Annotated in this window: 39 protein-coding genes (2 of these 39 cut by a window edge); 16 read left to right on the top strand and 23 right to left on the bottom strand. The window is 74.9% G+C overall.

Features of this window, described 5'->3' with window-relative positions:
* The 3 genes in view from ACIO92_RS18055 to ACIO92_RS18045 are tightly spaced (at most 37 nt apart) and all read right to left on the bottom strand, a layout consistent with a single transcriptional unit that may run on beyond the window.
* Nucleotides 1-1049: the 5' portion of an oxygenase MpaB family protein gene (locus ACIO92_RS18055; protein ID WP_402282125.1), read on the bottom strand. It extends 115 nt beyond the left edge of the window; the window shows 1049 of its 1164 coding nt (coding positions 1-1049); its start codon is at nt 1047-1049; its stop codon lies off the left edge, out of view.
* 37 nt (nt 1050-1086) lie between these two features.
* Nucleotides 1087-2142 (bottom strand): polyprenyl synthetase family protein, encoded by a 1056-nt coding sequence (locus tag ACIO92_RS18050; protein ID WP_366441758.1) that lies wholly within the window; start codon nt 2140-2142, stop codon nt 1087-1089.
* A complete protein-coding gene (locus ACIO92_RS18045) occupies nt 2132-2410 on the bottom strand; it encodes a polyprenyl synthetase (protein WP_366441891.1) in 279 nt (92 codons plus the stop codon). Before ACIO92_RS18045 ends, ACIO92_RS18050 begins: the two co-directional genes overlap by 11 nt.
* Before the next feature lie 379 nt (nt 2411-2789).
* Here ACIO92_RS18045 and ACIO92_RS18040 point away from each other — a divergent pair, with 379 nt between their 5' ends.
* Nucleotides 2790-3812 carry a metallophosphoesterase family protein gene (locus tag ACIO92_RS18040; protein ID WP_401237225.1) on the top strand — a complete coding sequence of 341 codons (1023 nt, stop codon included), beginning with the start codon at nt 2790-2792 and terminating at the stop codon, nt 3810-3812.
* A gap of 160 nt (nt 3813-3972) precedes the next feature.
* Here ACIO92_RS18040 and ACIO92_RS18035 read toward each other — a convergent pair whose 3' ends face one another.
* Entirely contained in the window at nt 3973-5262 is a 1290-nt protein-coding gene (locus ACIO92_RS18035) for an MFS transporter (protein ID WP_402282128.1), read from the bottom strand.
* 166 nt (nt 5263-5428) lie between these two features.
* Between ACIO92_RS18035 and ACIO92_RS18030 the strand changes: the two genes are divergently transcribed.
* From ACIO92_RS18030 to ACIO92_RS18005, 6 genes are all read left to right on the top strand, one after another.
* A complete protein-coding gene (locus ACIO92_RS18030) occupies nt 5429-6466 on the top strand; it encodes an ABC transporter substrate-binding protein (RefSeq protein WP_402282130.1) in 1038 nt (345 codons plus the stop codon).
* Nucleotides 6456-7877, top strand: coding sequence for an iron chelate uptake ABC transporter family permease subunit (locus tag ACIO92_RS18025; RefSeq protein ID WP_402282132.1), 1422 nt, complete (start codon nt 6456-6458; stop codon nt 7875-7877). Before ACIO92_RS18030 ends, ACIO92_RS18025 begins: the two co-directional genes overlap by 11 nt.
* Nucleotides 7874-8689, top strand: coding sequence for an ABC transporter ATP-binding protein (locus ACIO92_RS18020; RefSeq protein WP_366441753.1), 816 nt, complete (start codon nt 7874-7876; stop codon nt 8687-8689). Before ACIO92_RS18025 ends, ACIO92_RS18020 begins: the two co-directional genes overlap by 4 nt.
* A gap of 350 nt (nt 8690-9039) precedes the next feature.
* A complete protein-coding gene (locus tag ACIO92_RS18015) occupies nt 9040-9918 on the top strand; it encodes a Rossmann-like domain-containing protein (protein ID WP_402057403.1) in 879 nt (292 codons plus the stop codon).
* On the top strand, nt 9915-10943 hold the full coding sequence (locus tag ACIO92_RS18010) for a GHMP kinase (protein ID WP_402282134.1): 1029 nt from the start codon (nt 9915-9917) through the stop codon (nt 10941-10943). The genes ACIO92_RS18015 and ACIO92_RS18010 overlap by 4 nt, the downstream gene beginning before the upstream one ends.
* A complete protein-coding gene (locus ACIO92_RS18005; protein ID WP_402057407.1) occupies nt 10864-11904 on the top strand; it encodes a pyridoxal-phosphate dependent enzyme in 1041 nt (346 codons plus the stop codon). The genes ACIO92_RS18010 and ACIO92_RS18005 overlap by 80 nt, the downstream gene beginning before the upstream one ends.
* 113 nt (nt 11905-12017) lie before the next feature.
* On the opposite strand, the gene thpD is transcribed toward ACIO92_RS18005, so the two are convergent.
* From thpD to ectA, 4 genes are all read right to left on the bottom strand, one after another.
* Nucleotides 12018-12917 carry an ectoine hydroxylase gene (thpD, locus tag ACIO92_RS18000; protein WP_366441749.1) on the bottom strand — a complete coding sequence of 300 codons (900 nt, stop codon included), beginning with the start codon at nt 12915-12917 and terminating at the stop codon, nt 12018-12020.
* A gap of 54 nt (nt 12918-12971) precedes the next feature.
* Nucleotides 12972-13442 carry an ectoine synthase gene (locus ACIO92_RS17995; RefSeq protein ID WP_402282137.1) on the bottom strand — a complete coding sequence of 157 codons (471 nt, stop codon included), beginning with the start codon at nt 13440-13442 and terminating at the stop codon, nt 12972-12974.
* Nucleotides 13443-13495: 53 nt separating this feature from the next.
* Entirely contained in the window at nt 13496-14803 is a 1308-nt protein-coding gene (gene ectB / locus ACIO92_RS17990; protein ID WP_402282139.1) for a diaminobutyrate--2-oxoglutarate transaminase, read from the bottom strand.
* A gap of 69 nt (nt 14804-14872) precedes the next feature.
* Nucleotides 14873-15454: a diaminobutyrate acetyltransferase gene (ectA, locus tag ACIO92_RS17985; protein ID WP_366441746.1), complete on the bottom strand. Its 582-nt coding sequence runs from the start codon at nt 15452-15454 to the stop codon at nt 14873-14875.
* A gap of 403 nt (nt 15455-15857) precedes the next feature.
* Between ectA and ACIO92_RS17980 the strand changes: the two genes are divergently transcribed.
* A complete protein-coding gene (locus ACIO92_RS17980; RefSeq protein WP_366441745.1) occupies nt 15858-16109 on the top strand; it encodes a hypothetical protein in 252 nt (83 codons plus the stop codon).
* 278 nt (nt 16110-16387) lie between these two features.
* On the opposite strand, the gene ACIO92_RS17975 is transcribed toward ACIO92_RS17980, so the two are convergent.
* Complete coding sequence (locus tag ACIO92_RS17975) at nt 16388-17677, bottom strand: FAD-dependent oxidoreductase (RefSeq protein ID WP_402282141.1); 1290 nt, start codon at nt 17675-17677, stop codon at nt 16388-16390.
* A gap of 102 nt (nt 17678-17779) precedes the next feature.
* Here ACIO92_RS17975 and ACIO92_RS17970 point away from each other — a divergent pair, with 102 nt between their 5' ends.
* Nucleotides 17780-18784, top strand: a complete 1005-nt coding sequence (locus tag ACIO92_RS17970; protein ID WP_366441743.1) for a WYL domain-containing protein — start codon at nt 17780-17782, stop codon at nt 18782-18784.
* Between the two features lie 606 nt (nt 18785-19390).
* Here ACIO92_RS17970 and ACIO92_RS17965 read toward each other — a convergent pair.
* A complete protein-coding gene (locus tag ACIO92_RS17965) occupies nt 19391-19636 on the bottom strand; it encodes a DUF2283 domain-containing protein (RefSeq protein WP_402057422.1) in 246 nt (81 codons plus the stop codon).
* 154 nt (nt 19637-19790) lie between these two features.
* A complete protein-coding gene (locus tag ACIO92_RS17960) occupies nt 19791-22454 on the bottom strand; it encodes an ATP-binding protein (RefSeq protein ID WP_402282144.1) in 2664 nt (887 codons plus the stop codon).
* Nucleotides 22455-23050: 596 nt separating this feature from the next.
* Between ACIO92_RS17960 and ACIO92_RS17955 the strand changes: the two genes are divergently transcribed.
* On the top strand, nt 23051-24451 hold the full coding sequence (locus ACIO92_RS17955) for a CARDB domain-containing protein (RefSeq protein WP_366441740.1): 1401 nt from the start codon (nt 23051-23053) through the stop codon (nt 24449-24451).
* 694 nt (nt 24452-25145) lie between these two features.
* Here ACIO92_RS17955 and ACIO92_RS17950 read toward each other — a convergent pair.
* From ACIO92_RS17950 to ACIO92_RS17915, 8 genes are all read right to left on the bottom strand, one after another.
* Complete coding sequence (locus tag ACIO92_RS17950; RefSeq protein ID WP_402282146.1) at nt 25146-27944, bottom strand: hypothetical protein; 2799 nt, start codon at nt 27942-27944, stop codon at nt 25146-25148.
* Nucleotides 27945-28647: 703 nt separating this feature from the next.
* Nucleotides 28648-29277, bottom strand: coding sequence for a maleylpyruvate isomerase family mycothiol-dependent enzyme (locus ACIO92_RS17945; protein WP_366441738.1), 630 nt, complete (start codon nt 29275-29277; stop codon nt 28648-28650).
* 437 nt (nt 29278-29714) lie between these two features.
* The gene (locus ACIO92_RS17940; protein WP_402282148.1) at nt 29715-31664 is read right to left on the bottom strand and encodes a hypothetical protein; all 1950 of its coding nucleotides are present in this window, start codon (nt 31662-31664) and stop codon (nt 29715-29717) included.
* A complete protein-coding gene (locus tag ACIO92_RS17935) occupies nt 31661-35596 on the bottom strand; it encodes a DUF5682 family protein (RefSeq protein ID WP_402282150.1) in 3936 nt (1311 codons plus the stop codon). The genes ACIO92_RS17940 and ACIO92_RS17935 overlap by 4 nt, the downstream gene beginning before the upstream one ends.
* Entirely contained in the window at nt 35593-36747 is a 1155-nt protein-coding gene (locus ACIO92_RS17930) for an AAA family ATPase (protein ID WP_366441735.1), read from the bottom strand. The genes ACIO92_RS17935 and ACIO92_RS17930 overlap by 4 nt, the downstream gene beginning before the upstream one ends.
* Before the next feature lie 498 nt (nt 36748-37245).
* Nucleotides 37246-42162, bottom strand: a complete 4917-nt coding sequence (locus tag ACIO92_RS17925; RefSeq protein ID WP_402282152.1) for a DNA-binding protein — start codon at nt 42160-42162, stop codon at nt 37246-37248.
* Nucleotides 42159-43013 carry a DUF4132 domain-containing protein gene (locus tag ACIO92_RS17920; RefSeq protein WP_366441733.1) on the bottom strand — a complete coding sequence of 285 codons (855 nt, stop codon included), beginning with the start codon at nt 43011-43013 and terminating at the stop codon, nt 42159-42161. Before ACIO92_RS17920 ends, ACIO92_RS17925 begins: the two co-directional genes overlap by 4 nt.
* A 132-nt stretch (nt 43014-43145) precedes the next feature.
* Entirely contained in the window at nt 43146-43838 is a 693-nt protein-coding gene (locus ACIO92_RS17915) for a D-Ala-D-Ala carboxypeptidase family metallohydrolase (RefSeq protein ID WP_402282154.1), read from the bottom strand.
* Between the two features lie 840 nt (nt 43839-44678).
* On the opposite strand from ACIO92_RS17915, the gene ACIO92_RS17910 reads away from it, so the two are divergent.
* Nucleotides 44679-45440, top strand: coding sequence for a class I SAM-dependent methyltransferase (locus tag ACIO92_RS17910; RefSeq protein WP_366441731.1), 762 nt, complete (start codon nt 44679-44681; stop codon nt 45438-45440).
* 24 nt (nt 45441-45464) lie between these two features.
* Here ACIO92_RS17910 and ACIO92_RS17905 read toward each other — a convergent pair whose 3' ends face one another.
* Nucleotides 45465-46397 carry an endonuclease/exonuclease/phosphatase family protein gene (locus ACIO92_RS17905; protein WP_366441730.1) on the bottom strand — a complete coding sequence of 311 codons (933 nt, stop codon included), beginning with the start codon at nt 46395-46397 and terminating at the stop codon, nt 45465-45467.
* A gap of 267 nt (nt 46398-46664) precedes the next feature.
* Nucleotides 46665-48077 carry a lamin tail domain-containing protein gene (locus ACIO92_RS17900; RefSeq protein WP_401242586.1) on the bottom strand — a complete coding sequence of 471 codons (1413 nt, stop codon included), beginning with the start codon at nt 48075-48077 and terminating at the stop codon, nt 46665-46667.
* A 251-nt stretch (nt 48078-48328) separates the two neighbouring features.
* Between ACIO92_RS17900 and ACIO92_RS17895 the strand changes: the two genes are divergently transcribed.
* From ACIO92_RS17895 to ACIO92_RS17885, 3 genes are all read left to right on the top strand, one after another.
* Entirely contained in the window at nt 48329-49447 is a 1119-nt protein-coding gene (locus ACIO92_RS17895) for an acyl-CoA dehydrogenase family protein (RefSeq protein WP_402057447.1), read from the top strand.
* 510 nt (nt 49448-49957) lie between these two features.
* Nucleotides 49958-50935 (top strand): hypothetical protein, encoded by a 978-nt coding sequence (locus tag ACIO92_RS17890; RefSeq protein WP_401242580.1) that lies wholly within the window; start codon nt 49958-49960, stop codon nt 50933-50935.
* 318 nt (nt 50936-51253) lie between these two features.
* On the top strand, nt 51254-52279 hold the full coding sequence (locus tag ACIO92_RS17885) for a peptidoglycan-binding protein (protein WP_366441726.1): 1026 nt from the start codon (nt 51254-51256) through the stop codon (nt 52277-52279).
* Nucleotides 52280-52637: 358 nt separating this feature from the next.
* Here ACIO92_RS17885 and ACIO92_RS17880 read toward each other — a convergent pair whose 3' ends face one another.
* Nucleotides 52638-53174, bottom strand: a complete 537-nt coding sequence (locus ACIO92_RS17880) for an NUDIX hydrolase family protein (RefSeq protein ID WP_366441725.1) — start codon at nt 53172-53174, stop codon at nt 52638-52640.
* A gap of 308 nt (nt 53175-53482) precedes the next feature.
* Complete coding sequence (locus ACIO92_RS17875; RefSeq protein WP_366441724.1) at nt 53483-54472, bottom strand: GAF domain-containing protein; 990 nt, start codon at nt 54470-54472, stop codon at nt 53483-53485.
* 511 nt (nt 54473-54983) lie between these two features.
* Between ACIO92_RS17875 and ACIO92_RS17870 the strand changes: the two genes are divergently transcribed.
* Together ACIO92_RS17870 and ACIO92_RS17865 are read left to right on the top strand one after the other, a co-directional pair.
* On the top strand, nt 54984-56948 hold the full coding sequence (locus ACIO92_RS17870; protein ID WP_402282158.1) for a beta-ketoacyl synthase N-terminal-like domain-containing protein: 1965 nt from the start codon (nt 54984-54986) through the stop codon (nt 56946-56948).
* Nucleotides 56945-57671 carry the 5' end (the start) of an amino acid adenylation domain-containing protein gene (locus ACIO92_RS17865; protein WP_402282160.1) on the top strand. The gene runs 833 nt beyond the window's last position, so 727 of the gene's 1560 nt are visible here — the first part of the coding sequence; the start codon lies at nt 56945-56947; its stop codon lies off the right edge, out of view. The genes ACIO92_RS17870 and ACIO92_RS17865 overlap by 4 nt, the downstream gene beginning before the upstream one ends.

Raw genomic sequence — 57671 nt, 5'->3', positions numbered from 1 at the left:
CGGGTCAGCGAGGACAGCTCGAAGAGCGTGGTGAAGTGGCCGAGCCGGTCCAGGGCCCAGGCGCCCAGCGGGGACTTGTCCTCGATGGTCTCCAGGACTCCGAGGAGGTGCGGCACCGCCTTGACGAGGGAGTCCCAGGGGGTGCTGCGGACCTCAAGCCAGTCCGCGCAGGTGTCCCCGACGAGATAGCGGATCAGGGCGGGGACCACGGGGTCGAAGAGGGTCCCCGGCACGACCTCCTCGTACAGGTCGACGAGCTGCCGGGTGAGATGGACGCCCTCGGGGGACGGCCCCATGTGCCGGACCATGTAGAGGTCGAGGAACTCGCGGGCCTCGTCGAGGGTCTCGGGCACCGCCTCCTGGTCGACGCCGAGCATGGCGCCGACCACCCGCCAGGCGTAGTAGTAGGCCGCCGCCCCCTCCTCGGACATGTGGATGCCGAGCCGGTGCAGACTGTCCAGGACGAGCATCGAGAAGAACATCTGCCCGCCGATCATGTCCTCCTGGCAGATCGGCACCCCGAGACGGACCGTGTCCCAGCGGTCCGCCCTGACCAGGTGGTGGCGGATGGAGGCGTGCAGCAGCCGGACCTTCTGCGCGGCGGGGATGAACCGGCTGCCCTCCTCGAAGGCGCCGGGCTGCATCAGCTGCACGGTGAACTGGCCGGTCGCCGCCATCCGGTTGGACGGGTAGTTCAGGCCGTGCGACGCGGACAGGAGCTTCGCCACGTGCGGGACGAGGTAGCAGGCGGGCATCGAGGCGAACGAGAGCGCCGTGGAGATGTGCACGTTGTTGTCGATGAAGAACAGGCGCGCCTTCTCCATCTCGTCCCAGTCCGCCCAGGACGGCGGGGCGGCGGTGACCCGCAGGTACTCCCGGGCGACGTCGGGCAGTCCCTCCGGCAGCGGGGCGCCCGCCGTGGAGACGAAACGCATCAGGGTGTTGAACGTGCCCGTCTCGCCGCGCTCGAAGAGCGTGGCGACGGTGGCGTCGGCGAGCGCGTCGCCGCTCTCGCGCAGGGCGTTCATCGACGCCTCGGTGCGGGACATGGCAGGACTCCTCAAGGGGGGAAGGGGTGGGGCGCGGTCAGGAGAGGCGGACGGTCGCCGAGTGCGCCAGGGAGGTCAGGGCCGAGACGGCCGGGGCGGACACGTCCAGGCGGTGCAGGGCGCCGAGGGCCTCCTCGACCCGGGCGGCGATCATGCCCTCGACGCGTTGGGGCGTCCGCAGCCCGCGCATCACCTCCCGTACGGCCTCCAGACCCTCCTGGTCCAGGTCGGGACGGCCGAGGAGGGAACGCAGCCGCTCGCGCTCCCCGGCATCCGCGACGCGCCAGGTCTCGGCGAGGAGGGCGGTCGGCCGCTGCCCCCGCACGTCGTCGGAGTCGGACTTCCCGGTGCGCAGCGGGTCGCCGAACAGGCCGAGCAGGTCGTCCCGGAGCTGGAAGGCCTCGCCCAGCGGCAGCCCGTACGCCGTGTACCCCTCGCGCAGCCGCTCGTCCGCCCCGGCCAGGGCGCCGCCGATCAGCAGCGGCTGCTCGACGGTGTACTTCGCGGTCTTGTAGCGGATGACCTTGAGCGAGGCGGCGGTGTCCGGGGCGGTGCCGGTGTGGAGGATCTCCAGGCACTCACCGGCGACCAGGTCGCGGGCGAGCGCCGCCCACAGGGGCCGGGCCCGCCCCAGATAGGCGGCGGGCAGACCGCTGGTGGCGAACAACTGCCCGGCGAGCGACATGAGGAGGTCGCCCACCAGCATCGCGAGCGACCGGGCGGCGCCCGCCGCCCGGGGATGGTGCCGTACGGCCCCGGCCAGGGCCAGGTGCGCGGTGGGCCGCCCGTGCCGCAGCGGACTGTCGTCGATGAGGTCGTCATGGACGACCGCCGCCGCGTGCACCAGCTCCATCGAGGCCGCCGCCCGCAGCAGGGCGTCGCTCTCGGGCTGCCGCGCGGCCCGCCAGCCCCAGTAGCAGAAGGCCGCCCGCAGCCGTTTGCCGACCGCGACCGCCGCCTCGACCTGCTCGGCGACCGGCCCGAGCGCCGGATCGACCGCGGCGAGCCGGTCGGCCTCCTCGGCGACGAACCGGTGCAGCACCTCGTCGACGCGCGCCGCGAACGCCGCCGCCTCCCAGCCCTCAGCCGCCATCGCGGGTCCGGTTGGCCAGGACGTGCTGGGCGAGGACCTCCAGATGGGCCGGTGGCACGACCGCGTACCGGTCGAGGAGCAGCCGTCCCCGTGCCATCAGGTCCCGCTCGGCGTCCGCCACCAGCTCCGCCGCGTCCGAACGGCCCGTCAGACCCCGTACCGTCCCCAGGGCCGAGCCCAGGGTGCCCACCGCGACGTCCGCGAGCCCCGCGAGGAGCAGCACCGCCTGTTCGCCCGGTCCCTGGTGCTGCCCCGTCTCCCGTGTCATGCCGTCACTCCCGCGCAGTTCGTCCACGCGGCGCGGATCGTGCGCCGCCGTGCGCAGTGTGGCGGCGCACGACCGGCGGCCGGGGCCGGAACTCACGAACGAGTGATCTTTTCCGGCTCTCCGCCGGAGGAACAGCGGGCTCGGGCTTGTCCCGCACGGTCTCCCCGGCCGTCCTCCGACGGCCGGGCGCCCGTCCGACGGGGCCTGTTCACCGGGCGGACACGCCCGCGCCGGGTGGCGGGCCGGACGGATTGCGTATCCATGACGGGTCTGGATCGAAGCGCGGTGGACCGGGAGGCACGCGTGCGGGCCCACGCGTGGGGGAGCGCGGGGACGCGCGCGGCCCGGCGGCGCCGCACCCGTACGAAAGGAACTCCCCGTGGATCGCAGGTCTCTGCTCACGGTCGCGACAGGAGCGGTGGGCGCGGTCGCCGCGTCGCAGGCACCGGCCGGTGCGACGCCCCCGGCGCACCCGGGTCCGGGCCGCCGCCCGGTCACCGCGTTCAACGTCATCAGCGACATCCAGGGCGACCTCCGGGACCTGGGCGTGGCCCTGGACGACATGCGGCGCACCAATCCGGCCAGTTCCGGGCTCGCCGTCGCCGGTGACATCACCCCGCGCGGGTACGACGCCGAGTACGCGGCGGTGGCCGCCGAGCTGAAGCGCCACAGCCACCCGCGTACGGTCGCCTGGGCCATCGGCAACCACGAGTTCTACGTCCCCAAGTGGCGCGACCCCGAGACCCTCGCGCAGGACACCTGGCCCAACGGCACCACGGAGGACTCGCTGTTCCGGAGCTTCTACCGCTTCGCGGGCCGTGGTTCGGTGCGGGCGGAGCACTCGTTCGGCGGCGTTCCCGTGCTGAGCATCGGCACCGAGAAGTACATGCACTACCACGACCCGAAGCTCTGGGACGAAGTGTGGATCGGCGAGGCGCAGTTCGCCTGGCTGGAGGAGCGCCTCGCGTACTGGGCGCGGCGCCGCAAGCCCGTCATGGTCGTCACCCACCACCCCCTCCCGAACACGGTCTCGGGCAGTCACAACCGGCTGTACTCCCGCGACTACCTCCAGGCGGACCGTCTCCTCGGCATCCTCGGCCGCCACCGGGACGTCTTCCTGTTCTGCGGGCACACCCACTGGGACCTCGCCCTGTCGGACTGGTACGTCCGCCGGGTCGTCCCCGGCACGGCGAACCCGGAGGGCTTCTCGGTGGTCAACACCGGTGCCGTGCAGACGGGTTACACGGACGACGGCAAGGGCGGCGAGGTCACCGTGCCGGGCACGTTCAACCAGGGTCTCCAGGTCGAGGTCTTCCACGACCGGGTGGTGGTCCGCGCGCGCGACTTCGCGGCGGGGGCGTGGCTGAAGCAGATCACGGTCCCGCTGTCGACATGGATCTGAGCCGCCGGGCGTGACCGCGGGCCCACGGCCGCCACCCGAAGGGTGGTGGGCGTGGGCCGGGGCGGGCCGTCGAGCCGGGGGCGCCGCCGGGCGGGCGTCGGCCGGAGGGCGGGCGTCGGTCGGAGGGCGGGCGTCGGTCGCCTCCCGTCCCGGGCCGCCCTCACTCCCTCGCCGTCGGCGCGGTGCGCGCGAAGTGACGGGCCGTGGGGACGAGGGCCGCGGCGGCCGGTACGAGGAAGCAGGCGGCGGCGCACACGGCGAGCACGGGGGTGATCCCGAACCGTCCGACGGCGGGCGCGATCAGGGCGAGGCCCACCGGCGCGAGACCGTACGAGACCAGGAAGTCCAGCGAGGAGACCCGGGCGAGCTTCTCCGGTGCCACTTCCCGCTGGGTCGCGGTGAACCAGGGCACGTTGAACAGTTCGATGCCGGTCCCGGCGACGGCGTAGGCGGCCACGACGACGACCGGGTGCACCGGCAGCATCAGGCTCAGCGGCGCGAAGCCGTAGGCCGCGAGTCCGGCGAGCGCCGCCAGGCCCTGTGAGCGGGGCCGCCACCGGGACATGACGAGCGCCCCGCCGAGCGCGCCCACCGTGTACGCGGTCAGGGCCGCCGCCAGGACCCACTCGGAGCCGTAACGGTCCCGGCTGACCAGCGGCAGGATCACGCCGGTCGCCGAGTACCCCAGGGCGATGACGGCGACGAGCGCGCCGAGCCCCGCGAGGAACCAGGGGTGGCGGCGCGCCTCCCGTATGCCCTCCAGGAACTCCGCGCGGAACCCCGGGCGCGCGGTGGGCCCGTCGGCCGGTGCGCCGTCCTCCGTCGCGGTGCCGTCCTTCGGCAGGGGCGCGCCCCTGCCCGGCACCAGCGCGGCGACGAGCCAGAGCGCCCCGATGCCGAACAGGAGCGTCCGGACGTCGAGGAAGGCCGCGAGCAGCGCCGTCAGGGCGGGCCCGGTGAGGGTGGCGGACCGTACGGCCAGGGTCAGGGCGGCGTTGGCCCGCTGACGGTCCGCCGGGTCGACGGTCTCGGCGGTGAGCGCCTGGAAGGCAGGGCGGCAGGCGCCCTGCCCCGCCCCGGCGAGTACGGCGGCGGCCGTCATCAGGGCGAGGGAGCGGTCGAGCCCCCCGGCGAGCAGCGGGGCCGCCGCCGCCGCGGCGAGGCCGGACCAGAGCACCACCGCGCGGCGCGAGTGCCGGTCGGCCAGGACACCGCCCACGGCGACGGCGACGAGGAAACCGGCGGTGCGCGCGGCCAGGACCAGCCCGAGCCCCGCGGCGTCCAGCTGGCGGTGGAGCACGGCGAGTCCCAGGACGAAGGGCAGGGCCCAGGTCGCGAGTCCGGAGGCGGTGGTGCCGGTCCAGAGCCGCAGGAAGGCCGGGTCGCGCAGGACCGGACGCGGGGGCGGTGGCGGGGACTTGGCCGGGGTCGGCGCGGGTGTGACGGTCATGGCGGCAGGACTCCTGGGAGGGCGGGGGAGCGGCGCGGTGGGCCGCCCCGGGGTCGTTAATGAAAATGATTGCCATTACAGTACCCTTCGAACGCGGCACTCCCGACCGGTGCACGCCCCACCCACCCCTGCCCGCACCCCGCCGCCCTCTCCGACCGGAGCACCCATGCGCCACCCCGCCCGAACGGGCCTCGCCCTGACCCTGACCCTCGCCTTCGCGGCCACCGGCTGCGCCACCGCCACCGGCGGAAGACCCACCGGCGGCCCAGGACCCGCCGGACCCGCCGGAGCCGTCTCCGTGGTCAGCTGCGGCCGGGAGGTGGCCCCCGCCGCCCCGCCCCGGCGGGCCGTCACCCTCGACCAGACCTCCACCGAGATCCTGCTCGCCCTCGGACTCCAGGACCGGATGGCCGGCACCGCCAACCTCAAGACGAAGATCCCCGCCGTGTACGAGGCGGCTTACGCCGACGTCCCCGTCATCGCCCCGAAGATCGCCACCGGGGAACAACTCCGGGCCGCCGCACCCGACATCGTCGTCGCCGGATCGGCCGACCTCTACACCAAGGACCGGGCGGGCACCCGTGAGGAACTGGCCGCGCTGAAGGTCCCCACCTTCGTCAGCGCCGTCGACTGCCCCCGGCTCGACCCGGCGGACCGGAACCCCTTCGAACTCCTCTTCTCCGACTACGAGAACCTCGGCGGGCTCTTCGGCGGCGACGCCGCGCAGCGGGCCCGCCACCTCGCGGCCGAACAGCGCGCCGCCGTCCTCCGCGTCCGTGAGGGCACCCCCGCGCGGCGGGACGCGGACCGCCCGACCGTCGTCTTCCTCTACTCGGTCTTCAACGGGATGCCGTACGTGGCCGGGGGCACCGGACTGCCCAGCGAGATGAGCCGGATCGTCGGCGCGAAGAACGCCTTCGACGACATCGGCGAGGACTGGCCGGAGGTCTCCTGGGAGGAGGTCGCCCGGCGCGACCCCGACCTCATCGTGGTGGGCGACCTGTCCGAACGGGGCCGCCCCGGTGACAGCGCGGCGGAGAAGCGGGCCGAACTGACCGCCCACCCGGTGGTCTCCCGCCTCGACGCGGTCCGCGACAACCACATCCTCCAGGTCCCCGGCATCGAACTGGACCCCTCGGTCCGCTCCGTGCACACCCTCGGGCTGCTCGCGGACGGCATGAAGGACCTGGGCCGTGCCCACTGAGGGCGTGGGCGCGCCGGTCGAGCCGGTGACCGGGCCCGCCGATCCGGGGGCCGCGCGCGTCGAAGCCGGGGCCGCGCCCGCCGGTTCCGGGGCCGCGCCCGCCGGGGCGGTCGGCGGGCCCGCCGACTTCAGCGGTGCGCCTGTGGACCGCCCGGCCGTACCCGTCGGCCTCCGGGTGGTGTCCGGCGGGTCCGTGCCCGCGCCCGGCTCCGCGCCCGGCTCCGTGCCCGGCTCCGCGCCCGGCTCCGTGCCCGGCTCCGTGCCCGGCTCCGCGCCCGAATCCGCGCCCGAATCCGCGCCCGAATCCGTGCCCGAATCCGTGCCCGGCGGGCCGACGGCCGTACCGGCCGACTCCGGTGGGGAGTACGGCGGTCCGGGGGCCGTGACTCCCGTGCCCGGGGCCGTGTTCGCCCGGGGGTGGCGGATGTCCCTCCTCGCCGTCGTCCTCGTCTGCTCGGTCGTGGCCGCCGTGCGGGTCGGCACCACCGGGATCGGCTGGGCCGACCTCGCCCGCGTCCTCGGCACCCGGCTCGGTCTGGACGTCGAGCCGCTGCCCCCGCTCCTCGACTCGCTCGTCTGGGACCTGCGGCTGCCCCGCGTACTGACGGCCGCGCTGGTCGGTGCCTCGCTCGCCGTGTGCGGCACCGTCCTCCAGGCCGTCACCCGCAACGCCCTCGCCGACCCCTATCTGCTCGGCGTCTCCTCCGGCGCCTCCGCCGGGGCGGTGACCGTGGTCGTCCTCGGCGTCGGCGCGAGCACCCTGGGGGTCACCGGCGGCGCCCTCCTCGGCGCCCTCCTCGCCTTCGCCCTGCTCCTCGCTCTCCTGCGCCGCACCGGCCCGGACTCCGTCCGTATCGTCCTCACCGGGGTCGTCGTCGGCCAACTCCTCGCCGCCGTGACGTCGTTGACACTCATGGCGGCGGCGGACGCGGACACCACCCGGGCGGTCACCCACTGGCTCCTCGGCTCCATGGCTCCCGCCCGCTGGAACACGGTCGTCCTCTGCGCGCTCGTCGTCCCGCCGGGCCTCGCGGCGGCCTGGTGCTGCGCGAACGCCCTCGACGGACTCGCGTTCGGCGCCGACACCGCCGCCTCCCTCGGCATCGGCGTGGCACGGACCAGGACGTTCCTGCTCGTCGTGACGGCCGCGCTCACCGCCGTCGCCGTCGCCACCGTCGGGGCCGTCGGCTTCGTCGGACTGATCGTCCCGCACGGAGTCCGCTTCCTCGTCGGCCCGCTCCACCGCGCCCTGCTGCCGTGCTCGGCACTCGCGGGGGCCGTCTTCCTGGTGTGGACGGACGCCCTCGCCCGGATCGCGTTCGCACCCCGGGAGATGCCCGTCGGAGTGATCACCGCCCTCATCGGCGTCCCCCTCTTCCTCCTCGTCCTGCGCAGACGGGGTGAACTGTGAGGATCACCGCCGAGAACCTGAGCTGGTCCGTCGCGGGCACCCCCGTGGTGCGCGGGGTCGGCGCGGACGTCGCACCCGGCGAGACCGTCGGACTGCTCGGCCCCAACGGCTCCGGAAAGTCCTCCCTGTTGCGCTGCCTGGCCGGGCTGCGCGACCCCGACACCGGCACGGTCCGCTACGACGGGCGGCCCGTGCGCGGCTGGACCGCCCGCCGGATCGCCCAGCACACCGCCTTCGTCGCCCAGGACCCGGCCGCCGACACCGATCTGCGCGTCGCCGAGGTCGTGGGCCTCGGCCGGACCCCGTACCGGGACCGCTGGCGCGGACCCGACGCCACCGACCGGGCGGTGACCGCCGCCGCCCTCGAACGCCTCGGGCTCACCGCGCTCGCCGGGCGCTCCTGGAAGGCCCTGTCCGGCGGAGAACGGCAACGCGCCCACATCGCCCGCGCACTGGCCCAGGAGCCCCGCGCCCTGCTGCTCGACGAACCCACCAACCACCTCGACGTCCGCCACCGGCTGGAACTGATGGAACTGCTCACCGGCACCGACCGCACGGTCCTGGTCGCCCTGCACGACCTGTCGCTCGCGGCCCGGTACTGCGACCGGCTCCTGCTCCTGCACCACGGGCGCCTCGTCGCGGCGGGAACACCCGCCGAGGTCCTCACCACCGAACGGCTCGCCGAGGTCTTCGGGGTCGACGCCACCCTCACCACCGATGCCCTGGGACACCCGGCCGTCACCTACCGGGGCCCACTCGGCGCGACCGGCCGCACACCCCGGCCGACCCGCCCCGTCCACCGGTCCGGCTGACCGCCGGGCCCACCGCGTCCGCCCGCCGACCCGGCCGTACGGCCTCGGCCCCGGTCACCGGGCACGGCCGTACGGCCTCACCCCGGCGACCTGCCCCCGGACCGGCCGTACGGCCTCACCCCGGCGACCTGCCCCCGGACCGGCCGTACGGCCTCACCCCGGCGGCCCGCCCACCGGCACGGCCGTGCGCGCCGAACCGGCGGTCCAGCCCGTCCCCCACACCCCACCGGCCGGATCACCCGGCCCCGTTCACCCCGCCCACCGACAAGAAAGTCCACCCCATGTCCCTCCCGTCCCTCCCCGCACGTCCTCCGCTCCCGTCCGCCCGCCCCGCCTCCACCGCCGCCCCCGTGACCACCCCCCTCGGGCCCGTCGCCCGGCTCGTCGACGCGGTCCTCGCCGGGGAGCACGGCCCTTCGCCCGCCTCGCTCCTCGCGACCAGCGTGTTCTGGATCCACCACGGCACCCGGCTCGCGGGCGGTGCCACCACGTACCTCAACCAGTACGTCCTGGTCCGTCTCGGCGGCTCCTTCGGCGGCTGCGCCTTCGAGGCGGGCGAGATCACCCCGGAGATCTGCCGCGCGTCCTCCGGGGCCCCGCTCGACGTCCTGCTGCGCACCGGCCCGCTCCCGCTGCGGATCGCCGCCCTCGACGCCTACCTCGCGGAGACCCGCCCGCACCGCGCGGCTGCCGAGGCGGGCGACGCCGAACGCGTCACCCTGCCCACGGGCACCCCGGAGGTCCGCGCGGTCGCGCGGGACGCCGCGGTCGCCGGACTCCTCGACGTACCGAAAGGCGCCGAGGTCGCCCTCATCGGCGTCGTCAACCCCCTCGTCGCGGCCATCCGGGAGCGCGGATGCGAGCCCCTGCCCTGCGACTTCAACCTCAGGGCCACCCAGTGGGGCGACCCCGTCACCGACGACATGCACGCCGTCCTCGACCGTGCCGACGCCGTCGTCGCCACCGGGATGACCCTGAGCAACGGCTCCTTCGACACCGTCCTGGAACGCTGCCGGGCACGGGACGTTCCGCTGATCGTGTACGCGCAGACCGGCTCCGCCGTCGCCCGCGCCTTCCTCGGCTCAGGGGTGACCGCCCTCTCGGCGGAACCCTTCCCCTTCTCCCAGTTCAGCGCCGACGAGACGCCCCTGTACCGGTACCGCCACCGGACGGACCCGACGCACTCCACCGGCCCCACCGGCCCCGGCGCACGGAGGGACGGGGCATGACCCCGGCCACCGGAACGCCACCGGACACCGGCACCGGCCACGCCCCCCGCCACCACGGCGAGCTCCTCCAGGGCGTCTTCCGCGACGCCGAGGGCCTGCGGTGCGCGGGTCTGGTCACCCTCCCGCTGCCCGGTCCCGGCAGCACCGCCACGTTCCGCCGCCGCCCCGGCACCCCGCCCGAGGCGCTGACCGTGACCCCCGCCGACCGGACCAAGGCCGCCCGCGCGGCTGCCCTCGCCGTCACCGAATGTGCCACGCGCTGCGGACTCCCCTCCTGCGGGGGTGAGTTGACGATGAGCGGGAGCGTTCCGGTGGGGCTGGGCATGGGCAGCTCGACCAGTGATGTCATCGCCGCCGTCCGCGCGGTCGCCGCCGCGCACGGGCTCCGCCTCGCACCCGGAGCCGTCGCCCGGCTGGCCGTCCGGGCGGAACGGGCCAGCGATCCGCTGATGCTCGACGGCCGCCCCGTGCTCTTCGCCCAGCGCGAGGGCCGGGTCCTCGAAGTCCTCGGCCGGGCCCTGCCGCCCCTGCTCGTCGTGGGCTGCGCCCTCGGCGGCGGCGCCCCCGTCGACACCCTCGCCCTCCCCGTACGGGAGGCGACGGAAGCGGACGTCCGGGAGTACGAACGGCTCCGCGGACTGCTGCGCCGGGCCGTCGCCACCGGCGACGTACCCCTCCTCGGTGAGGTCGCCACCGCCAGCGCCCGAAGGGGCCAGGAGGCCCTCGGCCACGCCGAGTTCGGCACCTTGACCGCCGTCGCCCGGCGGCTCGGCGCGGCGGGCGTGCAGATCGCGCACAGCGGCGCGGTGGCCGGAGTCCTCCTCGACCCGGCGGCCCCCGGGGACCCGCGAGCCCGCGTCCGCGACTGTCTGCGCGCGCTGAGCGCCCACGGCATCCCCGCCACCCGTGTCTTCACCACCCTTCCCACCCCCGAGGAGTCCCCGCATGGACCGGCACGTCGCGGACGCGATCGGCAGGCCCGACCTGATACACCTCGACGACCGGCTCGTCTGTCTGCGCTTTGAGACGATGAAGGTCGTCTCCGCCCTCGCCGCCGTCCGCCATCTGCTCGACACCGGGGCCGTACGCCGGGGGGACACGCTCCTCGACAGCTCCAGCGGCATTTACGCGCACGCCCTGGCCCTCGCCTGTCACCGCCACGGGATGCGCTGCCACATCGTCGGCTCATCCACCGTGGACCGCACGCTACGGGTCCAGCTCGACGTGCTCGGGGTGACCCTGGAGCAGATGGAACCCTGCGACGACCTCAAGCTCGACCAGAAGCGGCGGGTCGAGCGCGTCCACGAGATCCTCGCCGCGCACCCCGAGTACCACTGGATGCGCCAGTACCACGACGCCGTCCACCACCTCGGCTACCGGGCGGTCGCCGACCGGATCAGGGAGGAGACCGGCGGACGGAACCTCACCCTCGTCGGCGGGGTCGGCTCCGGCGCCTCCACCGGCGCCCTCACCCGCTACCTCCGCGAGGCGGCCGACCACCCCGCCGATGTCGAACTCGTCGGTGTCCAGCCCTTCGGCAGCCTCACGTTCGGCGCCGAGCACACCACGGACCCGGAGATCATCATCGCGGGCATCGGCAGCTCGATCCCCTTCGGGAACGTCTCCCACGAGCTGTACGACACCCTGCACTGGATCTCCTTCGACGCGGCCCTCTCCGGCACGGTCGAACTCCTGCGCGGGCACGCGGTCTTCGCCGGGCTCTCGACCGGCGCCGCCCATCTCGCGGCCCGCCACGAGCGCGACCGCGCCCCCGGCCGCACGGTCGTGTTCGTCGCACCCGACACCGGCCACCGCTACGTCGACACCGTCCACAGCCGCCACCGCGAGGCCGCCCCGCTGGCGTCCCTCGCCCCGAAGGAGATCTCCGGCCAGCGCGAACTGGCCCTGCCCTGGTCCCGGATGCGGTGGAACCGCCGGCCGTGGAACCACCCGGCCTCACCCCGTACGACGGGAGCGAGCGCGTAGGACGCGTACCCCGGTCCGGTTCGTCCGCGCGGGACGAACCGGACCGGGGCGACCTCGCGGGGCACGCGCCCCGCCGCGGGTCGGCCGACGGCCAGCCGCGGGTCGGCCGACGGTCAGCCGACGGGGGCGACGTCCCGCGCGGCGATGAACGACGGGCGCCGGACCGGCGCGGCGAACGGCAGCTCGGGACGGTTCTCGACACTGTTGAAGACCAGGAACACATTGCTGCGGGGATACGGGGTGATGTTGTCGCCCGAGCCGTGCAGGGCGTTGCAGTCGAACCAGGTCGCCGAGCCCGCGGGCCCCGTGAAGTGCCGGATGCCGCACGCCTCCGCGAACGTCGTGAGCGCCTCGTCGGAGGGCGTCCCCGCGTCCTGCGTCCGCAGCGACTTCCGGTAGTTGTCCTCGGGGGTCGCCCCGGCGCAGCCCAGGAACGAGCGGTGCGACCCCGGCATGATCATCAGGCTGCCGTTGGTGGTGTGGTTCGGGGTGAGCGCGATCGACACCGACACCGTCCGCATCCTCGGCAGCCCGTCCTCCGCGTGCCAGGTCTCGAAGTCGGAGTGCCAGTAGAAGCCGCTCGCGCCGAACCCGGGCTTGACGTTGACGCGGGACTGGTGGACGTACACGTCGGAGCCGAGGATCTGGCGGGCGCGTCCGACCAGGCGCGGATCGGCGGCGAGCCGGGCGAAGACCTCGCTGGTCCGGTGCACCTCGAACACGGAGCGGATCTCCCGCGAGCGCGGTTCGACCACGGCCCGCTCGTCCTCCCGCACCGCCGGATCGGCGATGAGCCGGTCCAGTTCGTTCCGCAGCTCCTCGACCTCCTCCGGGGTGACGATCGCGTCCACCGTGGCGAAGCCGTCGCGCTCGTACTCCTCCAGTTCCCGGGCCCAGAAGGGCCCCGCGGTGCCGGGCGCGGACCACACGACGGGATCCTTGCGGCCGATCAGCCGCTCCTCGGTGCCACGGGTCGGGTAGAGGTCGACGGGACGGGCGGGGGCGGAGGTCATGAGAGGTGGTGCCTTCCTTTGTCTCGTACGGGGGTGGGGCGCGGGGCACCCGGATCAGCCGGACCCGGACCCGGAGTCGGACCCGGATTCGGGCTCGGACCCGGATTCGGGCTCGGGTTCGGGTTCGGGCTCGGGTTCGGTGAGCAGGGGGTAGACGCCGTTCTCGTCGTGGTCCTCGCGGCCGGTGACGGGCGGGTTGAAGACGCACAGGCAGCGGAAGTCGCGCTTGACGTGGAGGGTGTGCCGCTCGTGCCCGTCGAGCAGGTACATCGTGCCGGGCACGATCGTGTACGTGCGGCCCGTCTCGTGGTCGGTCAGCTCGGCCTCACCGGCGGTGCAGACGACCGCCTCGACGTGGTGCGCGTACCACATCGAGGTCCGGGTCCCGGCGTACAGCACGGTCTCGTGGAGGGAGAACCCGACCCGTTCGCGGGCCAGCACGATGCGCTTGCTCTCCCAGGTGCCGGACGCGGCCCGGACGTGCCGTTCGGTGCCGTCGAGTTCGTCGAAGGTGCGCACGATCACGGGGGGATCGCCTTTCTGCGGAAGGGGTGGGGTCGCGGTCGGTGGCGGTCCGGTCAGGCGGCCCGGCTGCCGACCGCGCGGAGCCCGGCCGTGTGCCGGACGGAGCGCGCGAGGATGCCGAGGCCCTCGTCGAGTTCGTCGTCCGTCGCCGTCAGCGGCGGCAGCAGCTTCACGACCTCGCCGTTCGGGCCCGAGGTCTCCAGGAGGAGGCCGAGTTCGAAGGCCCGGCGGCACACGGCCCCGGCGCGCTCGCCGTCGGCGAACTCCAGGCCCCAGACCAGTCCGCGCCCGCGCGCCCTGACGGCCGTACGGCCGTCGTCGCCGCACAGGTCGAGCAGCGCGTTCTCGACGCGCCCGGCGCGGGCGAGGGTGCGGTCGCGGAGGGCACTGTCGGACCAGTACGCGCGCAGGGCGGCGGTGGCGGTGACGAAGGCCGGGTTGTTGCCGCGGAAGGTGCCGTTGTGCTCGCCGGGCTCCCACACGTCCAGCTCCGGGCGGAACAGGCAGAGGGACATGGGGAGTCCGTAGCCGCTGATGGACTTCGACAGGGTGACGATGTCGGGGACGATGCCCGCCTCCTCGAAGGAGAAGAAGTCGCCCGTGCGTCCGCAGCCCATCTGGATGTCGTCCACGATGAGCAGCATGTCCCGGCGGCGGCACAGCTCGGCGAGCCTCCGGAGCCAGGCGACCCGGGCGACGTTGACGCCGCCCTCGCCCTGGATCGTCTCGACGATCACGGCCGCCGGGTGGTCGAGTCCGGAGCCGGGGTCGCCGAGGAGCCGGTCGAAGAGGAGGAAGTCCGGGGTCCGGCCGCCGAGGTAGTGGTCGTACGGCATCTGGATGGTGTGGCTGAGGGGGACGCCCGCCCCGGCGCGCTTGGCGGCGTTGCCGGTGACGGCGAGCGAGCCCAGCGACATGCCGTGGAAGGCGTTGGTGAAGGAGACGACGGTCTCCCGCCCGGTGACCTTGCGGGCGAGTTTCAGGGCCGCCTCCACGGCGTTGGTGCCGGTCGGCCCGGGGAACATCACCTTGTACGGGAGGGCGCGCGGCTCCAGGACCGTCGTGCGGAACGTCTCCAGGAAGTCCCGTTTGGCGGTCGTCGACATGTCGAGTCCGTGGGTGATGCCGTCGTCCGCGAGGTAGTCGAGGAGCGCGCGTTTCAGGACGGGGTTGTTGTGGCCGTAGTTGAGGGAGCCCGCGCCCGCGAAGAAGTCGAGGAAGGGACGTCCGTCCTCGTCGAGGAGCCTGCTGCCGCTCGCGCGTTCGAAGACGACGGGCCAGGCGCGGCAGTAGCTGCGGACCTCGGACTCGACGGTCTCGAAGACGGAGGGGGCGGCGATGATGTCGGTCGGTGCGGTCACGGTTCTCCTGGTTCGGTGCGGGTGGGGGAGGGGCGGCGGGAGGGTGCGGCCGGGGCGGGGGCCGGTCCGTCAGGGCGTCAGGGGGGCGATGCGGTAGAGCACCTCGGGCTGGTGGCCGTCATCGGTCTCCGCGATGCCCGCGGCGCCGGACGGCGGCTCCGGGAAGACCGTGGACGGGAACAGCACCTCCTGGGTCACGGCCGCGCCCCTGCGGCGGGCGAAGGTGCGGAACATCCGGTCCGACGGTGTGTTGTCCGGGGTCACGGTCGCCTCCAGTGCGTCGAGTCCGTGCTCGGCCGCCACCCGGTCGGACAGGGCGTCGAGCAGTGCTCCGGCTACCCCGGTTCCGCGGTGCGAACCATCGACGGCGACCTGCCAGACGAAGAGCGTGCGCGGTGCGTCGGGGCGCAGATAGCCGGTGACGAACCCGACGGGGCGGCCTCCGGCGTCGCGGGCGACGGCGGTCGTGGCGGCGAAGTCGCGGCACCACAGCAGGTAGCTGTAGGGCGAGTTGACGTCCAGTTCCCCGGAGTCACGTGCGATCCGCCAGAGCGCGGAGCCGTCGTCCGCATGGGCGCGGCCGATGGTCACACCGGGGGCGTCGTTCCGGTCGGGTCGGGTGGTCCTGGGCGTCACATGGGCGAAGGTCATGTGTGCCGAAGCTACCGAGCGGGACGGGGAACTTCCTGCGGCTGAGGGCTTGTGCGCGACCAGCGTGCGTGGTAGCCGCGCAAGGCTGCCGAATGACGTTGATCAACTCACGAGCGGCGGGAAAATCGCCTCGAAATGACCCATATCCTTCATTTATAACGACCAGGTAACGGGTTCTGGAGGGGTGCCCGCCCGCGTATCGGACGCGAGAAGGTTCCGCGCCGCAGGTTTGGGGAGCTCGGGCGGGGTGAGACGTACGGGTTCGGGGAGGGTGTCGAAGGCCGGGAAGGCGTCGGGGGCCAGGAGGCCCGCAGCTCCTGCGAGCCCCGGGGATCCCACCGATCCCGCGGTGCTCACAGGGCCCGGAGTCCGACGCGGTGAGGAGCCGAGGTGCCTTCACCGCATGTCACTCGCCCCCGACGACGAGGTCCGCAGCCGCGAGGCCCTGGCGGCCTTCGTTCGAGACCTGCGCCAGGACCACCTCCACCGGGGGTGGGAAGGGGAGAACCAGAGCCTGGACCACTTCCTCGGAGCGCTCGCGGCGTGGAGGGACGACGCGCCGGGCCGGTACCGGAACTCCGGGAGGGAGCTCCCCGAGGGCGGCGACCGGACCTTCCTGGCCAGGGCCCTCCAGACCGCCACCGTCTACGAGTGACCCCGCCCCGGGGCCGGGCCGAGCGGATGGAGAACAGCCTCCGGCTGGCCGTACGGACGTTCGCGGTACGCCGACCGGTGCCTGAGCCCGACCCACCGGAAGCCGCCGCGAGGGGCGATGTCAGACCCGGGGCCTACCGTGAGGGAGTCCTTAGTCACGCGTGCTGGCTGCTCGTAGCTGCTCGGGACCGACGCCCCGCCGGCGTGGAACCCGGGCGGGGCGTCGCCGCACCTGACGGCGGTCCGGCGGGCGCCGGTCGGGGCCGTCCTCCCCGATGCTCAGAGACCGGCGGGCCGTCCTGGCGCCGTGTGGTCGTCGGTGCCGTGCGCTCCGCGATGCCACAGCCGGGCGGCGGCGGCCAGGACCGGGGTGGTCACGGCGGTGGCGGCGGCGCCGAGTGTGGTGTCGGTGGCCAGGATCAGGCGGACCGTCTTCATGGCGAGCGTGAGGACCTCGCTGCCGCGCCGCCGCATCTCCGCCTCGAACCGGGCCACCGCCTCGACCGTCGTCGTACCGTCACCGGCGTCACCCAGGTGCCGGAGCAGGGCCGCGGCGTCACGGATCGCCGCACCGGCCCCCATCCCGGCGGTGGGCGGTGTCGCGTGGACGGCGTCGCCCAGCGCGGTGATGCGGCCCGCGGCCCAGGGCGCCAGCTCGGCGGCACGGGTCGAGGCCGCGTTGAAGCGGTACGCCGCCACACCGTCCGGATCGGAGCGGGCGATGACTTCGAGCGTGTGCCCGGCCCAGCCGAACGCGCGGAACCGGCTCGACAGCGCGGCGCGCAACTCGCCTCCGCGCAAGGCGCGGAGGGAGTCGGTCCCGGGAGACTCCGGGAACATGGCCCCCCAGATGTAGGTGGGACCGGTGGTGACGGACATCCGCAGCTCCGGGGCATCGAGCGCGGCGTTGCCGACCGGGTCGAGGAAACCGATGTACAACGCCGCGCCCCGTGGGCCGATCGCCAGCCCGGAGCGCAGCCCGAGCCGTCGCCGCTCGGCGGGACCGAGATCGGCGCGGAGAGTACGGCCGGAGAATCCGACGATGCCCGCCGGGCTGTTGGTCCGGCGTCCCGCCAGATGCCGGGCGACCAGGGAGTGCGCGCCGTCCGCGCCGACCACCAGATCCGCCGGGACGGGCGGGGCGTCGGTGAACAGCACCCGGGGCACGCCGTCGTCGTCCTGCCGGACGCCGGACACCGTCCGCCCCAGATACAGGTCGTCGCGGACCTCTTCGGCCAGCAGCGTGCGCAAGGTGATCCGGTCGACATCGACGCTGGAGACGCCGCTGAGATCCGGCCCCAGGCCGAGCAGTCGGCCGTGACGGTCCCAGATCGCGTCGCGGTCGCGCAGCCGCAGCGCCGAGGACGACGCCAGCAGCCGCCGCATGACCTCCGGCGCCACCAGTTCCCGAAGCGCGGACAGGGCCCGCCCGTCGAGGGTGATGTGGTAGCCGCCCGTGGCCGCCACATCGGTGTCGCGGTCGAACACCATCACCTCGTACCCCCTGCGACGCAGTCCCGCGCCCAGCGCGAGTCCACCGATCCCGCCGCCGACCACCACAACGCGCATACGACTCATCTCATCCTCTTTCCACCACGGTGGGTTGCCCGGGTGGTCGACAGTGGCACCGGTAGTGGACATCGAACGGCCACTACCCGGCATGATGGGACGATGGCGAGCACCTCACGACGCGCGTTGCGGCTGCTGTCCCTGCTCGGATCGCGCCGCCTGTGGCCCCTGCGCGAACTGGCCACCGCGCTTGAGGTCGGCGAACGCACCGTGCGCCGTGACATCGAGACCCTGCGCCTCCTCGGGTACCCGATCACCACCGTCCACGGGCCCGACGGCGGTTACCGGCTCGGGGCGGGCCACACCCTCCCCCCGCTGGTGTTCGACCACGAACAGGCCCTCGCGGTCGCGGTGGCCCTGCAGGCCGCGCCCAGCACGGTCTCCGGCCTCGGGGACGACGCGGCGCGGGCGCTGATCACCCTGGAGCAGGCCATGCCCACCGCGCTGCGGGAATCGATGAAGTCCCTGCGCCTGACCAGGCTCCGGGACTACTGGGAGTTCCCGGCACCCCCCGTCGACCCGACCGCGCTCACCGCCGTGGGAGCCGCCGTCCGCCACCGCCACGTACTCGTCACCGAGACACTGCGCCCCGACGGCTCGCGCCCCGGGACCGGAGACGAGGACTTCGCGCCCGCCCGCCGCGTCGAGCCCCACCACCTGGTCGTCTGGGCCGGTCGCTGGTACCTGGTCGCCTACGACCTCGGGGACCACCGGTGGCGGGTGCACCGTGTCGACCGGCTCCGGCCCCGCCCCACGACACACCGCTTCGGTCCGCGCGAGGCCCCCTACGACGACCTCGCCCACTACGTCATGAGCAGCCACGATCGTGGCGACACCCCCGCCGCCTGGCCCTGCACCGGCAGCGCCCGGCTCAACCTCCCGGCGGGCGTCGTCGCCCGCTGGGCGCCGAGCGGCTCGGTCGTCGAACACCTCGACACCGACCACTGCCTCCTCACCCTCGGAGCCTGGTCCTGGGCCGGTGTCGCGGGGATCCTCGCCACCTTCGACACCGAACTCACCGACGCCCGGCCGCCCGAACTCGTAGAGGCGTGCCAGCGGCTCGCAAGCCGACTGACCTCTGCCGCGGACGCCGGGGGAAAGCCGTAGCCGACTGGCAGGCAGCCGCACACCCCGCTCGGCAACTCCGGAAGCCCCCACGCCCGCACCACCGGTCCCGGGACCGTGCGGGACCGCCGGTCGAGGGGCCGTCAGACGCCTCCACTGGTCCGGCGCCATGCCGTGTATCCCGTCGCCCGGGTCGTACGAGGTCGGCAGCACCGCGCCGGTGACGACCTGGCCGCACCACAGGATCTGCGGGAGGGCCCGGTCACGGTCACGGGGCGTCGGCTCGGTCCGCCGGAGTGCGCGCGGAACAGCAGCAGCCCCTCGCCGGGAGTTCTCCCCGTCATTACCCCCCGGACCTCGTTCGCCGTCACCCCGGCACGCTCTGCCGGTGCGTGCCCGCGGAGCTCGCGCTGATCCATCGGGTACGCCAGCCTGACGCCCGGACCGGGGTGCTCCGTCATGTCCGCGGCCTGGTGCCGCACCACCGGCGGCGAGGTGCGAACGCCTGATGGCCGGACGCGCCGACGTGTCGCTCCTCCGCTCGCTCCTCCGCGACCGCGATGTCCTGACCGCCCATCTCCGCCGCCGCTGTGCGCATCGGGGCGACTCCGATGGGATGCGGCGCGGGGCGAGGAGGGGTCAACCGCTTCATGCGCCGTCGGCGTCCGGACGCTCAGACGACTTGAGCAGGTACTCGGGCAGCTTGCGGTCGGCCGCCAGCACCTCGACGCCGATGAGGCGCCCTTGTTCGTCGAAGTCAAGGTTGATCATGCCGCCGACCTCGACCGGATCGCAGGGGTACATCCGCGAGGACCTGGTGGGAACCCGCGGATCGGTGAGGTGGACGTACGCCGCGTTCGCGGTCCTGTCGTAGGTGACCCTGAGGTCTGCCATGGCTGGCGCGCTCCCTCGGCGAAGCGGGTGTCGGGTGTCGGCACAGTCCGTCCGTGCCGGAGCTCCACCGACCATGCTGGGACCGCTGGAACAAGACGATCTTCGGATACGGAGATCCTGCCAGCGCCACGCTCACGGGTACGCCGACAGATGGTCACGACCGGCCCGCGCCGTCCTCGACCGTCCGCGCCGACGGTGTGCCCGCTCGGGGCATGGGGACGAACGGGCGCCGCCGGAAGCCCGGCGGTGTGCGCGATCCGTCGGGGAGCTGGCCCGCCGGTCCCGAGGCCTGCCCGCTCTCGATGTGGTCGAGCAGGTGCCCGAGAGCGTGTCGTGCCTGCGGCGCCGCCCCCGGTTCCTCGGCGAGCCGGGCCAGGGCGCGCCTGGTGCGGTGGCCCGCCCGGCCGCTGCGGCCCGCCCGGTGCTCGGCGAAGGCACGGGCGTACTGCGCGAGGGCGGCCGACCAGAGGTCGTCGCATCCGGTGGGCCGGGCCAGGGCCCGCTCGGCCGTCCGCACCGCCGCCTCCGGCGAGGTGTGGGCCTCCACGACGGACAGGGCCGCGAGGCTCACCGAGGGCGGCGGTCCGCCGTACGCCCGCTCCGGAACCGTGTCGGCGGCCAGCCGGTAGTACCGCGCCGCCGCCTCCAGATCCCGCCGCTGCCACGCCAGGGTGCCCTGGACATGGGCGACGCGGCCCACGAGCGCGTCGTCCCCGGTCAGTACGGCGGCGGGCCAGACGAGTTCCACGAGCCGGTGGGCCGTCCCGGGGTCGTGCGCGGCGACCAGCCAGGCCGCGAGGCCCCTGCCCCTCGCCACCAGCGGGCTGTCGGCGGGGAGGCGCGGCAGCAGTCCCAGCAGCAGGGCGCCGCCCTCCGCGTCGTGCCCGTGCACCGCCCACCAGAACCAGAGGTGCAGGACGGACTCCACCGCCGCCTCCGTCCGCTCGATGTGCACGGTGGGGCCGGTGGGGACGGAGAAGACCGAGGGGAGGGTGGGCTCCGGGTCGGCCCCGTGGGGGCGGTGCCGGGGCCAGGCCGGGGTGGCGGGGGCACAGGACGGCTCCGAGCGGTCCGGGGGGTCGGACCTGTCAAAGGCGTCCGGTCCGTCCGGGTGGGCCCGTCCGTCCGGGCGGTCCGTGCCCTCAGGGCTGATCGGACTGCCCGGGGGGTCCGGATGGTCCGAGGGAGCGGGACCGTTCAGTTCGTACGAGATATCGGCCGGGGCCGGAGAGTCCGGCTGGGTCGGGTGATGGGCCGGGGGTTCCCTCTGGGCGGAGGGGTCTGGGTGGTGCGGGTGCTCCGGATGGTCCGGGTCATCCAAGTGGTCCAAGTGGTCCAAGTGCTCCAAGCGGTCCGGGTTGCGCGAGGGCTTCGGGTGGTTCGGGCGGTCCGAGGGGTCCTCGTGGTCCGAGGGCCCCGGGCCACGGTCCGGGTCCGGGTCCGCGTCCGGCCTTCCTCGCCGACGGGCCGGGGCCGACGGCGCGGGCCACCCGCCCCGGGCCACGGTCATCAGGTCCTCGTGCTCGTCGAGGACGATCTGCACCGCCTGCCGCTGGAGCCCCGTGTGCCACAGGGTCTCGGCGACGGCCGCGACCCCCCGGTAGTGGATCGCGTGCCGGGTCAGGAGGTCCGGTGACTCGCCCGCCCCGCGCAGCCGTTCGGCGCCGAAGTCGCGTGCCGCCCGCGCCATCCGGTAGCGGGGCACGCGCACCGAGCCCGGCTCGCCGATCGCCTGGAGCACGCCCTTCGCGCCCAGCAGCGCCAGGCACGCGGGCACCTGCTCGGGCTCGACCCCCTCCCCGGCGCACAGCTGGACCGCCGCCGCCTCGCTGAACGCGCCCGCGAACACACTGGCCCGGCGCCACACCTTGCGGGCGGCGGGCTCGCACAGCGCGTGCACCGCGCCGATGGAGGCGCGCAGCGACCGGTGGCGCCGGAGAACCGGTCCCGGTCCGGTCAGCCAGCACTGGTCCGTCTCCAGCCGGGCGGCGAGCTCCCGTACCGTCCGACCGCCCACCTGACCCGCCGCCAGTTCGATCGCGAGCGGGACCCCTTCGAGCAGGCGGCACACCCGGGTGACGTCCACGAGTCCGGCCTCGTCCCACTCCCCGCCGCCCCGCACGCGGGCCAGGAACAGGGCGACGGCGGGGGCGGGCCCCGGCGCGCCCGCGGACGGATCGACGGCCAGCGGCGCCAGGCGCAACACCCGTTCGTCACCGAGCCCGAGCGCGCGGCGCGCGGTCACGAGCACGTGCAGCGCGGGCACGCCCATCAGCAGCCGCTGCACCAGGCCCGCGCATTCGACACGGACGGGATCGACGTCGTCCAGGACCAGCAGGAGCCGACCGCGCGCGGTGGCCGCCAGCGCGGCGGCGAGAACGTCTCCTGGACCCGTACCCGTACCCGTACCCGTACCCGTACCCGTACCCGTACATGACGCCAGGTCCGCATCCGCATCCGCATCCGCGTTCGCGTCCGCGTCCGCGTCCGTTCCCGGTGGAGCCCCCGCCGCCGCGGTGAGGGCCCGGGTCACCCGTGCGGTCAGGGCGCCGGGACCGGCGGGCACGCCGTCGTGCCAGCGCACCCGGACCATGGCCCGCCACGGCCCGCTGCCCGGGGGAGCCGCGACGGCCAGGGCGAGCCTGCTCTTGCCGACCCCGGCGGCGCCCGTCACGGTCACCTGCCGGTGACCGGCCAGCGCCGCCCGCAGCTCCGCGACCTCCCCGGAGCGCCCCAGCAGTCCGCCCCGCTCCGGGGGCGGACCGCCGGGCCCGTCGCCGCAGTCGTCGCCATGTGTCCACACGTTGGGATACTTCACGACCTCGCCGTCCCCGCTTCCCTGGATGACGCCCCCGTCCGAAGCTCGGCCATGCGGTACGAAACCGCAGGCCCACCGTGCAGAACCGTCACTGCAAACGGCGTCATGGCAACCCCAACGCGCGACCGCGGCGCCGGTTTCGCCGCGATGCGCCGGACCACCCTTCCCGGCGAACGGCCGTACACCTGAGCCACACCCGCGGGGAGCCGTGTGGGGGTCCGCTCCGCCCGTGCTCGTGTGTGGCGGAACGCGTGTGCGTCAATCGCGAGCTTCCCGGTTCACTCTCGCCACTGGCGCGGGCTCGTCAGGCACCGGCGCCATCCGGCCAGTACGGGAGGTGTGCGTGCGGGCGCCGCGCCGGAGGTGGCGGGAGGGATCTCCCGGAGGGTGCGGCGGCGCGCGGCGGGGCCGCGACGGCGGCGCGGACCCCGGCAAACCCGTCGGCCGGTGCTGGCCGGGACGGCCCCTCCGGGACTGTACGAAGCCACGGGGGCGGCGGTGAGCTGGAGGGGTCAGGCTCCGCCCTCCCGGACCGCAGCACGGCCGTCCGGGTCCCGTGGGGTCACGGCGCACGTCGACAGACTGGAGACGTCACGATGAGCACACCTCCTCCGGCCCCGCTCCGGGTGTCCCTCGTCAACGGAAGCTTCGAGCAGCCGTCCGTCACCGACATGGCGTTCCTGCCGGACGCCTCCCAGACCCAGGCTCCCCGGCACGTCCCCGGTTGGCTCACCACCGCGACGGACCACATGATCGAGATCTGGCACTCCGGGTTCAACGGGGTCCCGTCGGCGGAAGGAGAGCAGTTCGCCGAACTCAACGCCAACGAGGTCTCCACCCTCTACCAGGACCTCCCGACGACCCCCGGCAGCAAGCTCTACTGGCGGCTCCACCACCGGGGCCGCCTCGGCCAGGACACCATGGCCCTCGACATCGGCGCCCCCGGCAACGTGGTCGAGCAGCGCGTCATCACCGACGGCAACACGGCGTGGGGCCACTACACCGGCACCTACACCGTCCCCGCCGGACAGACCCTCACCCGCTTCGCCTTCCGGTCCGTGTCGGCCGCGGGCGGCAACCGGGGGATCGGCAACTTCCTCGACGGGGTGTTCTTCGGCACCGCCCCCTACGTCACGCTCGCCAAGGCCGCGATCCCGGCGGGCCCGCTGGACGTCGGCGATGTCGTCACCTACCGGGTCACCGCGCGGAACGAGGGCGGCGGCGCCGCCGAACGGCTCACCCTCACCGACGTCCTGCCCCCGGGCACCACGTACGTCCCCGGCTCGCTCCGCGTCATCGACGGGCCCGACGCGGGGGTGAAGACCGACCGGCCGGGCGACGACCAGGCCGCCTACGACCCCGTGGCGAAGGCGGTCGTCTTCCGGCTCGGCACCGGCGCCTCCGCCACCCAGGGCGGAAGCCTCGCCAACACCGCCTCGCTGCCGGGCGGCACCACCGTCGAGTACCGGGTGCTCCTCGGTCTGGAGACCGCCGGGACACGCGTCACGAACACGGCGACCGCCGCCTACGAGAACCGGCTCGGACCGACCCCGGAGCCGCTGACGGCCACCTCCGGCGAGGCCGTGACCGAGGTCAGGCCCGCCGCCGACCTCGACGTGACGAAGGCGGCCGACGCCACCGCCGTGACCGTCGGACAGGCCGTGGCCTACCGGGTGACCGTCCACAACGCGGGTCCCAGCCCGGCGACCGGAGTCACCGTCACCGACCGGCTCCCCGGCAGCCTCGTCTTCCTCTCCGCCGACCCCGGTACCTACGACCCCGCCACCGGCCGGTGGACCGTCGGCGATCTGGCCGTGGGCGCGTACACGACGCTCACCCTGCGGGCCAAGGCGACCAGGACCGGCCGCATCACCAACACCGCCACCGTCACCGCCGTCGAGAAGGACCCCGACCCGACCGACAACACCGACTCCGTCACCGTCTGCGTCGAACCCGAACCGGCCTGCTGCAACCCCTGTGTCCCCAGGGCGTCGTAGAAGGGAGTTCGGGCAGGAGCGGTCCTCCGCGACGGCTCTCCCCATCCGCGACCGCCGGGCCGACTGGTGAGGACCAGTCCCGGCGGCCGGGGTCCGGGCCCCGTTCGGCAACCCTCTCCGCCGGACGGGGCCGGTCGGACCGACCACGACGTCCGTGGGCCGTCGCGACGAGGCCGGTGTCCTCGTCGCGACGGCCCACGAACGGTTGTCTGCGTGCCCTTGTCCCGGCTGTCCCTGAACCCGAGCCGGAACCCGGCCCGGAAGAAGAACCGTCCGGCTCGCCCTGGCCGCCGGACACCGGTTCGCGGACCGCACCCGCACCCGCACCCGGCACACCGTCAAACGGTTCTCCGAAGTCCTCCGGCACCCCGGCACCCTCGCCGAGTCCGAACAGATCCAGCTCAAGACGGTCCGGACCAACTGCCTGGAACTCGGCATTCTCACCCGCCACGCGGGACGGGGACGTACGGAAGGCGGGCACCGACCCCCTTCCGGGGACCCGGTGCCCGCCTCGCGGGACTTCATGGGACCGGCCGCGCTCCGGGCCGTATCTCAGGCCCGGACGCCTCGGCCCAGTACGTCGGTCCGGTACATGAGATCCGTACGTCAGTTCCGCTCCGTGCTCGGGGCCGTGTGCCGGTCCGTCACCTCGGAGTCGTACGAGCGGCGGCCCCGGAGCCCGGGGCGGGCCGTGTCACGGCACGTCGCGGACCGTGCCCGTGAACTCCGGGCCGGGGACGGGCTCCCAGGAGCTGTCGTACGTCGTCAGCCTCGCCCGCACCGACTCGGTCGGCTCGGCGACGCCGTCCCTGATCGTGGGCACGCGCACCTCCGCGCTCGTCTCGCCCGGCTCGACGTACACGCTCACATAGATCATGCCGTCCGGGATCGCGGACAGCGGCACCGCGGGGTCCGGCACCTCGAAGACGCGCTCCGCCAGCCAGTCGCGGTCCACGTCCGCCGTGGACAGCTCGGCGCCGGAGGTCACCGGAAGGAACCCGACACTGCCCATGACGCCGGCGTCGGCGGGCTCGGACAAGGTCATGCGCCAGATCAGGGCCTCGCCCTCGGCGACGTCGGCCGCGACCGGCGTCAGGCTCACCTTCGGCATCGCGTCGTCGTTCACCGCGGTGACCCCGCCCCGGTGCGAGCCGACGGCCGTGCCGCGCACCGCCTTCACGAACACGTCGTGCGAGGTGTCGTAACCGAACCGGGTGTTGCCGCGCACCTCGACCGGCACGTCGATGTCGTGCCGCCCGGGACGCACCGTCACCAGACGGGACACGTACGAGGAAGCCGTCTCGTCCACGGGGACGAACAGGCGGACCTGCCCGGCACTCCCGCCGGAGACCCGCACCGGCACCCGGTACGTCCGGACACCCGAGTCGCCCTCCATGACCTTGAGCCGACCGATGTCGACCCGTGCCAGCGCCGCCGGGCGCACCGCCGGAGTACCCGGACGCCACCCCGACGCGTCCATCAGCCAGGCGCGTCCCGTGCCACCGCGCGGGGCCAGCTCCAGCGTCGTGATCCGCTTCACGTCCACACCGGAACGCCCGGCGCCGGACAGCGGCACCCGGACCTCACGGGCCCAGTACGAGGTGGTCCGCTCGGTGCCGGGAAGCCCGTCGACCCGGACCCGGCCCAGCTGGGCGCGGCGCCCGGAGGCGTCGACGACCGTGACGTCGAGATCCGTGGCCCCGCTGTTCGGCGGGACGACGACACGCAGGGTGAGCGCGTCGGAACCGGCAAGGGACACCGGCTTCTTCGACCGCACCGAGACCGGCGCGCCGGAACCGGCCCACTCCAGGGCGATGGCGTCACGGCCCGGCTCGGAATCGGTCTCCCAGTACGCGAAGTGCGGCGACCGGCCGCCCGCGTCCGGGGCCAGACAGGCCCGCGCGGGATCGGGGTCCACCTGGGCGCAGACCCTGCCCCCGCCGGACACGGTCACCGAGGACCCCGGCAGGAACGCGGGCGTGCGGTGGGCACCGACGGCGTGGGCGAGGACCCTGGCGGGACCGGCCGAGGGGGCCCGGCGTCCGGTGCCGTCCAGGAGCGGGCGCACACGGTCGTCGCCGTCGACGAACAGACGCGCCGCCGCCGCGATGTACGTGGCTCCCGCCGCCTGCTGCTGCGTGGCCGTCAGACGCGTCGGCGTCCCCGGGGAGCAGACCGCGTCGGTCCCGTCCTCGGACGAGAAGTCGTCCATCGACGGGGCCTTCGCCTGGCCCGGGGTCCACTCGCTGTTGAAGAAGTTGTGGTTGGCGCCGACCATGTAGACCGCGCTGTGCAGCGCGGCGCCCTTGCTGACGCCCCGGGTGCCGTCGACGTAGTCCTGGCCCTGGAGGTCGGACACGTCGCCGTCGCAGCCCGGCAGGACCGCCAGTGACGGGACGTCGGGGACCGGGTTGTTGCCGAAGGCGGTGGGGCCGATGAGGACGGTGCCCCGGATCTTCCAGCGCACGGTGCCCCGTGCGCCGTCCTGGTCCGCGGGGGCCGGGGCGAGGCTGTCGAGAGCGGCCCGGTTGACGCCCTCGCCGCCCCGCGAGTGCCCGACGAGCAGCACGCGCGAGAGGTCGGCGGAGGAGACGCCCCGCACGGAGGCGGGGGCGGACGCCTTGTTCGCGGACCAGTCGGCCCAACGGGCCAGGTGCTGCCGGACGAGGGAGGAGCGGGCCTGCGCGCCGCCGTCCTCGGCCAGGTAGTCCTGCCCGTTGATGCCGTTCGCGGCGATGGACACCGTCACGTACCCCTGGGAGGCCAGCAGGCGCTGCGCGCGCAGGTACCCCTCCTCGCTGGGTATCGCCTTCGTCCCCGCGGCACACGGCCAGGAGCCGGTGACGTCCTCGGTCCCCGGGGTGTAGCAGGTGGCGTGGCGGCCGTGCAGGAAGAGGGCCACGGGCCGCTTCCCCGGCGCGTTCGCGGGACCCACCACCGTGGCGCGCATCTCCACCGGCTCGGGGAACCCGGGCAGACGGACGGACTTGAGCGTGTACGCGCCGCTCACCGGGCGGTAGCGGCCCGCCACCCCGGGGTCCACCGGGTTCACCGGGAGCTGTGCCCCGGGGGACGCGGGCGGAGCGGGACGGAGCCCCTTCGCGCGGGCGGGCTCGGGGGCGTCGAGGCGGCGTCCGGCCGCCGTCACCCGCAGCGACGGTCCGTCAGGGAGCCTGAAGTTTCCGAGCGGCAGCCGGAACGACCGGCCGTCCGGCTGCGCCACCGGCCGTCCGAGCAGCCGGTCACCCGTGTGGAACTCGACCCGGGCGTCGCCCATGGGGACGGGCTCGGGCGAGGTCCAGACCAGCTGCCGGTCCGCGCCGGCACCGAAGACCCGCCAGCCCTCGGGGAGTTCCGTCCCTCCGGAGCGGGCGCCGGGAGAGGGCACCGCGCTTCCTCCGGACGACGGCTGCGCGAGCGCGGGTCCTGGTGACACCGCCGCCAGCGCGAGCAGAGCCGTCGCGGTGGCGACGCCGCGTGTGACACGTATCAAAACGAGATTCCTCACGATCGGTCGGCCGGAGCACGCTTGCTGCTCCGCTTGCGCGGGGGAGCGGGGCGTCCGAGGCAGCGCGGAGCGCGCCGTGAGGCCGGAGACCGACTGGTCCCGGCGCTCCGGCCTCCCGGTTCTCGCGGATTCCCCCCGGAACCTCGACGGTCCCGTCCCCCAGGGGGAAGATGCGCACAGAGGTACGAGGGTTGCTCGTGGGATGTGAACAATGTGCGAGCGGTCCGACTTCGCGTTCGCCCATGGGGGTGGGGCAGTACGGAGTGCACCGGGCCAGGGGGATGGGCGGGGCCGCGCGACCGGAGCCGAGCGGCGGGGCGCCCGGCTCGCCCTGCCGCTCGCGCGGTGACGCGGTCGTCTCCTCCGCCCACCGCACCCGCCGCTTCACCCAGGTGCCCCGGTTGAAGAAGGCACCGCGGTGCCCACCCCCGCCGACCGCGGACGGCCGTGGCGCCCCCGGCACCCCGGTGCCGATCGCCCCGGACCTGACGAGCGCGAGGCGTATCCCGAAGCCGCCGAGCAGGCCCACGCCGACTCCACCGCCCTCCGGACTGGTGAAGTCCCAGGACCTCGCCTCGCCCTCCCTGACGGAGCGCCGCTCTGATCGCAGGGAGACACCCCTCGCTTCGCCGTAGTCCCGGGAGAACGGGGCCGACCCGGGCGGGTGCTCAGGCGCGGGCGTTCCGGGTCAGACCTCCGCCGCGAGGATCTCGACGCCGGGGCCTTCCAGTTCGCCCAGGGCGACCCGGCGGCCCGTGACGGCCAGGAGCAGGGAGAGCGCGGGTCCGGTCGCCCCGGGTCCCGTGCCGACCACGAGGTCGGCGTCGTCGGCCACGAGCCGGACCCGGGCCAGCCGTTCCCTGGCGCCGCCGAACGACGCCGGAGTACGGGCCTGGAGCCGCAGCGCCCGGACGACGGCTTCCGTCGGATACGCCCGGGTCAGGCCCAGGGGCCGCCGGATGTCCTCGCCGTGGACGATCTCCTCGACGAGACGGCTGTCGAGCGGCGCCGGAGGGGTCGAGCGGCGCGGGGCCGCCCGCCGGAAGCGCTCCAGGGTCTCCTGAGGGGTGGCCCCGCGCGCCCGTTCGAGACCGGTCGTGTTCTGCCGGTCGAAGTCGAACCGCGCGCGGGCGAGACCGATCACGAAGCCGAGGCGGGTCGTCCGGGCCGTGTCGACCAGATGGGCGAGCACGTCGTGCACGCTCCACCCGGCGCAGAGCGACGGCACCTCCCACCGCGCGCCGTCGAGACGCGAGAGATCCTCGACGAGCGCCGCCCGCTCCGCGTGCACCAGCGCCCACACGTCGTCGCCCGCCATGACTCCTCCTTCGCCGCCCGAACCGTTCCACAGGGTGGACCGAGGAGACACCCGGAACTCACCGGCCGGACGCGCCTCGGGGGCGAGGGTACGGCGGACGGTCTCCTGCGACCCGCACGACGGGCCACGAGCCGCCCCGATGCGGCCCATCGGCCGAGCCGCGCACGGCGGCGCGGCACGTGGGGCCTTGAGCGGCTGGCTTCGGTCCGGGCGCCGGGGCTCGATCGGCTCGGCGCCCAGGGCCACGTACCGGGCCCGGCCGTGCCCGCATCCCCGCCCGTCCCCGGAGGGACGCCTGAGCTCGGACGGGGGGCAGATCACGATCTGTTCAGCGGGCGGCGCGGTCGCGGTGACGGAAGGCGAAGGGCCGGTCTCCCGCGAGGGCGACCGGCCCTTCGAGCACGACCGTCAGCGCGCCTCAGACCCTGGTCCTGCCCTCACCAGGACGCCACCACCAACGCCCTCTCCGCGGCTGCCAGATGGACCGCCGAGGCCAGCCACGCGCGCGCGTACCCGTCGGCCGACGGATCGCTGAGACGGCCGAAGGCGTCGCGGGGACGACGGTCCGCCTCCGCCACCAGAGCCTCCGCGAGGCGCGCCGCGCCCCCGAGACCGGCCCGGCGCAGGGGTACGGCGAAGGCCGCCGTCTCCGTACCGCGACCGGCCTCGGCCACCGCGCGACGCCCGCCCGCGACGCCCGTCTCCAGGAGCCGCCGCACCCGCCACAAGGGCGCGTCCGCCAGCGGGTCCGGGCCCGCCGCCACCGGTCCGTACGATCCGTCGGAGGCCGTCCCGGACGGGAAGTGACCGCCCTGGAGAAGGTCGTAGCCGAGATCGGCCCGGCCCAGCCACTCCTCCGGCAGCCGCAGCGTCCGCGAGGACCCCGGCACGGGGCCGACCGCCAGCGGCCGGAGCGTCGCGGCCCGCTCCGGATCGGGGCGGCCGAGGACCCGCAGCTCAAGACCCGGGTACCGCGCGATCCTGCGCAGGTTCGCGGAGTGCGGCAGCTCGGGATGCGGATGCGCCGGGCGCAGCCGCAGCGAGGGCCCGTCGCCCGCGACCCGGACCACGAGGTGCTCCCCGACGGCGCCGACCACCACCACGTCACAGCCGAGCAGCGGCGCCGGGGACACCTCGGAGCCCGGCCCGTCGGCGTCGAGGACGGCGGCCATCGCCTCCCGCACCGGCCGTGCGAACAGCGCGGCGGCGGGCTCGTCGGACCAGTCCACCCCGCGCAGCGGGGTCGCGGCCACGCCCCGGCCCGCGCCGAGCCGCCCGTCCGGGGACACGGTCGCGCCGACGATCCGCAGCCCCCCGCGCGCCAGCCCGCCGTGGTCCAGCACCGCTCCGCCGAGCGCCACCGACGCGGACCCCGCGCCCCTGGCCCGCGCGAGCCCTCCGGGCCGCACGTCGGAGACCGTGTAGCAGGAGCCGTCGGGCGCGACGAGATGCGTGGTCACGCCCCCGTACCCGGTGGCGGAGAGCACCGGCTCGCGGCACAGGCCGTACACCCGGAGGCTGCCGCCCTGCCCGTACGGCCGCCGGGAGGAGGCCGCGCCGGGACCGGCCGCCCCGGAGGCGAGGACGGCGGCCTCGGACAGCAGCTCCCGGAAGGCGCTCGTGAGGTCCCCGAGGCGCTGCCCCCGCCCGTGCTCCCGCGCGGACCGCAGCCCCCGGACGACCCGGAGAGCGGCCGCCTCGGCACCGGGCAGCCCGGCCAGCCGCGCGGTGTGGGCGGCCCGCAGCAACTCCGCCTGGAGTACGGCCCCGCCCGCCGTGACACCGGCCGACAGGGCCTCGGCCGCGGCCCGCCACAGCGCGGCGGCGGCCCGGGTCTGCGCGGCGGTGAGCACGGGGGCGGGGCCCTCCGCCGTCAGGGCGCCCGCGCCGGGACCAGTGGCGGCCGGGCCGCTCCCCGCACCACCTTTCCCGCCGGGTACGCCGGGCACGCCGGGCACGCCGTCCGGCGACACGGCCGTGCCGTCCACCGGCCCGGTACCGCCGCCCGGCGGCTGCCCCGGGTCGCCGAGCACATCGGCGTCACCCGGCGCGCCCGCCGCCTCCGGACCGTCCGGCGCGCCGAGCGCTTCCGCGTCCGCGATCGGCGCCGCGCCCAGCACCGCCGCCCGGTGCAGACAGCGCGGCGCCAGCAGACACGTACAGACCGCCTGTCCGGCGTCCACCACCGCCCCCGAAGGGCCGGGGCGCAGGGTCACCACGGCGTCCTCGCCGAAACGCACCTCGAAGGACCCGTCCGCCGCCGGGACGGCACCGGCCGCGCAGCCCCCGATCGCGGCGTCGAGCTTCTTGCGCAGCCGGGCGCTCAACGACTCCACCGCCCCGGCCAGGACTTCGGGAGCGACGGGAGGCAGGACATCGGTGCTCAACGGGCTTCTCCACGGAGGCGGTCGCCCACCCAGCGGGCGAGGGCGAGCGGACTGAGGGCGGCCACCGGCATCCCGGCGGCGACGAGGCGCCGCGCGACCGGCACCGAGTAGCGGGGCGCCCCGGTGTCGTCGAGCGCCGCGCAGCCGAGGAGATGCGCGCCGGACGCGGCGAGCGCGCGGACCTCGCCGAGCAGCCCGGCGAGCGGCGCGCCCTCCTCGAAGTCGCTGACCACGACGACGAGGGTGCGGCTGGGAACGGTGATCAGGGAACGGGCGTGCGCGAGCCCCGCGGCGATGTGCGTCCCGCCGCCGACCCGTACCTCCAGGAGGAGCGACAGGGGGTCCTCCACCCGGTCGGTCAGGTCCACGACCTGTGTGGAGAACGCCAGGAAGTGGGTGGACAGCGTCGGCACCCCGCCCAGCACGGCGGCGGTCAGCGCCGACCAGATCACCGACGCCTCCATCGAGCCGGACACGTCGACGACCAGGACGAGCCGCCAGTCCGCCTCCTTGCCCGCCCGTGTACGGAACACCGGCCGCTCCGGCACGACCACGACCCGTCCGTCGGCCGTGCGCCGGGTGTGCGCGAGGTTGGCGCGCAGCGTACGGGCGAGGTCGAGACGGCCGCCGGGGCGCCGGGTCGGGCGCGGGGTGGAGAGCCCGTTCAACGCCGGGCGCAGCCGGGTGGCGAGCTCCCGGGACAGTTCGTCGACGAGCCGCTTCACCAGGGGGCGCAGCCGGGCGAGTCGGGCCTCGGGCATCCCTCCGGCCAGCGACAGCACCGAACTCAGCAGTTCGACCGAAGGCCGTACCGAGGCCGGATCCAGCTGTGTGAGCACATCGGAGCGCCCCGCCTCGGCGGCGTCGGCGAGCACCTCCTCGCGTACGTCCGTCCCGAACAGCGCCTCCAGTTCCTCCGACCACTCCCGGGCGGTCGGGAAGGAGGCGTCCTGCCCGCCACCCGGCCCGGAACCGGCGTCCAGGTCGTCGGCGCCCTCGCCGCGCCCACGGCCGTACAGCTCGTCGAGGGCGTGGGCGTACCGTCGCGCCCCGGCGGCCAGCCGGTCCTGGTGCCGCCCGAGCAGCAGCCGCCACCGGTCGGCCGACCCGAGGAGCGGCTCGCCCCCGGAGTCCGGTACGGGGCCGGTCACGGCTCCCGTGCCCTGACCGCCCGCCGGACCGGAGCCCGTGTCCTGACCGGCCGCCGTCGGCACCGAAACCGATGCCTCGGGGGCGGCGGACACCCCACCGCTCGTGAAGCCGGAGCCGGAGCCGGAGCCGGAACTGGAGCCGGAGGTCTGACTGGACGTCTGACCGGACGCGGGACCGGTCCCGGCCTTGGAGCCGTACGTCTCCGCCGGGGGGAGGGCCAGGCTCTTCAGGGCGGCGAGTCCGGCCGCGTCGGCGGCGGCCCACAGGGCGAGCAGTTCCGGCGGCGCGTCCAGGGAGAGGTCGAGCCGGTCGCCCAGACGCTCGGTCACGGCGGTGAGCAGCCGCTCACGGGCGGCGGGTGCCAGGACGTCGAATCCGCCCCGCAGCGCGGGGAGCCGGTCGAGGAACGCCTGGTCGGCCAGCGACTCGACCCGGTCGAGCAGCGGGGCCAGCGCGTCCGGTGACGCCTGGAGCAGCGGCCCCGCCGCCGTCAGCAGCCCCGTGAGACGTTTCGTCAGGGCCCGCCGCGCGGCGGGAGTGGTCGCCCCGTCCACCCAGTCCGCCACCCGCTCGCCGAGCCCGGCGGCCGGGTCGAGGTCCAGCGTGACCCGCGCGGCCAGCGCCGCGCCCTGTATCAACGGTGCCCCGTCCGAGGCCAGTTCGGCCAGTGCCCGGTCCAGCCGGAGGCCCAGGTGCCGGGCGGCCGACCGGTCGGCGAGGGCCACCAGGGACGTGGCGTCGGCCGGATCGTCGCTGCCCGCGAGACCGGGCAGCGACCGTACGGCGGCGTCGAGCAGCTCGCCCGAGAGCACGGCGGCCGTGGCCAGGGCCTCCGGCACGGCACCCGGGTGATGACCCCGCCGCATCGCCTCCAGGAGGTCCAGCGCTTCGAGGAGTTCGGGCAGTTCGGCGGAGTCGGGCAGGACGGTCCGTGCCTCGCGCAGCCGTACGTCGACCAGCTCGGGCAGCTCGCAGCGTACGGCGGCGGTCAGCCCGGCCACGGTCTGCGCCGGGGTGGGGCCGCCCTCGGCCGCCTCCCGGCGGGCCGTCTCGCCCAGCGCGCCCGCCGCCGCCTGGGCGGCGGTGACCCCCCGTACACCGCTCAGGTCGAGCCGTGCCGCCACCGACGGCGTCCACCGCAGACGCCACTTGGTGCCGAGGGCGGTTCCGTCGCCGGTCGCGGCCACGGGCAGGGGCTCGCCGTAGGAGGCGCCGATGACGAGCAGACGCCGCAGCAGGACCTCGCGGCGCCCGTCGAGCGGGGAGCGGAGCGGATCGAGACGGACCTCACGGGGCTCGGTGTCGCCCGCCCCGGGCAGCCGCAGCCGCGCGAGGTCGTCCTCGACGGCGGGCCCCAGACCGGAACGGGGGGCGTGCGGTGAGACCCGGCCCCGCGCGGTGCCCACGAACACCGCTTCCATGGCGCGGGCGAGCGCCGGCCCCCGGCCCAGGGGTTCGCCCTGTCCGAGAACCGTGGTGACCGCCTCCAGGAGCTCGCCGCGTCCGGGCGCGGGCAGTCCGCGCAGGGCCGCCAGGTCGCAGGCGAGCCGGAGCGTCTCGGCGGCCTCGCCGGTACCCGCGGTGTGCCCGGCGCGGCGCAGTTCCCCGCACAGGCCGGTCAGCGCGGTGGAGGCCGCCTCGCGCAGCCGGTCCGCGTCACCGGCCGCGCCGAGCACGGCCTGCTGCCACAACGGGTCGCGGATCCCGGCGGGGTAGCCGGACCGGGAGTCGAGCAGATCGAACGAGTACGGCACCAGCGAGGTCACCGCGGGGCCCGCGTCCGCACGGGCCTTCGCTCCCGCCCGCCCGGCCGTTCCCCCGCGCGCCACGGCGTCCGTTTCCGGGTCTTCGGTCCGCTCCGCCCCGGCGGTCGTCGCTCCCGCGACGAGCGCGGGGGCGTGGAACGCTCCGACGACGGCCGCGACCCGGCGGCCCCCCTCCGAGGCCGCCGCGATCACCTGCCGCATCCGGGTCTCGCGGGCCAGGTCGGTGGCGGGCACGGGGGCGTCGGCGCGCAGGGCCCAGCCCACGCCCAGGGCGGCGCGGCGCACGGCCTCGGGGGAGCACCCGGGGGCCAGCACCTCCACGACGCGGTCCCACATGTCCTCGCCGTCACGGCCCGTACCGGCGTCGGCGAGCGCGGCGGCGAAGGACCGGCGGCCCTCCCCGCCACGACCGGCGCTTCCCGGCACGTCAGGACCGGCCCCCTGGCCGGTGCCGGTGCGGGAGCCCGGACCTGGGCGCGCGTCCCGGTCGGGGCCCGTTTCCCGAGCCGTACCCGGACCGGGGCCCGGGTGAGGAGCCGTATCGCGGTCGGGGCCCGGGGAGCCCTGAGCCGTACCCCGGTCAGGGGCCGTTTCCGGGTCGGCGGGCCCGTCGTCGGCGGAGCCCGTACCTCCGGGGAGGGGGGCGTCCTCGCGCCCCCAGCCGGGGTCGGACAGCGGCAGGTCGCAGCAGACGACCTCCACGCCCCGGTCCCGCGCCCAGCGCAGGGCCGCGAGTTCGGGGGAGAAGTCCGCGAACGGGTAGAACGACAGCCGTCCGCCCTCGCCCGCTCCGGCCAGTGCCACCGGGGCGACGGTCGCGGGATCGGCCAGGTGCTCCAGCCACGGCTGGAAATCGGCCGGAAGCTCCACGCAGACGACGTCGGCGTCCGCCTCGTCCAGCAGGGCGGGCACCACCGTGGCCAGCGCCGGGCTGTGGTGGCGCACCCCCAGCAGATAGGGCTCGCGCGACGCGGCGAGCGCGTCCACGGCCTCCCGGGGACCGGTCGGGGTCATCGCAGGCTCCCGCGCAGGTCCCAGAGACGGCGCCACATCGCCGAACCGGCCTCGGCCCGGCGGCGCACCGGCCCGTCCCAGTAGCCGAGGAGCCGCGCGTGATCGGCCGGGTCGTCCTTGCGCACGACACCGAGGAGATGGCCCGGCAGCAGGTCGAGGACGTCCCCGCCCGGCAGATAGGCGGCCGAGACCCCCATCGACGCCGCCACCTGCACGGCCTCGGCGGTCGACATCACCGTGCCGGGCCGCTCCACGTCCCAGCCCTCGGTGGAACGCCCGGAGCGCAGGTCCCGGAAGACGGTGACGAGGGCGTCGAGGACGGCGTCGTCCACCCCGAAGGCCGCGCCCGCCCGCTGGACCGCCGCGACGGCCTGACGGCGGATCAGGGCGGCCTCGGCGTCGGCGTCCGCGATCGGGCCCACGGTCTCGAAGTTGAAGCGGCGCTTCAGCGCCGCCGACATCTCCGAGACGCCCCGGTCCCGCAGGTTGGCGGTGGCGATGACGGTGAAGCCGGGGACGGCGGAGACCACCGCGTCCTCGGTGGCGGTGAGTTCGGGAACGGTGATCCGGCGGTCCGACAGGAGGGAGACCAGCGCGTCCTGCACCTCGGGCAGACAGCGGGTGATCTCCTCGACCCGCACGACCCGCCCGGTGCGCATGGCGGCGAGCACGGGGGAGTCGACCAGCGCCTGCGGGGTCGGGCCCTGGGCGAGCAGGAGGGCGTAGTTCCAGCCGTAGCGGAACGCGTCCTCCGTCGTGCCCGCCGTGCCCTGCACGGTCAGTGCGCTGGTCCCGCTGACGGCGGCGGCGAGCAGCTCCGACAGCATCGACTTGGCCGTGCCGGGCTCGCCCGTGAGCAGCAGCCCGCGCTCCCCGGCGAGGGTGACGACACAGCGCTCGACGAGCGCGCGCTCACCGACGAACTTGGGCGCGATCGTCAGCTTCGACGGCAGCCCGGTCCGCTTCGCGGGCAGCGCGAGCTCGGTGCCGTCGCTCCCGCAGACGAAGGCGACCACCGCACGCGGGGTCAGCGCCCAGCCGGGCGGACGCGGCCCCGGGTCCTGCGCGGCGAGGAAGGCGAGTTCGGCGGCGTACCGCTCCTCGGCGGGCACGACCTGCCGGACGGGCACGGACGATTCGGTGACGGTCATACGGGGTTCCTTCGGAAGCATGAGGTACGAGTACGAGTACGAGTACGAGTACGGGCCCGGGACGCCGGGGCCCGGGACGGGGGAAAACGTAAGGGGGAGGGGGAGGAAGGGGCAGCGGAGGGGCCGGTGAGTCCGGGTCCGGGCGGCCCCGGCGGACGGATGGACGAACATCCGGCCAGCCGGGACCGCCCGGACCGGCCATGACCGGGCCCCGGACCGACCGGGCACCCGCTACGGCGCGGCGCGACCATGGCCCGGCCACGAGCGGCCACGAGCGGCCATGAACCGGCCGTGGGCAACGGCGCGACCATGGACCGGCATCGGTCCAGGACCCGCCACGGACAAGCCGCACCCCACCCGTGGGCCGGGTCGCGGACCAGGACGCCCGGCCCGTGACCCGGTTCACCCGGTTCACGTCCGGACCATGGCCGACGGACAGCCCCACCGGCGGCGCACGGCCCGGACCAGCGGCCCGGAGCCCGGCCGGTCCTCAGCCGTTCATCGGCGGCGCCTCGTCCGGCGTACCTGGAGCTCCTCGAAGCGCGGGACGTCGCCGTCGGCCAGCCGCCGCCACGACCGGGCGAACAGCTCCGCCGCCGGTTCGACCGGCACCAGCGTGCCGATCACCGGCCGGACACCCGTCACCGGCCCGTACATCGGCAGCTTCCACCGCTCCACCGGCAGCACCGGGGACGACTGCTCCGCCCAGGCGCCCGGCAGGAACAGGGAACGCCCCGCCCGCGCCCGTACGGCCGTGACGACCAGTTCCCCGGCGGCCAGTTCGGCGCGTGCCGCCTTGAGGCGGGCCGGCTTCCACCCGGTCCACCGGGCCGTGTTCCGGTCGGTCGGATCGGGCATCGCGAGCAGCATCAGATACAGCGCCGCCGCGTCCGCGCCGAGCCCGTGAGCCGAGGCGACCTCGTCCACGAGCGCGGGCGCCGACCGCGACGGATCCTGCGGCCACCAGGTGCCGTCCGGGTCCGTCCCGCCCGCGAGCGGCGCGCCCGGATCGGCGAGCAGCCGGGCGAACACCGGGTCGTGCGCCCGGAGCAGGGCCGCCTCCAACGGGGTCGGATGCTGCTCCTGCCCCCGCAGCGCCACCAGGTACGGGTCGGACCGGGTGAAGTCGAGCAGGGACGTCCGCAGCGCGGGCTGCGGCTGCATGTCGTGCGTGGCCATGAGCACCGCGCCGTACCGCTCGTACTCCGCGGTGGTCTCGGTCGGCGTCCCCGCCACCCCCCGGAAGTCCGCGAGGCTCGTGAAGTGCCCCGCCGTCAGCAGAAGTTCGGGCGAGGCCAGGCGCTGCCGTACGGCGGTGAGCGCGGCGGGCAGCTTCGCCCGGACCGGGTCACCGGCGGGCAGCCGGTGGGCGAGCCACGCCGCCAGGCCCATCGAACCGATCAGCACGGAAGAGGTGAACGGCGTCTCGTTCGGGACCACGGGCGCCGGACGGTCGTCCTTGATGTGCCAGGCGATGTCGGTGCCCAGCTCGGGCGAGGCCGCCGGGTCGAGCATCGCGGGCAGGGCCCGGAGCACGGCCCACGCGCTGCCCGCCGCGCGCGAGGCCTCGGTGACCAGCCAGTCGGGCACCGGTGTCCGGCGTCCCACCCGCGCGTTCCACACGGCCGCGGCCGAGGCCACGTCGGGCCCCTCGCTCCACAGCCGTGCCGGGTCCTCGGGCAGCAGCGCCGCCACCACGGCCCGCCGCACGTCGTCGGAGAGCGCGCGCAGTTCGTCACGGGCCTGCGCCGCCTCACCCACCTTCAGACCGAGGGTCTTGCGGAGCTCTCCCGGAAGGAAGTTGTTCTGCCAGTTGTCCACGTCGGGGATGCCCGCGAGCACGAGCCGGGACACCGGGCCGGAGGCCCCCGTCAGCCGCCCGAACTCCTCGGCCGGACCCGGCAGGAACGGGATCTCCCCCCGGGACCCGGCCTCCCGCAGGAAGCGGGCCACCCAGTCGGCGGCCCGGCCCGGGTCGCCCACCGGTTCGACGCCCTGCGCGGTGTAGGGGCCGGGCACCTCGAAACGGCCCCGCGGGTCGTGGAACAGTGCCCCGAACCTCGCCCCGTCGGCGACGCTCTCGCTGTACTCGGTGATGCCGAGCGCGGCGCCGCCGCCGAGCGGCAGGACACAGCGGTGGCCGAGGGGACGGGCCGCGCCGTCGGGGGTCTGGAGCTGCGCGGGCCCGAGGTGGAGCACGACACGGCGCCAGTGGGCGTCCGAGGCGGCCGTGGAGCCCAGTCCCAGCGCGTCGACCCGGGCGAGCAGGCCGAGCAGTGCCTCCCGGTGCTTCGGGACGCTGCCGGGAGCGACGGCCCGGTAGGCGAGTGCCGAGGGCACGTCGAGAAAGGAGGTGAAGGGCAGGCCCGAGTAGGGCAGCGGTGCCAGGTCGAAGTGTGTCAGGCCGGGCCGTGCCTGGGCCGCGGAGTCGTTCCGGGCCGAGTCCAGCGCCTCCAGGAAGCGGTGGAGGACGTCCTCCTCGGAGCCCCGCTGGTAGTAGCCGGTGCCCGCGATGCCGAGCAGGGCCTCGCCGATCAGCCGGTCGGCCGGGCCCTCGGCGCGGGCCGGGGACCGTTCCGCCGTGGGGTCCGTGCGGGCGGCCACGGCGTCGAGCGCCTTCTGCTGCTGCACGGCGAACCGCAGCACCTTGACGACACCCGCGACGATCTCGGGCGCGGTGATCTCCGGCAGGGCGGTGCTCACCAGCGGGGGGAGGTCCGCCACGAGCTCCGCGGCGGCGGCGGCCTTCAGCAGGGTCCCGGCCGTCCCGGCGTCCGCCGAGCGCAGCGCCGCCGACCCGGCCGTGTCACGAGGGCGCAGCGCGTACAGGTGGGACAGCGGGGGCAGCGCACCCGCGGCGGTGCGGAACACCTGGTCCGGGTCGCCGTCGGACGTCGCGGTGACGACGCCGTCCGGGTCGCTCAGGGACAGCTTCCGCCATTCCTGGGTCACGGCCCTCGGGCGGTCGTCGCCGGGGAAGGTCAGCCCCGCGACCGGCAGGCCGGAGTCCTCGGGCAGGGTGACGCGCCGCCCGGAGGTGTCCTCGGCGGACCAGCCGTCGCCCGGGAGGCGCACGATGCGCCAGCCCAGCAGGCCGTCCACCGGTGTGCCCAGGGCGGAACCGGCCACCGTCGGGGTGGGGCGCAGCCAGGAGTGGGGCGCGGACAGTTCGGCCCCGCTGCCGTGGGCGCGCAGCGCGTCGGCGAGGAAGCCGGGCTGCGAGCGGCGCCCGTACGAGCCGGTCGCCGGGTCGTACTCGGTCCAGCCGCCCTCCTCGTCCCGGCCACCGGCTTCCCACACCCAGTGCGAGGTGCCGTCGGAGAGCGTCATGCGCTCGTGGGGCAGCTTCGTGTCGCCCCGGTGCAGCAGCCCGCCGCCGGTGGCCCGGCCGCCGCCGGGCAGCGGCAGGGTGGGGTGCGCGGAGCGCATGGACCAGTAGTTGGCGCCGCCGTCCAGGGTGAACACCCGGTCGGGCGAGGTGTGCCAGTAGCCCTGTGCGGCGTCGCCGCTGCCGTAGGTCGTCCAGAACACCAGCAGTTCGCCGTCCACGAAGTGGAAGCCGTGCCGGAGCGACTGCCTCGACGCCGGTATGCGCAGGTCGTGCGTGAGGACGGTCGAGTCCGCGTCGATGACCCGCACCTGCGTGCTGTTGGCCACGATCAGGTGGGGCCAGGCCTCGGCGACGGTCAGTCCTTCGGTCTTGCCGCGCACCGGGGACAGCTCCGCGACCGCCTCCTCCCAGGCGGGCCAGTGGAGCTCTTCCCACAGCCCGCCGCGCAGGGTGCGCGCCAGCGTCTCGCCGAGGTCGGCGGAGGTGGCCGCCGCGACCTCGTCGGGGGCCAGTGCGAGTGCCTCGGCGGGCAGCCACGACAGACGCTCGATCGCGTCCGGGACGCCGGGCAGTCCGGCCGCGACCGAGTCGCGGGCGACGTCGGCCACCCACTCGGCGAGCATCGGCCGGCCGCCGGGCGACGCGGCGAGCCGACGCATCACGTCGAGGTCGGAGGACCCGCCGCCGCAGCGGTTCGCGGCGTTGCGGAAGGCGGTGCGGAACCGGGGGTCGGCGGCGAGCGCGAGCAGGTCCCGGGGCTCCTCGCCGCGTGCCCAGTCCGACAGGTTCAGGGACACGTGGCCCCTGCGCCGCTCGTCGGGTGTCGGGTCGGCGACGGGCACGCCGAGGGCGAGCAGCAGATCCAGGAGGTCGACGTCCTCGACGCCGATCTCCAGCAACCCCTTGCCCTCGGGCCGCTCCGCGAGGTCGGCGCGGAGCCGTCCGGCGGCCCGTTCGACCAGTGAGAGCAGGATCCGCTGGGTCGGGCGGGGACCCCAGCCCCGGTGCCGTGCGGTGTGGAAGCGCTCCAGCCATCCGGCCGCACCGTCGGGGCAGCGCTCCTCGGGCAGTGCGTCCGGGTCGGTCAGGCCGTTCTCCGCGCCGGACTCGGACAGGATGCCCAGCCACAGCTCGTCGATGCCGCCGTCGCCCACCGGAGGTGTCAGGGAGAGCAGCGTGCCCCGTACGGCCGGTTCGCGCAGGGCCAGGGTGACCAGCGCCGTCCGGTGCGCCTTCCACCAGCCCGCGGGCGCCCGTACCGTCGCCGGGAGCGGCAGCAGTTCGGCGAGGTACGCCTGCTCCTCCTCGGAGCCGGGCAGTCCCGCCGCGCGGGCGAGGCGCCGCAGTTCGGCGGCGGCCTGGGCGGACGGGGCGAGACCTCCGGCGGTCCGCCGGACGCAGAGGCGCCGGAAGCGCTCGTACGCCTCGGCGGGTGCGAGCCGGGCCGCGAGTTCCTTGCCGTAGCCGGTGAGGACCTTCACGGGCAGCGCGCCCGCCAGGGCGAACTCCAGGAAGACCGCGTCGGTCCTGTCCTCGTCGACCGGCAGCCCGTGCTGCGCCTCCGCGGTGCGGGCGCGGCCGAACAACTGGCCCGCGTAGGTGGTGTTCTCGACGCCGAGGAAGCTCCGCGCGGCCTGCTCGTAGAAGACGGGCAGGAAGTGGGGGACGGCCGAGGCGAGCCGTCCGGCGAGTTCGTTGCAGGCGTCGAGGGCGGCGCCGGGCTTGGTCTTCGCCTGCCGGGCCAGCCGGTCGAGCTCGGGCACCACGGCGAGGGCGTGGTGCCCGTCCTCCGGGTGGTGCACGAGGACCCATTCGGGGAAGCCCAGTTCCTGGCGCTGTCCGAGGCCCACGACGACCGGGGTGCCCTGCGGTTCGAGTCCGAGGAACCCGGCGGCGAGGTCCTCGGCGGGTCCCCTCTCGGCCGTGGCGAGCCGGACGACCACCCGGTCCTCGCCGAGTGCGGGGTGGCGGTAGGTCCGTGCCGTCAGGTCGACCGCCGAGGAGCCCGCCCCTTCGGTGTCGGCCGGGAGCACGGCTCCGGCCCTGAGCAGTTCCCTGTCGTCGGTAGCGGTCGTGCTGGTCACGCGCCCTCACCCTTCTCGATCGTACGGCCCGCGTAGAGCGCCGCGGCCATGCGCATTCCTTCGGACCAGGCGACGGGCCCGACCTCGGTGAGCCGCACCGCGCGGCCGTTCCCGTCGCGCCAGCCGAGCCCGCCGGTCTCCGACTCCCCGTCCCAGTACGGCTCCCCGATCCACACGGACGCCTCCGTGGTCCGGCCTCCGTCGCGCACCCCGAGCGTGGCGTAGCCCCCGGAGACGCGGTAGCCGAGGGAGGTGGCCCGCGCGGCGAGTCCGAACCGCGAGGCGAACGTGCCGCCCGCGAAGTCGCGGACCTCCGTCGCGGTCCCGGAGAGCCCGGTGGCGGGCCGGGTCCAGGTGGCGCGGTGGATCTGCTCGACCCGCTGGGTGATGCCGAGTTCCGCCGCGAAGTCCCGTACGTCCTCCAGGTCCGGCAGGAGCACGGGATGGGGGAGCGTCACGGTGCGCGGCGAGATCCGTACGGTCTCGCCGTCGAGGTCGACCACCTTCAGTTCACCGTCCTCGGTGGCGTCCCGGAGGAAGCCGACCTCGTCCGGGTCGTCGCCGACGACCGCCATGTCACGGAGGGCGGACTGCCACGCCTCGTCCGGCCACACCCGTGCGATCAGTTCGGTCGGTACGGGGAGCGAGGACACCATCCAGTTGTCCACCTGGGCCACGCACGCGGCCGCGTGCCGGTCCAGCCACTCCGCGAGCCGCCGGAGCCGGTCGGTCTCGGGGTGGTCGCGCAACGCCTTCGGCAGCGACTTCAACTGCCGCCCCCCGGAGCGTCGTGCGACCACCCGCCCGTCGTCGAGGGCGATCTCGTATTCCCCCGCTGCAAGCCACGCCATGAGCCGTGCCCCTCTGGATGTTCCGTCAGATTCCACGCAGCTCGAACGAAGGGGTCGAAACCCCCGAACCGCGGTATGAGCGGAGACTATCCAGGGCCACTGACAACGGCCGCGCGGGCGGCGGGAGTCGGGTCAGATCCCGCACGCGGACGCGGACCAGAAGCGGGTGTCGCGGTGGTCGAGGTGGGTGTGGTCGCCGTGTCCGGGGTAGCCGGGACCGAGGATGCCGTTGAAGCCGTGCGCGCGGGCCTGCTGGGCGAGCCCGCAGAGCGAGTGGGGGCCGACGCCGAGGTCGGCGGCGTCCCCGTGGAGGTGCCGGCTCGTCGTGGCGCCGCCGACGGAGTCGTTGCAGGCCTTGCTGCGGAAGCCGCTGGTGACGCGGATGCTCTGGTCGCCGAGGGCGTGCCGCAGGGCCTCCAGCTTCCACATGGTGCGCAGGGCGTTCGCCTTGGCGGTGGCCGCGCTCACGGCCCCTCCGGCCCAGGTGGTGTTGCAGGTGTTGAGTTCGGCGTACGAGAAGTGCAGGGGGGTGCAGTCGTCGTCCTGGAGCGCGTAGATCCTGGCGAAGGTCGCCGGGCCCGCGACGCCGTCGGCGGTCAGCCCGTAGGCGGTCTGGAAGCGCTTGACGGCGGCGGTGGTCGCGGGACCGTAGGAGCCGTCCACGGCGAGCACCGCGCCGGTGCCGGGGTAGCCCGCCACCCGGATCTGGAGCTCGGTCACGTCGGCGCCGGTGGAGCCCTGGGAGAGGGGACGGGACCAGGTGTGGCAGCCGTCGGCGCGTGCGGTGCCGGTGGTGGCCACCATCCCGCCCACGGTGGCAGTCATGATCATGACAATAGAGAGCAGGAGTCGTAGGGGCGGCGCGTGCGGAGCGTGTCGGAACACTGGTCCTCCTCGACCTCTTGGAGCGCGGGCGGCCCACGGACGTGGGTCCCCCGAGCCTGGCGGCCCGGTCCACGCGCGTCAATCACAGGGGCCTCCCGGCCCGGAAGCGCAAGGGGGGGCGGGCGCGTTCCCCGCAGGCCCGCCACGGCGCCCCGCCCGGAGCGGGGACGCCCGGAGCGGAGGCCCGCCGGAGCGAGGACCCGCCCGGAGCCGGGGTACGGCCACCCACCGGGGCCCGGCCGACCGCGCGTGCCCGGCCGCCGGAGACCCGTGTCGGCGCTGCCCGGAGTCACGGAACTCCGGGCGGACCGCGGCAGGAGGGCCGGGAGCGAGGAGAGCCGGGCGACGGCCGCTCTCCCCGTGAACCGGCCCGCCGGACGCGGCCCCGAGGCCGCCCCGGCCGTCGTGTACGTCCTCCGGACCGACGACGGGTCCCGGCGGTCCCCGGCGGTCCCCGGCGTGACCGGCCGTGCTCGTCCCGGCCGCTCCCGGTCCGCGACCGGAGGGACACCCGCACGGGGCGGGGCGCCGCACCCCGGTCCAGGCGGTGCTCCTGACCGGTCCCGCCGGGACCGCCGGGACCTCGCTCCCGAAGCGGAGCGTCAGCGTGGAACTGCCGGGACGGGCACGGCACCCCGGTCCGAGCGGTCCGAGCGGCGGAACAGCCGGAACGGGCGGATGGCCCGCAGAGTCCCGCCTGACACCGGGACCGACCGGGACCGGACCGGGTCGGCACGGGGCCGGGCGGCGCCGTGCCGGGGGACCTGAGACGATCTCCGCATGGCACGGAGCTTCGAGGATCTGGTGGCGGAGGCGGACTCCGCCCCGGTGGAGGGCTGGGACTTCTCCTGGCTGGCGGGAAGGGCGACCGAGGAGCGCCCCTCCTGGGGGTACCAGCGCCTGATGGGTGAGCGGATGGCGCGGGCCACGGCGGCGCTCGACGTGCAGACCGGCGGCGGCGAGGTCCTGGCGGGAGTCCCCGCGCTGCCGCCGCTCGTGGTCGCCACCGAGTCCTGGCCGCCGAACGTCGCCAAGGCCACCCGGCTGCTGCACCCGCTCGGCGCGGTCGTCGTCGCCGACGAGGACGAACCCCCGCTGCCCTTCGCCGACGAGGCGTTCGACCTGGTGGTCAGCCGCCACCCGGTGACCGTCTGGTGGGAGGAGATCGCGCGGGTCCTCCGGCCCGGCGGCGCGTACCTCTCCCAGCAGGTCGGCCCCGCCAGCGTCTTCGAAGTGGTCGAGCACTTCCTCGGCCCCCAGCCCGAGGAGATCCGCCGCAGGCGCCACCCCGACGACGCCCGCCACGCGGCGCGGGCCGCCGGTCTGGACGTCGTGGACCTGCGTGCGGAGTCCCTGCGGACCGAGTTCACGGACATCGGCGCGGTGGTCTACTTCCTGCGCAAGGTGATCTGGATGGTGCCCGGCTTCACCGTCGAGCGGTACGAGGACCGGCTGCGGGCCCTGCACGACCGGATCGGCCGCGAGGGCCCCTTCGTCGCCCGCACCACCCGCTTCCTGATCGAGGCGCGCAAACCCGCCTGACCCGGCACCGGGACGGACCCGCCGTCAGGGCCCCAGGGCGATCCGCGCGGCGACGGGCAGATGGTCGCTGCCGGTGGCGGGCAAGGTCCGGACCGACGGCACCACCGCGCCCCGCGCCAGGACCTGGTCGATCCGGACCACCGGAAGACCGGCGGGGAAACTGAACGCGAAACCCCGAGCCGGAGCCGTGAGCACCGAGGTCAGCGGCGCGAGACCGCGGTCGTCCACCGAGCCGTTGAGATCGCCCACGAGCACCACCCTGCCGATCCGCTCGGCGGCCAGCTCCCGCCCGAGGAGGACGGCGCTCTCGTCGCGCCGGGCCGAGGCCAGACCGCCGGACCCCACCCGTACGGACGGCAGATGGGCCACGTACGCGGCGACGTCCCCGTACGGTGTGCGCACCACGGCGCGCAGCGCCCGGTTCCAGGGCCCCGCGATCCCCCGCGGCCTGATGTCCAGCGGCCGGACCCCGGTGAGCGGATGACGGGACCACAGGCCGACGGTGCCGCGCACCACGTGGTACGGGTACCGGGCGGCGAGCTCCGTCTCGTACGACCGGAGGGCCGGGGCCACCAGTTCCTGGAGCGCGATCAGATCGGCCCCGGCACCGGCCAGGGCGCGCGCGGTCCCGACGGGATCGGGGTTCTCGTCGCCGACGTTGTGCTGCACCACGAGGAGTTCCCGCCCGCCCGGAGCGGCTGCGGGCAGCACCAGCCGCCCGTACGAGAATCCCCAGACGGCCGCGGGCAGCAGCAGCGCCACCAGCGCGACGGCCGACCGCCGGAGCAGCGCGACGACGACGAGGAGCGGTACCACCGCGCCCAGCCAGGGCAGGAAGGACTCCAGGAGGCTGCCCGGACGGCCCGGTGCGTCGGGCACCAGCGAGGGGAAGGCCAGGAGGGCCGCCGTCACGACGGCGAGCCCGGCGACGACCCGCCCGGAGCGACGCCCGCGCACCCCGGAAGCCTCGGACCCACCCGGAGCACCGGCATCGCCGGAACGGCCCGCACCACCAGCCCCTCCCACACGACCCGCACCACCGGCCCTACTGGCGCGACCCGCACCACCAGCCCCTCCGGCACGGTCGGAACAGCCCGTACCACCGGCGTCCCCCTGGGCCCGTGCCCGCTCCGTCCGGCGCTCCGCCGTCCCCACCCGGAACTCCCTCCCTCGGCGTCGAAGAGCAGGACGACCGGAGGGAGGGAGCGGGTTCCCGGACCGGTCTCAGCAGCTGAGGGTGCCCCTGCGGAGCGCGTGCCCACCGGTGTTGCCGTCGTCGGACCAGTAGACGGGCTTCGCACCGCCGACGCACTCCTCGGCGCCGCTCACGGAGAAGCCCTCGTTGTTCAGGTCGGACATGCCGGAAGGACGGTCGAGGACCGCGGTCACCGCGAAGACGCCCGACGCGTTCACCCGGAACGTCCGGTGCTGACCGCCGCAGGTGTCGTCACAGACCACCCACAGGCGCTCGGCCCCCGGCTCCCACTGCACCTCCATGACCCCGCTCATCCCGCTGCCCACCGTGGCGATCCGGGTGAAGGCGCCCGAGTCCGCGAGGACGTAGCCGTAGACCGTGGCGGTGCCCTCGACACCGAGGAAGAAGACCCCGCCGGTGTGGGCGCCGTAACGCGCCGGATCGTAGGCGGCGCCGGTCGACGCGTCCTTGAACCCGGCCCCGGTGAGCGCCGCGTCGGGCACCCAGGTGATCCCCTCGAAGCCGAGGTTCGCCCCCACGGAGGGCAGACCGGAGGTCAGGTTCCACTCCTTGGCCGCGGTCAGCGTGCCCGCCGTCCCCGCCGTGTCGTACCGGAGCACGGACAGCCTGCTGGTCCCGGAGGCGTCGCCGTCGCGCTCGCTCGCCACGTACACCCCGCCCGCCGAGCCCGCCCCGGTGAGCGTCACGCCCTCGCTGTCGGGGCTGCCGGAGCCGGACGGGAAACGCAGGGCCTTGCCCTTGGACCAGCCGTTCGCCGTGTCCGGCTTCCAGCCGGAACCGTCCTTCACCAGCCGCCACAGCCTGCCGGAGTTCTGGGCGGCCCACAGGACACCGCCCTCCTGGCGGAGACCGCTCAGGTCCTCCCCGAAGACGTTCGACCCGTCGGCGGTGGCCACCTGGCCACCGCCCGGCCAGGCCACCGCGCCGGGCGTCCCCCCACCGGGCCCGCCGCAGGCGTTCGGCCCGCCCAGGGTGAGCGCCGCCGCCCCGAACGCGCCCGCGCCGTCCGGACAGCGCGACCACGAAGGGGCCGAGTGCCCGGTCCAGGAGAAGCCGTCGACGAGCGTCGTGCCGTCCGGCAGGTACAGGCGCGCCTTGTCGGCGGAGCCGAGCCCGAAGGACCCGTGCACGTCGAAGGCGCGGAACGCCCCGGGAGCCAGCGTCGTCCCGGCGGGCACCTTGTAGCGGGAGCCGTCGTCGTCGTCCTTGAGGATCCAGCCGGAGACGTCGACGCTCGCCGTCCCCTTGTTGTACAGCTCGACGGAGTCCGGCACGGACCCCGTCGTCACCACCTCGTTGACACGGATGCCGTCGGCCGGCGCGGCCTGCGCCGGGGCCGCCTGGAACACCCAGGCGGCCAGCAGGGGAGCGATCAGGGCGAGGCGGGGGCCACGGCCCCACCCCCGAGTACGTGCGGTCATGTCGTCCGTCCAGGGAGAGCGTTCCGGCAGGGCGGCACGAGGCTCCCGGCACCGGCCGAACGAGTGGCCTCCGGCGGCTGAGCGCTCCGTGAACGGCGGACGAACCGTCCGCTCCCCCGGCCGCCGCCCCCGGACCCTCGCCCGGCCCGCGCCGACCGGCGCGTACCGGCCCGCGTGCGCCTTCCCTTCGCGGGGGAGTGTTCCCCGGTCGGGAAGAAACGTATCGCGCGACCAGAACGAGGTGATCGCCTGTGCGCAGCACGCCGGGACGGGGAACAGCCCTGGAGACCGAGCCGGGACTCGCGGGGGAACCACTGGTCGCCGCGGTCGCCGCGGTCGCCGACACCGTGCTCAGGCCGGTCGCGGAACGGACCGCCGTGACGGGCGTCCCCCTCACCCATCTGGCGGAGCTGGCACGGTGCGGGGCGTACGGACTGGTCGGATACGAGCCTGCGGAGGGCAGCGGACACACCCACGCGCAGGTGGTCCGCGAGGTCCACGAGCTCCTCTCGGCCGCCGACCCCTCCACCTGGTTCGTCCACGTCCAGCACTTCGGGCTCGTGAAGGCGCTCACCAGGAGCGCCAACACCGCGCTGCGGGACCGGTGGCTGCCCGCGCTGGTCACCGGAGGGAAACGGTCCACCGCGGGGTTCGCGTACCTCCGGCAGCCCAGCCCGCCGGTCACCGCCGAGGAGACCGACGACGGCTGGCTGCTGCGCGGTCACGTGCCCTGGATGACCGGCTGGGGCATCACCGACATGGCGGTCCTCGGCGCCGTCGCCCCCGGCGACCGGGCCCTCTTCGCCCGGGTCGACTGCGGCCCCGGGGTCCGCGACGGGCTCGTCGCGGTGGACTCCGCGCCGCTCTGGGCGATGGACGGCACCCACACCGCCGCCGTGGAGGTCCGGGACGTCCTCGTGCCGCACGAGGACGTGATCTCGCTGGAACCCAGGACGCGGTGGGCCCGCGACTACGACCTGGAGAACGCCAACGCCCAGCCCGCCGTGTTCGGGCACCTGCGGACCGCCGTGGATCTGCTGCGCGCCGCCGCCCCCCGCGCCGGAGCCTCCTACGAGACCCTCGCCCTCCGCCTCGCCGAGGAGGCCGCCCGGCTGCGCACCGAGGCCTACGCCCTGCGCGACGAACAGCCGCCGGAGAAGGAGGTGACGGCCAGGACCGAGATCCGGGCCGCCGTCCTCGACCTCGGGGTCAGGGCCGCCACCGCCTGCGTGGCCGCGACCGGCGGCCGGGCCGTCCGCTACGGCGACACGGCGGGGCGGCTCGCCCGTGAGGCCCTCTTCCATCTGATCCAGGCCCAGACCCCGCAACTCCGGGGGGCCACCGCCGACATCACGCTCCGGGGCCTCTGAGAGCCGGGGAGGACCGGAAGGATCCGGGGGAGACCGGAGGAGGCCGGGGCGCCAGAAGCAAGTCGGGGGGAGAGCGAGCCGGGGTGGAGAACGGCGCCAGGACGGGAAGCCGGTGCGGCGAGTGGGCGGGGCTGGTCCTGGTACGGGACGGCGTCCGGACACGCGGGCGTGCGGGATGACGTGCGCGCGGGATGACGTGCGCGTGCGGGCGGCTACCTCCTGTCCGTACCCCCCCCGAGCCGCCGCCCTCCAGCTCCGGCGGCGAGGTGCCCGAGGGAGGCCGGAGCGCCAGAGGCAAGCCGGGAGGCCGGGGGCCGGAGGGGAGACGGGCGGCCGGAAGCAGGCCGCGCGGCGGGCGGAGCGCCGGGCCGCAGACCCGCCGCCCTCCCCGCGCGGTGACCTGAGTACGCTGCTGCCCGCGAGGGCCACGCCGGACGGCCGTCCGCCGCCCCGCCCGGCCCGCGCGCCGCCGCCACCCGTCCGCACACCCCAGGGGGGGGGACCCCGACCGTGAACGCCGAAAACCCAGGCCCGCAGGACCTCGTCGCGGACGTCCCCGCCTTCGCCGCCCTCGCCCGCACGGCCGTCCTCCTCCGCCCGACCGCCGGTGACCCCGGCCCGCGCGACAGCTCCGTCGGCGGACCGCTGCTCTGGCCCGTGGACGAAGCCTGGCCGCTGTGCGGCGCCCCGCACCTCGTGGAGCGGCGGGAGAGGCTGACGGACCACGAGCGGGAACTGTGGGAGGCGTGCGACCGGCGGACGAGGGAACGACGGCGGGTCCGGGGCGGCGGCGCGTCCGTGATGAGCACGGAGGACGCCCGGACGCTGGACCGGATCATGGACGGCGCCGGATCGCTCGACATGATCACCTGGGAGCGCGTCCGGACCCTGCGGGAGGTCCCCGCCGTCCCCACCCCCATGGTCCCGGTGCTCCAGCTCCGCGCCCGGGACGTCCCCGGCCTGCGGCTGCCGGACGGCACCGACCTCCTCCAGCTCCTGTGGTGCCCCGAGGACCACGCCGAACTTCCCGGCCAGCCGCGCTACTGGGGCCCCCACGCCGTCCTGCGCCACCGCGCCGAGCACACCGTCGGCGCGGTCCTCGACACCCCGCCCCGGCCCGCGCACCCCGACGAGAACCATCTGCCGCGGCCGTGCCTGCTCGACCCGGTCGAAGTGCTCGACCTCCCCGACAGGGACGAACTCCCCGGCGAACTCGTCGGGACGGCCCACGCGTGGGCCGAGGAGCACGGGACGGAGTACGCCCGAAGGCTCGCCTGTCTGCCCGGCTGGAAGGCCGGTGGCTGGCCCAGCTGGCACCTCACCGATCTCGTCCCCGTCGACTGCGCCGCCTGCGGAACCCGTACGCGGCTCCTCCTCACCCTCGACAGCGGACGCGACCCGGACCTCCTGCTCGGCCGCTCCGGAGAGATCCGTGTCTTCACCTGCCCCACCGACCCCACGCATCCCTTCCGTCTGAACACGCAGTAGGACCGGCCCGGCCGGACTCGTTCGAGTGAACAGCGGCCTTCCCCGCGTGACCCCGGGACCGGCTCCCCGCGAAGATCGCGGAGGCTTCACCGCGCGGTTGTCGATCATCCGCGCACGTCCCGGACCGCCCGGGGAAACGGCGTCACCCGCGTGGCGCGGTCCCGCGTCCCGTATCCACATCGTTAACATCGGCGCCGCCGGGGTCGACGCGTCGATGCCCGCCGTCACTTGCGGAACCGGTCTCCTGTCGCCCGGCCGTGCGGGTGTGCGAAGGCCCGGCTCTTCCGCACGACGAGGGCAAGGGACACGGACACGGCCATGGCGCAGGGACCGGGCGATCAGGACCAGGAACCGACTGTGGAGGCCGAACTGGCGCGGCTGCTGCGCCGGTGGTGGGAGGAGGCCGGGACGCCCGGCGGCGGGCGTCCGACGCAGCAGGCCCTGGCCGCGCGCCTCGGCGTCGACCAGACGACGCTGTCCCGCTATCTGAACCCCCGGCACGTGGCGACCGCCCCCCTCAGGGTCGTGGAGCTCCTCCACGCGCAGCTCCGCGCCCCGGCTGCGGAACTGCCCAGGGCGCGGGAACTCTGCGTGACCGCCCTGCGGGAGCACAGCCGTCACCGCACCCCCGACGGCGGGGCGGAGGAGCCGCACGCACCGGCGCCCCCGCCCCACGACCCGGAAGGGACGGCCGACGGCGGTACGGGCGTCCCCCCGGCACCCGCCGGCTTCCGCCGCCACTGGCTCCTCCCGGCCCTGTTCACGGCCGCCGTCGCGGTGTCCTTCACCGCCGGGGCCGCCGTCAACGAACGCCTGTCCGCGCGGGACTCCAGGATTCCGGCGGCCGGAGCGGCGCACGCGACCGGGGCACCGGCGCCGTGGCCGCTGCTGAGCATCGACGACGCCGACCAGTTCACCCGCGCCCGCGCCCTCCAGCACCTGCTGAACGCGCAGGGGTACGAGGTACGGGCCGACGGCTTCTTCGGCCAGGACACCAAGGAGGCGGTGATGGACTTCCAGCGCCGCAGACTCCTGCCCGCCGACGGCAAGGTGGGTCAGCAGACCTGGCCCGAACTGGTCCCCGACGTCGGGCCCGGCTCCCACTCCTCCGCGGTGCGGGCCGTCCAGGAACTCCTCAACAACGTGGGGCAGGGCGGCACGCCGGTGTCGGGCAGGTTCAACGCCACGACGACCCAGGACGTCCGGTACTTCCAGCACACGCACGGTCTGGCGGACACCGGCCGGGTCGACACGGACACCTGGCTGTCCCTCCTGGTGGAACAACTCCCTCCGGTGAGGATGCCGGACCTCCGGCGCACCACCGCCGGGGCGGGCCACGGGTGACCGGCACCCGCCGGGCCCGTCCCGCACGGGCCGCCGAGCCGGACGCCCTGTTGCCGCCCGCCCTTGCATGACGGCATAACCGCAGGTGGGAGCCGTGCATATATGCCGCATGGATGTGCCTTGGAATACACGCCGTGACCCCTTCCCCAAGCCTTCCGCCGGGTTGACCCTGATGGCGGGGCCGGCCCTCGGGGCGGCGCGACCGGTGTTCGCCGGGCGTGTGCAGCCGGGCCGCTCCGCAGGGGGACGCACATGAACGGGGAAGCGTATGAACGGGGAAATACGTCACCGCCGCACCTTCCGGACGGCGGGAGAGGGTGCCGGTCCGCCCCACGGGAGGACCGGCACCCGGACGGACTCAGTAGATGTGGCCCACGTGGGCGAGTGCCTGCTTCAGGAGCATGGCGTGACCGCCCGGCATCTCGTCCTGCACCTCCGGGGACGCGGCCTCGCGCGGGCTGAACCACACCAGGTCCAGGGCGTCCTGACGGGGTCGGCAGTCGCCGGTCACCGGCACGACGTAGGCGAGCGAGACGGCGTGCTGACGGGGGTCGTGGTACGGGGTGACCCCCGCGGTGGGGAAGTACTCCGCGACCGTGAAGGGTTGCGTGGAGGCGGGGACGCGGGGAAGGGCCATCGGTCCGAGGTCCTTCTCCAGATGGCGCAGGAGCGCGTCACGGACCCGCTCGTGGTGCATGACGCGACCGGAGACCAGCGTGCGGCTCATGGTCCCGTCGGCGCCGATCCGCAGGAGGACACCGATGCTGGTGACTTCGCCGCTGTCGTCCACCCGTACGGGTACGGCCTCGACATAGAGGATCGGCATCCGGGCCCTGGCGACATCCAGCTCGTCCTCGGTCAGCCAGCCGGGCGTGGTCTCGGTCAGATCAGACATCGCCTCATCATACTTTCCGGTCAGGGGGTCGGCCCCGGTGACACGTCCGGCGGGCGGGGGAGTCCGGCGCCGGGGTGCCCGGGGTTCAGCTCCGGCGGTCCACGTCAAGGACCGGGACGGCGACCCGGCCGAACCGTATCGGTTCGCGTGCGGTACCGGGAGACGGCACCCGACCGCCGCCGCCGGGATCCCCGTGGGGCGGGAGGGCGCTCGGTGTTCCTGTGGGGCGCGGGAGACCTCGCGGCCCACAGGAACACCGGGGCGTGTCCGTACCGTGCCGGGGACCCGGCGGTCGGCGGGGGACGGCCTCAGAAGGGGCTGGGACCTCCCCCGGTGCCGAGGCGCTCGAACCGCTGCTGCATGTTGGCTGAAAACGCTCGGGGGTCGGCGACCGTCGCAGCGGTCATCGCCACCGTCAGGATGCCGCTGATCGGCGCCCCCGGAGACGTCCTGACGGGAGTGCACAGGAAGTCGAACTCCTGGTACCCGCCGTGGTCGGCGGTGGGCAGCGAGGCCCGGTGGGTGATCGGCTGCCCGTCGCGGAAGGCCATGTCCATGGCCCCGAAGACGCCGGCCGCGTGCAGACCGGGCAGTTCGGCGGCGCCGGGCTGGTACTGGCGGCCTTTGCCGAAGAGCACCGCCTGGCGCCCGTTGGCGTACCGCAGCACATGGCGCGGGCCCTCGGTGAGCATGATCGGGAACGGTGCGCCGTCGAAGACGGCGAACAGCTCCTGCTGCTGGGCGAGAAGACTGTCGCGCAGCTTGAACTCGGACACCAGGGTCTGCGCCAGGTCGTGCATCAGCTCCTTGGTCTGCGCGTCCCAGGTCCGGGGCGAGGTGTCGGCCACGCACAGGGTGCCCAGGATCATGCCGTTGTTGTCGCGCAGCGGGGTGCCGAGATACGAACGCACGCCCATGTCGTTGACGAGCGGGTTGCCCGCGAAACGCGGGTAGTCGAGCACGTCGTCGAGGGCCAGCTGGGACCCTTGCGCCACGACGTGCGGGCAGAACCCGTAGTCGCCGGGGGCGTCCCGTGCCACCGCGCTGCTCAGGTCGAAGGTGATGCCGTCGTCCGTGCCCGACCGCTCGTCGGGGGAGGCGTCGGGCGCCCGGGGGACGTACATGCCCCGGAACATCTGCGTCTGGTCGTTGATGAAGTTGACCATGGCCAGTGGTGCTCCGGTCACGGTCGCCGCCACCCTGGCGACTCGGTCGAAGGTGGCCTCGGCGTCGGCCGAGTTGAGACCGAGGGCCTGCAGTCGCTGGCGCCGGGCCTCGCCGCTTGTCTGGGGGTCCATGAGATCACATGAAAGCAGATCCGCGCGTCTGGTGGACCGTCACCTCGACCCGTTCGCAACGGGGTTGACGGCGTGATGGACGGGGATGTCCCAGACCATGACGGATGAGCACGATCGATTCGACTGAGTGACGATAAAGCGGCAAATTGTATCGTAAAAAAACATATGTTTCAACTGCCTACGGCTATTTCACGCCAACTGATTGACGGGAGGCGAGGAAAAGTGGCAAGGCATATGACAATCGTGCGGGGTTGATCTAGGAGGCGTGGATGGTCAGGTCGGGGTGGGGAAGAGATGTCGGGCATCGCCACGACGGGACCAGGACCCGTGTCCGGGCGCGTTCCACCCGAAGCACGTGAACGCCGCTGCGGCGAAACCGGGTCGGTCCCTGAAAAGGCCTCATCCCGAGTAGCACGGGTCCACGCACGCCGTGCCACCCCAGTCGCGACCCACTGGTGGGTGCTGCTCGAAATCGTACGTGCTGAGGCGCGGCATCGAGGGAGTTTTCCGAATGAACCAGACGAACATTGACGCGCGCTCAGTGGCCGTGGTCGGAATGGCCTGCCGATTTCCGGGCGCCACGGACATAGACGAGTTCTGGCAACTGCTGTGCGACCGCACGGACGCCACCGGGGACTCCCCGGCGGAGCGCTACGACGCCGACTCCCTGTACTCGCCGAAGGCGGAACCCGGCACCCTCGGCAGCCGCCGCGCCGGATACGTCGACGGCATGGCCGACTTCGACGCCGACTTCTTCGGCATGTCCAGCAGCGAGGCGGCCGAACTCGACCCCCAGCAGCGCCTGCTGCTGATGGCCTCCTGGGACGCCCTGGAAGAGGCCGGACTGTGCCCCGACCGCCTCGCGGGCAGCCGGACCGGCGTGTTCGTCGGCGGGACCAGGGCGGACTTCGTCGAGCGGGCGTTCCGCAACGGCCCCCGGGCCATGACCGCCGCGCAGTACCTCAACTTCCGCTCGGTCATCCCCGCCCAGGTGTCGTACGCCTTCGACTTCCGGGGGCCGAGCATGCTGATAGACACGGCCTGCGCCTCCTCGCTGTACGCCGTGCACAGCGCGGTGCAGAGCCTCCGCGCGGGCGAGAGCTCCCTGGCCCTCGCGGCGGGCGTGAACCTGGTCATGCGCCCCGACGAGGGCATCATGATGACGCACGCCGGAACCATGTCCCCGGACGGCCGCAGCCGGTTCGGCTCCGCGCGGGCCGACGGCCACGCCCCCAGCGACGGCGTCGGCGTCGTGGTCCTCAAGCGGCTGACGGACGCCGTCGCCGACGGGGACCGCGTCCTCGCGGTCGTCGCGGGCAGCGCCGTGGGCACCGACGGCCGCACCACCGGCCAGCTCCTCAACCCCTCCCTCACCGGCCAGCTCGACGTACTGCGCTGGGCCTACGAGGACGCGGGCGTCGCCCCGGGCGAGGTCGACTACGTCGAGGCCCACGGCACCGGCAGCCCCCTGCTCGACCCGCTGGAACTGCGGGCGCTCGGCGAGGTCCTGGGCGAGGGCCGACCGGCCGACCGCCCCCTCCTCGTGGGTTCGGTGAAGTCCAACATCGGGCACGCGGAGGCCGCGGGCGGCATGGCCGGACTCATCAAGACCGTGCTCTGCCTGCGGAACGGGAAGGTCCCCGCCAGCCTCCACGCCGAGGAGCCGACCCCCCTGGTGGACTGGGACCGGCTGCCGCTGACGATCCCCGGCACGCTCCAGGACCTCCCCGTCCAGGACCGTCCGGCCGTCGCGGGCGTCTCCGGCCAGGGCGTGTCCGCGCTCAACGCCCATGTGGTGCTCCGCCAGGCGGTCCTCCCCGACCCCGGCCCCGCACCCGAACCGGCCCCGGGCACCCCGTACGTCCTCACGCTGTCCGCGCGGAGCCCCGAGGCCCTGCGCGACCTGGCCACCGCCTACACCCGCTACCTCGGCGAGGGCGGCCGGGGGAGCGGCTACTCCCTCCGGGACATCTGCCACAGCGCCGCCGTCCGCCGCACCCACCACATCCACCGCCGGGTGGCCGTGGGGACCAGCCGGGAGGAACTGGTACGGGCCCTCGTGGGCGCCGACGGCGACGGAACCGCCGCTACGGAACTGCCCGAGGTGCCGGCCGCGGCCGTCCGGCGCTACCTCACCGGTGAGGAAGTGGACTGGGAGGTGGTGTTCGACGAACCCGGGGCGGCGGTGCCGCTGCCCCGCTACCCCTGGCAACTGCGCAGGTACTGGCCGGGCGAGGACCGGGGGACCGCCGCCGAGAGCGCGGCGGACTGGCTGCTGCGCGAGCACGCCCGCACCGCCTTCGACGACGGGTCGAGGCTCTCCGACATAGGGATCGACTCCCTGGCCAGGCTCCAGCTCATCGTGGAACTGAGCCAGCAGACGGGACGCCAGATCGACCCCGAGGAGGTCGGGCGGCTCGCCACCGTGGGAGAGCTGCGGACCTGGACCGGCTCGCTCGAGGCGGGTGTCCGATGACCGCACCGCGCAACGCCTACGGCTGGTTCGCCCGGTCCGCCGCCCGGTACGGCGACCGGCGGACCGCCCTCGAAATCGGCGGACGGACCCTGACCTACCGGGAACTCGACGCCCTCGCCGGCACGATCGCCCGTCGCCTCCTCGAAGGCCCCGGTCCCGCGCCCCGCCGCGTCGGACTGCTCGCGGGACGCTCGGTCGCCGCCTACGCGGGCTACCTCGCCGTCCTGCGGGCCGGTGCCGCCGTCGTCCCGCTCAACCCCGAACACCCCGCCTCCCGCACCGCCGCCATAGCCGAGGCCGCCGCCCTCGACCTGGTGCTCACCGACACCCCCGGCGCCGCATCCCCGCTGGGCGTACCGGAACTCCCGCTCGACGCCACGACCGGGACCGTCGTACCGCCGTCCGACGCGCGGCCGTCCGACGCGCGGCCGTCCGGCACTCCGTCGCCGGACGCGCGGGAAGCGGGCCCGGACGACATCGCGTACATCGTCTTCACCTCCGGATCGACCGGCAGCCCCAAGGGCGTCCCGGTCCTGCACCGGAACCTCGGCGCCTACCTCGGCACCATGGCCGGGCGGTACGGCATCGACGCGGACAGCCGGATGTCCTCGGCCTTCGACCTGACCTTCGACGGCTCCGTCCACGACCTGTTCGTCGCCTGGGCCGAGGGCGCGACCCTGGTCGTCCCGACCGGCGCGCAACTGCTCTCCCCGGTGGCCACCG

This window comes from Streptomyces sp. NPDC087215, from assembly GCF_044744885.1.
Lineage (GTDB): Bacteria > Actinomycetota > Actinomycetes > Streptomycetales > Streptomycetaceae > Streptomyces.
Note: the sequence above shows the minus strand (reverse complement) of the source record. Positions and strands in the feature narration are given on the sequence as shown.

Excerpts from the sequence above, each read along its gene's own strand:
- ACIO92_RS18035 (WP_402282128.1), bottom strand. The coding sequence starts at position 5,262 with ATGACCGTCACACCCGCGCCGACCCCGGCCAAGTCCCCGCCACCGCCC.
- ACIO92_RS18030 (WP_402282130.1), top strand. The coding sequence starts at position 5,429 with ATGCGCCACCCCGCCCGAACGGGCCTCGCCCTGACCCTGACCCTCGCC.
- thpD (WP_366441749.1), bottom strand. The coding sequence starts at position 12,917 with ATGACCTCCGCCCCCGCCCGTCCCGTCGACCTCTACCCGACCCGTGGC.
- ACIO92_RS18010 (WP_402282134.1), top strand. The coding sequence starts at position 9,915 with ATGACCCCGGCCACCGGAACGCCACCGGACACCGGCACCGGCCACGCC.
- ACIO92_RS17885 (WP_366441726.1), top strand. The coding sequence starts at position 51,254 with ATGGCGCAGGGACCGGGCGATCAGGACCAGGAACCGACTGTGGAGGCC.
- ACIO92_RS18050 (WP_366441758.1), bottom strand. The coding sequence starts at position 2,142 with ATGGCGGCTGAGGGCTGGGAGGCGGCGGCGTTCGCGGCGCGCGTCGAC.
- ACIO92_RS17915 (WP_402282154.1), bottom strand. The coding sequence starts at position 43,838 with ATGACTGCCACCGTGGGCGGGATGGTGGCCACCACCGGCACCGCACGC.
- ectA (WP_366441746.1), bottom strand. The coding sequence starts at position 15,454 with ATGACCTTCGCCCATGTGACGCCCAGGACCACCCGACCCGACCGGAAC.
- ACIO92_RS17900 (WP_401242586.1), bottom strand. The coding sequence starts at position 48,077 with ATGACCGCACGTACTCGGGGGTGGGGCCGTGGCCCCCGCCTCGCCCTG.
- ACIO92_RS18005 (WP_402057407.1), top strand. The coding sequence starts at position 10,864 with ATGGACCGGCACGTCGCGGACGCGATCGGCAGGCCCGACCTGATACAC.
- ACIO92_RS17980 (WP_366441745.1), top strand. The coding sequence starts at position 15,858 with ATGTCACTCGCCCCCGACGACGAGGTCCGCAGCCGCGAGGCCCTGGCG.
- ACIO92_RS17935 (WP_402282150.1), bottom strand. The coding sequence starts at position 35,596 with ATGACCCCGACCGGTCCCCGGGAGGCCGTGGACGCGCTCGCCGCGTCG.
- ACIO92_RS17955 (WP_366441740.1), top strand. The coding sequence starts at position 23,051 with ATGAGCACACCTCCTCCGGCCCCGCTCCGGGTGTCCCTCGTCAACGGA.
- ACIO92_RS17910 (WP_366441731.1), top strand. The coding sequence starts at position 44,679 with ATGGCACGGAGCTTCGAGGATCTGGTGGCGGAGGCGGACTCCGCCCCG.
- ACIO92_RS17870 (WP_402282158.1), top strand. The coding sequence starts at position 54,984 with ATGAACCAGACGAACATTGACGCGCGCTCAGTGGCCGTGGTCGGAATG.
- ACIO92_RS17930 (WP_366441735.1), bottom strand. The coding sequence starts at position 36,747 with ATGACCGTCACCGAATCGTCCGTGCCCGTCCGGCAGGTCGTGCCCGCC.
- ACIO92_RS17965 (WP_402057422.1), bottom strand. The coding sequence starts at position 19,636 with ATGGCAGACCTCAGGGTCACCTACGACAGGACCGCGAACGCGGCGTAC.
- ACIO92_RS17875 (WP_366441724.1), bottom strand. The coding sequence starts at position 54,472 with ATGGACCCCCAGACAAGCGGCGAGGCCCGGCGCCAGCGACTGCAGGCC.
- ACIO92_RS17880 (WP_366441725.1), bottom strand. The coding sequence starts at position 53,174 with ATGTCTGATCTGACCGAGACCACGCCCGGCTGGCTGACCGAGGACGAG.
- ACIO92_RS17920 (WP_366441733.1), bottom strand. The coding sequence starts at position 43,013 with ATGGCGTGGCTTGCAGCGGGGGAATACGAGATCGCCCTCGACGACGGG.
- ACIO92_RS17945 (WP_366441738.1), bottom strand. The coding sequence starts at position 29,277 with ATGGCGGGCGACGACGTGTGGGCGCTGGTGCACGCGGAGCGGGCGGCG.
- ACIO92_RS18045 (WP_366441891.1), bottom strand. The coding sequence starts at position 2,410 with ATGACACGGGAGACGGGGCAGCACCAGGGACCGGGCGAACAGGCGGTG.
- ACIO92_RS17970 (WP_366441743.1), top strand. The coding sequence starts at position 17,780 with ATGGCGAGCACCTCACGACGCGCGTTGCGGCTGCTGTCCCTGCTCGGA.
- ACIO92_RS17975 (WP_402282141.1), bottom strand. The coding sequence starts at position 17,677 with ATGCGCGTTGTGGTGGTCGGCGGCGGGATCGGTGGACTCGCGCTGGGC.